The organism is Polynucleobacter sp. Tro8-14-1 (genome assembly GCF_018881655.1).
Taxonomy (GTDB): Bacteria; Pseudomonadota; Gammaproteobacteria; order Burkholderiales; family Burkholderiaceae; genus Polynucleobacter.
Genome location: NZ_JACVPX010000004.1, coordinates 57,672 through 115,342, shown reverse-complemented (window position 1 = coordinate 115,342; position 57,671 = coordinate 57,672). Strand labels below are relative to the sequence as shown.

51 protein-coding genes, 1 pseudogene and 1 riboswitch (2 of these 53 cut by a window edge) are annotated in these 57,671 nt (G+C 46.5%); of the genes and pseudogenes, 19 read left to right on the top strand and 33 right to left on the bottom strand.

Annotated elements, in window-relative coordinates; all coding sequences use genetic code 11:
• Positions 1–1,397: the 3' portion of an NAD+ synthase gene (locus ICN34_RS05715; protein ID WP_216121349.1), read on the top strand. 223 nt of this gene lie to the left of the window's left edge; the window shows 1,397 of its 1,620 coding nt (coding positions 224–1,620); the start codon falls outside the window, past its left edge; the stop codon is at positions 1,395–1,397.
• Positions 1,398–1,467: 70 nt separating this feature from the next.
• Positions 1,468–1,806, top strand: coding sequence for a P-II family nitrogen regulator (locus ICN34_RS05710; RefSeq protein ID WP_072583818.1), 339 nt, complete (start codon positions 1,468–1,470; stop codon positions 1,804–1,806).
• Positions 1,807–1,840: 34 nt separating this feature from the next.
• On the opposite strand, the gene ICN34_RS05705 is transcribed toward ICN34_RS05710, so the two are convergent.
• Together ICN34_RS05705 and ICN34_RS05700 are read right to left on the bottom strand one after the other, a co-directional pair.
• A complete protein-coding gene (locus tag ICN34_RS05705) occupies positions 1,841–2,875 on the bottom strand; it encodes a helix-turn-helix domain-containing protein (protein WP_216121347.1) in 1,035 nt (344 codons plus the stop codon).
• Between the two features lie 78 nt (positions 2,876–2,953).
• On the bottom strand, positions 2,954–3,583 hold the full coding sequence (locus ICN34_RS05700; protein ID WP_072583816.1) for a response regulator transcription factor: 630 nt from the start codon (positions 3,581–3,583) through the stop codon (positions 2,954–2,956).
• Between the two features lie 229 nt (positions 3,584–3,812).
• On the opposite strand from ICN34_RS05700, the gene ilvD reads away from it, so the two are divergent.
• Positions 3,813–5,504, top strand: coding sequence for a dihydroxy-acid dehydratase (gene ilvD, locus ICN34_RS05695; RefSeq protein ID WP_215320294.1), 1,692 nt, complete (start codon positions 3,813–3,815; stop codon positions 5,502–5,504).
• Between the two features lie 78 nt (positions 5,505–5,582).
• Here the strand turns inward: ilvD and ICN34_RS05690 are convergent, their stop codons facing one another.
• On the bottom strand, positions 5,583–6,062 hold the full coding sequence (locus tag ICN34_RS05690) for a copper chaperone PCu(A)C (RefSeq protein WP_255538583.1): 480 nt from the start codon (positions 6,060–6,062) through the stop codon (positions 5,583–5,585).
• Positions 6,063–6,160: 98 nt separating this feature from the next.
• Here ICN34_RS05690 and ICN34_RS05685 point away from each other — a divergent pair, with 98 nt between their 5' ends.
• Positions 6,161–6,619, top strand: coding sequence for a peroxiredoxin (locus ICN34_RS05685; RefSeq protein WP_216121345.1), 459 nt, complete (start codon positions 6,161–6,163; stop codon positions 6,617–6,619).
• Here ICN34_RS05685 and ICN34_RS05680 read toward each other — a convergent pair whose 3' ends face one another.
• The 5 genes from ICN34_RS05680 to ICN34_RS05660 all read right to left on the bottom strand — a co-directional run bounded on the left by ICN34_RS05680 (position 6,620) and on the right by ICN34_RS05660 (position 12,837).
• On the bottom strand, positions 6,620–7,690 hold the full coding sequence (locus ICN34_RS05680; RefSeq protein WP_216121343.1) for a TonB-dependent receptor: 1,071 nt from the start codon (positions 7,688–7,690) through the stop codon (positions 6,620–6,622).
• A gap of 78 nt (positions 7,691–7,768) precedes the next feature.
• Positions 7,769–8,140 (bottom strand): DUF2946 domain-containing protein, encoded by a 372-nt coding sequence (locus ICN34_RS05675; protein ID WP_072583813.1) that lies wholly within the window; start codon positions 8,138–8,140, stop codon positions 7,769–7,771.
• A 114-nt stretch (positions 8,141–8,254) separates the two neighbouring features.
• The gene (gene oxlT / locus ICN34_RS05670) at positions 8,255–9,454 is read right to left on the bottom strand and encodes an oxalate/formate MFS antiporter (RefSeq protein WP_237767790.1); all 1,200 of its coding nucleotides are present in this window, start codon (positions 9,452–9,454) and stop codon (positions 8,255–8,257) included.
• Positions 9,455–10,039: 585 nt separating this feature from the next.
• A complete protein-coding gene (locus ICN34_RS05665) occupies positions 10,040–10,507 on the bottom strand; it encodes a DUF1854 domain-containing protein (protein ID WP_072583753.1) in 468 nt (155 codons plus the stop codon).
• Positions 10,504–12,837, bottom strand: a complete 2,334-nt coding sequence (locus ICN34_RS05660) for an ABC transporter ATP-binding protein (protein WP_216121341.1) — start codon at positions 12,835–12,837, stop codon at positions 10,504–10,506. Before ICN34_RS05660 ends, ICN34_RS05665 begins: the two co-directional genes overlap by 4 nt.
• A gap of 204 nt (positions 12,838–13,041) precedes the next feature.
• Here ICN34_RS05660 and cphA (ICN34_RS05655) point away from each other — a divergent pair.
• Positions 13,042–15,222: pseudogene (gene cphA / locus ICN34_RS05655) on the top strand (cyanophycin synthetase); the annotation flags it as partial.
• A gap of 12 nt (positions 15,223–15,234) precedes the next feature.
• A complete protein-coding gene (gene cphA / locus ICN34_RS05650; protein WP_072583755.1) occupies positions 15,235–17,805 on the top strand; it encodes a cyanophycin synthetase in 2,571 nt (856 codons plus the stop codon).
• 70 nt (positions 17,806–17,875) lie between these two features.
• Here the strand turns inward: cphA (ICN34_RS05650) and ICN34_RS05645 are convergent, their stop codons facing one another.
• Positions 17,876–18,874, bottom strand: a complete 999-nt coding sequence (locus ICN34_RS05645) for a class 1 fructose-bisphosphatase (RefSeq protein WP_216862542.1) — start codon at positions 18,872–18,874, stop codon at positions 17,876–17,878.
• A gap of 169 nt (positions 18,875–19,043) precedes the next feature.
• Between ICN34_RS05645 and ICN34_RS05640 the strand changes: the two genes are divergently transcribed.
• Positions 19,044–19,247: a DUF2191 domain-containing protein gene (locus ICN34_RS05640; RefSeq protein WP_072583756.1), complete on the top strand. Its 204-nt coding sequence runs from the start codon at positions 19,044–19,046 to the stop codon at positions 19,245–19,247.
• A 2-nt stretch (positions 19,248–19,249) separates the two neighbouring features.
• Positions 19,250–19,633 (top strand): type II toxin-antitoxin system VapC family toxin, encoded by a 384-nt coding sequence (locus ICN34_RS05635; protein ID WP_072583757.1) that lies wholly within the window; start codon positions 19,250–19,252, stop codon positions 19,631–19,633.
• Positions 19,634–19,637: 4 nt separating this feature from the next.
• Here ICN34_RS05635 and pepN read toward each other — a convergent pair whose 3' ends face one another.
• The 5 genes from pepN to ICN34_RS05610 all read right to left on the bottom strand — a co-directional run bounded on the left by pepN (position 19,638) and on the right by ICN34_RS05610 (position 26,464).
• Positions 19,638–22,247: an aminopeptidase N gene (gene pepN, locus ICN34_RS05630; RefSeq protein ID WP_216121339.1), complete on the bottom strand. Its 2,610-nt coding sequence runs from the start codon at positions 22,245–22,247 to the stop codon at positions 19,638–19,640.
• 45 nt (positions 22,248–22,292) lie between these two features.
• Positions 22,293–22,868, bottom strand: coding sequence for a TMEM165/GDT1 family protein (locus tag ICN34_RS05625; protein WP_216121337.1), 576 nt, complete (start codon positions 22,866–22,868; stop codon positions 22,293–22,295).
• A gap of 87 nt (positions 22,869–22,955) precedes the next feature.
• Positions 22,956–24,074, bottom strand: a complete 1,119-nt coding sequence (gene ald, locus ICN34_RS05620; RefSeq protein ID WP_072583760.1) for an alanine dehydrogenase — start codon at positions 24,072–24,074, stop codon at positions 22,956–22,958.
• Positions 24,075–24,086: 12 nt separating this feature from the next.
• Positions 24,087–25,469, bottom strand: a complete 1,383-nt coding sequence (locus ICN34_RS05615; RefSeq protein WP_216121326.1) for an amino acid permease — start codon at positions 25,467–25,469, stop codon at positions 24,087–24,089.
• 245 nt (positions 25,470–25,714) lie between these two features.
• Positions 25,715–26,464, bottom strand: coding sequence for a ThiF family adenylyltransferase (locus ICN34_RS05610; protein ID WP_072583762.1), 750 nt, complete (start codon positions 26,462–26,464; stop codon positions 25,715–25,717).
• A 22-nt stretch (positions 26,465–26,486) separates the two neighbouring features.
• Between ICN34_RS05610 and pdxH the strand changes: the two genes are divergently transcribed.
• A complete protein-coding gene (gene pdxH, locus ICN34_RS05605) occupies positions 26,487–27,122 on the top strand; it encodes a pyridoxamine 5'-phosphate oxidase (RefSeq protein ID WP_072583763.1) in 636 nt (211 codons plus the stop codon).
• Between the two features lie 13 nt (positions 27,123–27,135).
• Here pdxH and msrA read toward each other — a convergent pair whose 3' ends face one another.
• Complete coding sequence (gene msrA, locus ICN34_RS05600; RefSeq protein ID WP_072583764.1) at positions 27,136–27,708, bottom strand: peptide-methionine (S)-S-oxide reductase MsrA; 573 nt, start codon at positions 27,706–27,708, stop codon at positions 27,136–27,138.
• A 49-nt stretch (positions 27,709–27,757) separates the two neighbouring features.
• Between msrA and ICN34_RS05595 the strand changes: the two genes are divergently transcribed.
• The 3 genes from ICN34_RS05595 (at position 27,758) to ICN34_RS05585 (ending at position 31,531) form a co-directional block, all read left to right on the top strand.
• Entirely contained in the window at positions 27,758–29,155 is a 1,398-nt protein-coding gene (locus ICN34_RS05595) for a coniferyl aldehyde dehydrogenase (RefSeq protein ID WP_072583765.1), read from the top strand.
• Positions 29,156–29,450: 295 nt separating this feature from the next.
• Entirely contained in the window at positions 29,451–30,956 is a 1,506-nt protein-coding gene (locus tag ICN34_RS05590; RefSeq protein WP_216121323.1) for a DEAD/DEAH box helicase, read from the top strand.
• Positions 30,957–30,958: 2 nt separating this feature from the next.
• Entirely contained in the window at positions 30,959–31,531 is a 573-nt protein-coding gene (locus ICN34_RS05585) for a chorismate lyase (RefSeq protein WP_072583767.1), read from the top strand.
• A 9-nt stretch (positions 31,532–31,540) separates the two neighbouring features.
• Here the strand turns inward: ICN34_RS05585 and ICN34_RS05580 are convergent, their stop codons facing one another.
• Together ICN34_RS05580 and hemC are read right to left on the bottom strand one after the other, a co-directional pair.
• Positions 31,541–32,365 (bottom strand): uroporphyrinogen-III synthase, encoded by an 825-nt coding sequence (locus ICN34_RS05580; RefSeq protein ID WP_072583768.1) that lies wholly within the window; start codon positions 32,363–32,365, stop codon positions 31,541–31,543.
• 23 nt (positions 32,366–32,388) lie between these two features.
• Entirely contained in the window at positions 32,389–33,354 is a 966-nt protein-coding gene (gene hemC, locus ICN34_RS05575; protein ID WP_216121321.1) for a hydroxymethylbilane synthase, read from the bottom strand.
• A 43-nt stretch (positions 33,355–33,397) separates the two neighbouring features.
• Between hemC and argH the strand changes: the two genes are divergently transcribed.
• Genes argH through ICN34_RS05560 form a run of 3 tightly spaced genes read left to right on the top strand, consistent with a single transcriptional unit; the run spans position 33,398 to position 36,902 of the window.
• Positions 33,398–34,816, top strand: coding sequence for an argininosuccinate lyase (gene argH / locus ICN34_RS05570; RefSeq protein ID WP_216121319.1), 1,419 nt, complete (start codon positions 33,398–33,400; stop codon positions 34,814–34,816).
• Positions 34,817–34,821: 5 nt separating this feature from the next.
• Positions 34,822–35,373 carry a TRAP transporter small permease subunit gene (locus ICN34_RS05565; protein ID WP_216121317.1) on the top strand — a complete coding sequence of 184 codons (552 nt, stop codon included), beginning with the start codon at positions 34,822–34,824 and terminating at the stop codon, positions 35,371–35,373.
• A complete protein-coding gene (locus ICN34_RS05560) occupies positions 35,370–36,902 on the top strand; it encodes a TRAP transporter large permease subunit (protein ID WP_216121315.1) in 1,533 nt (510 codons plus the stop codon). Before ICN34_RS05565 ends, ICN34_RS05560 begins: the two co-directional genes overlap by 4 nt.
• Positions 36,903–37,196: 294 nt before the next feature.
• Here the strand turns inward: ICN34_RS05560 and ICN34_RS05555 are convergent, their stop codons facing one another.
• Genes ICN34_RS05555 through ICN34_RS05540 form a run of 4 tightly spaced genes read right to left on the bottom strand, consistent with a single transcriptional unit; the run spans position 37,197 to position 41,837 of the window.
• The gene (locus ICN34_RS05555; protein WP_216121313.1) at positions 37,197–39,464 is read right to left on the bottom strand and encodes an arginine/lysine/ornithine decarboxylase; all 2,268 of its coding nucleotides are present in this window, start codon (positions 39,462–39,464) and stop codon (positions 37,197–37,199) included.
• Positions 39,461–40,375, bottom strand: a complete 915-nt coding sequence (locus tag ICN34_RS05550; RefSeq protein WP_072583774.1) for an ion channel — start codon at positions 40,373–40,375, stop codon at positions 39,461–39,463. The genes ICN34_RS05555 and ICN34_RS05550 overlap by 4 nt, the downstream gene beginning before the upstream one ends.
• 12 nt (positions 40,376–40,387) lie before the next feature.
• Positions 40,388–40,954 carry a dCTP deaminase gene (dcd, locus tag ICN34_RS05545; protein WP_071464932.1) on the bottom strand — a complete coding sequence of 189 codons (567 nt, stop codon included), beginning with the start codon at positions 40,952–40,954 and terminating at the stop codon, positions 40,388–40,390.
• Between the two features lie 40 nt (positions 40,955–40,994).
• The gene (locus tag ICN34_RS05540; protein WP_216121311.1) at positions 40,995–41,837 is read right to left on the bottom strand and encodes a formate dehydrogenase accessory sulfurtransferase FdhD; all 843 of its coding nucleotides are present in this window, start codon (positions 41,835–41,837) and stop codon (positions 40,995–40,997) included.
• A gap of 161 nt (positions 41,838–41,998) precedes the next feature.
• On the opposite strand from ICN34_RS05540, the gene metG reads away from it, so the two are divergent.
• The 4 genes from metG (at position 41,999) to panC (ending at position 45,677) form a co-directional block, all read left to right on the top strand.
• Positions 41,999–43,669: a methionine--tRNA ligase gene (gene metG / locus ICN34_RS05535; protein WP_216121309.1), complete on the top strand. Its 1,671-nt coding sequence runs from the start codon at positions 41,999–42,001 to the stop codon at positions 43,667–43,669.
• A 103-nt stretch (positions 43,670–43,772) separates the two neighbouring features.
• Positions 43,773–43,961 carry a DUF3460 family protein gene (locus ICN34_RS05530; protein WP_072583777.1) on the top strand — a complete coding sequence of 63 codons (189 nt, stop codon included), beginning with the start codon at positions 43,773–43,775 and terminating at the stop codon, positions 43,959–43,961.
• Entirely contained in the window at positions 43,954–44,829 is an 876-nt protein-coding gene (locus ICN34_RS05525) for a ScpA family protein (RefSeq protein WP_216121307.1), read from the top strand. The genes ICN34_RS05530 and ICN34_RS05525 overlap by 8 nt, the downstream gene beginning before the upstream one ends.
• A complete protein-coding gene (panC, locus tag ICN34_RS05520; RefSeq protein WP_216121305.1) occupies positions 44,826–45,677 on the top strand; it encodes a pantoate--beta-alanine ligase in 852 nt (283 codons plus the stop codon). The genes ICN34_RS05525 and panC overlap by 4 nt, the downstream gene beginning before the upstream one ends.
• Before the next feature lie 24 nt (positions 45,678–45,701).
• Here panC and ICN34_RS05515 read toward each other — a convergent pair whose 3' ends face one another.
• The 12 genes from ICN34_RS05515 to ICN34_RS05460 all read right to left on the bottom strand — a co-directional run bounded on the left by ICN34_RS05515 (position 45,702) and on the right by ICN34_RS05460 (position 57,388).
• Positions 45,702–46,190, bottom strand: coding sequence for a cupin domain-containing protein (locus ICN34_RS05515; RefSeq protein WP_072583780.1), 489 nt, complete (start codon positions 46,188–46,190; stop codon positions 45,702–45,704).
• A 6-nt stretch (positions 46,191–46,196) separates the two neighbouring features.
• A complete protein-coding gene (locus ICN34_RS05510; RefSeq protein WP_216121303.1) occupies positions 46,197–47,636 on the bottom strand; it encodes an amino acid permease in 1,440 nt (479 codons plus the stop codon).
• A gap of 37 nt (positions 47,637–47,673) precedes the next feature.
• Positions 47,674–48,345, bottom strand: coding sequence for an amino acid ABC transporter permease (locus tag ICN34_RS05505; protein WP_216121302.1), 672 nt, complete (start codon positions 48,343–48,345; stop codon positions 47,674–47,676).
• Positions 48,346–48,347: 2 nt separating this feature from the next.
• Positions 48,348–49,076, bottom strand: coding sequence for an amino acid ABC transporter ATP-binding protein (locus ICN34_RS05500; protein WP_216121301.1), 729 nt, complete (start codon positions 49,074–49,076; stop codon positions 48,348–48,350).
• A complete protein-coding gene (locus ICN34_RS05495) occupies positions 49,073–49,732 on the bottom strand; it encodes an amino acid ABC transporter permease (protein ID WP_216121299.1) in 660 nt (219 codons plus the stop codon). The genes ICN34_RS05500 and ICN34_RS05495 overlap by 4 nt, the downstream gene beginning before the upstream one ends.
• A gap of 20 nt (positions 49,733–49,752) precedes the next feature.
• Entirely contained in the window at positions 49,753–50,505 is a 753-nt protein-coding gene (locus ICN34_RS05490; RefSeq protein ID WP_072583785.1) for a transporter substrate-binding domain-containing protein, read from the bottom strand.
• Positions 50,506–50,692: 187 nt separating this feature from the next.
• Complete coding sequence (locus tag ICN34_RS05485) at positions 50,693–51,625, bottom strand: methionyl-tRNA formyltransferase (protein WP_216121297.1); 933 nt, start codon at positions 51,623–51,625, stop codon at positions 50,693–50,695.
• Between the two features lies 1 nt (position 51,626).
• Positions 51,627–52,874 carry a formyl-CoA transferase gene (gene frc, locus ICN34_RS05480; RefSeq protein WP_072583787.1) on the bottom strand — a complete coding sequence of 416 codons (1,248 nt, stop codon included), beginning with the start codon at positions 52,872–52,874 and terminating at the stop codon, positions 51,627–51,629.
• A 139-nt stretch (positions 52,875–53,013) separates the two neighbouring features.
• Positions 53,014–53,442 (bottom strand): PAS domain S-box protein, encoded by a 429-nt coding sequence (locus ICN34_RS05475; protein WP_216121294.1) that lies wholly within the window; start codon positions 53,440–53,442, stop codon positions 53,014–53,016.
• A gap of 82 nt (positions 53,443–53,524) precedes the next feature.
• Positions 53,525–54,775: a formyl-CoA transferase gene (gene frc / locus ICN34_RS05470; RefSeq protein WP_215357501.1), complete on the bottom strand. Its 1,251-nt coding sequence runs from the start codon at positions 54,773–54,775 to the stop codon at positions 53,525–53,527.
• Positions 54,776–54,855: 80 nt separating this feature from the next.
• Positions 54,856–56,565 (bottom strand): oxalyl-CoA decarboxylase, encoded by a 1,710-nt coding sequence (oxc, locus tag ICN34_RS05465; protein WP_072583790.1) that lies wholly within the window; start codon positions 56,563–56,565, stop codon positions 54,856–54,858.
• Positions 56,566–56,770: 205 nt separating this feature from the next.
• A complete protein-coding gene (locus ICN34_RS05460; protein ID WP_072583791.1) occupies positions 56,771–57,388 on the bottom strand; it encodes a Crp/Fnr family transcriptional regulator in 618 nt (205 codons plus the stop codon).
• A gap of 82 nt (positions 57,389–57,470) precedes the next feature.
• Positions 57,471–57,671, top strand: a riboswitch (cobalamin riboswitch); it runs 16 nt beyond the window's last position.

Below are 57,671 nucleotides of genomic sequence, written 5' to 3'. Positions count from 1 at the left end.
AGCTAGCTCAGTACTCTGATCTGACAGTCATCGTCGGTCACCCCAAACAAACATCCGCAGGTTTGCAAAACTACGCATCTGTTTTACGAAACGGCAAGGTCATTGCGGGCTACGCAAAACAAGAATTACCTAACCATGAAGTATTTGATGAAGTTCGTTACTTCGTACCTGGCAATGAAGCTTGTGTTTTTGAATGCGAAGGTGTTCGCTATGGATTGATCTTGTGTGAAGATGCCTGGCATGCAGGTCCCGCCAAACAATCTCATGCTGCTGGCGCACAAGTATTGTTAGTCCCCAACGCCTCTCCTTACCACCTCCAAAAAGAAGCCTTGCGTATTGAAGTGCTCCGTGGGCATATTGCACAAACCAAAATGCCACTGGTTTACGTCAACGCTGTTGGCGGTCAGGATGAATTGGTTTTTGATGGCGGCTCATTTGCATTAAATAGTGATGGCAAAGTCGTGATGGCAATGCCTCAGTTTGAAACCGGCCTAGGCCTTGTTACAGTGACAGCATCTGGAGAACTAGAAAAAGGTTTGATCACCCTGCCCCAATCTGTTGAGGCGCAGGCTTATCAAGCGCTGGTCTTGGGTGTACGTGACTATGTCACTAAAAATCGCTTCCCTGGCGTGATTATTGGCCTATCTGGCGGCGTAGATTCAGCCTTGGTATTGGCAATTGCCGTCGATGCCTTAGGCGCTGATAAGGTACGCACCGTCATGATGGCCTCTCGCTATACCGCTGATATCTCCTGGATCGATGCAAGGGAGATGGCGAAGAACTTAGGCGTGCAATACGACGAGATTCCGATTAGTGGGCCAGTGGATGCTTTAGAAGCTTCTCTAGCTGAGCAATTTGCCGGTTTAAAAGTAGATGCTACCGAAGAGAATATTCAGGCACGCGTGCGTGGGACCCTACTGATGGCCCTATCCAATAAAACAGGTCGACTCGTTTTGACTACCGGCAACAAGAGTGAAATGGCAGTCGGCTACTGCACACTCTATGGCGATATGGCAGGTGGCTTTGCAGTCATTAAAGATATCGCCAAGACTTTGGTGTATCACCTGTGCGCCTATCGCAACAGTATTACGCCAGTGATTCCGGAGCGAATTCTGACCCGCGCACCTTCGGCAGAGTTACGCCCAGACCAAAAAGATCAAGATAGCCTGCCCTCTTATGAAGTGCTGGATGGCATTGTTGAGCGCTATATGGAGCAAAACCAATCGATTGCTCAAATCATTGCTGCAGGTTTTGATGCTAAGAGCGTAGAAAAAGTAACCCGCTTAATCAAGCTTAATGAATATAAGCGTCGCCAAGCCCCACCGGGAGTCCGTGTAACCACTCGTGCCTTTGGCCGCGATTGGCGCTACCCCATTACCTCCCAATTTAGAGCCTAGAACGTTCAGCGGGTCGATTTTTGGTATTTCAGAGCAGATCTAGGTATGATTAGTGCATTAGGGGGAACACATGAAATTAATTACATCCATCATCAAGCCGTTCAAACTCGATGAAGTTCGTGAGTCATTGGCAGAAGTCGGTGTTACAGGCCTGACCGTTACTGAAGTTAAGGGCTTTGGCCGTCAAAAAGGACATACTGAACTCTATCGTGGCGCTGAGTATGTGGTCGACTTTTTGCCTAAAGTAAAAGTAGAAGCCGTGGTCTCTGATGACCGTGTTGAAGCTGCTATTGAGGCAATCACTAAAGCTGCACGCACCGGCAAGATTGGTGACGGCAAGATTTTCGTGACTGCAGTAGAGCAAGTGATTCGTATTCGTACCGGTGAAACTGATAACGCTGCGGTTTAATTCAACGAATTAAACCTGCGAACCTCTCAGGCCATCAACGCAACTGAGAGTCTATGGAGTTTGATGGAGCTGCAGGCTGAATAATTTCAGCCGGCTCCAAAATAATTGTTTTACCAGCAGTACTACCCACACGCACCTTTGCACCTTGGTAATACAAATCCACTTGATTTAAACCGCCAGTAAGCACCTTCAATGGTGGCTTGCCATAAACACTCGCACCAACTCCTGGCTCAAGAGTTTTATTCTGGGTCTTACCGGTAGCATCCACCACACATACTGTTTGCGCAGTCTTTGATTGCAGATAAACCATGTCACCCGCTTTTTTAGGGGCTTCGGGCTTGTAATTGAGTGCGGATGCATCTGCAGGTGGGCATTCCGCCGTAACTGCTACTGGAGTTGGCTCTAGTACCGTTGCTGGAGCTGGCTTAGTCTCTGTCACAGGCTCTGCTGGTGCATTTGCTGGCGCAGGCTCTTGTGCTACTTCTTGAATAATCACCACCTCTTCTTTAGCCGGTTCGGGAAAAAATAGGGGGCGCAAGTTCACTACAGAGAAAATCACTGCCGCACCAATTGCCAACAGTAAAAAAAGTTTCTTTTTAGGTCCTACTGAAGCTTTTGATTTCTGGCTGTAATCAATCGCTTTTTGTGAGAATTTGCTAGCACTGACCTTCTCAGGTTTTAGTTTTGGTTCTGCGACTTTCTCTACCGCTACAGGGCTAGCCTCTTTTTCTTTTACTTTTTCGGTCTTTGCCTTTTTTTCTACCGCAGAAGCTTTTGTCTCCACCTGAAATTTCTCTTCAACATCAGCTGCTTTAACAGGCTGCACGACACCAGAAAAATCAAATGCCTCTTCAGGTGTGAGCTTGAGTAATCCAGCTACCTTTTTTGTTGCTGTGAATTTAACTTGATCACCGTAAAAAGAGCTGCTTTCACCATTCTCAATCTGCTCAATCTGGCGAACAGATAGACAGGCCATTCCCGAAAGATCTTTCGTGCTGAGGCCAAGGCTTTCTCTAGCCTTAGTAAATGCCTCTTTGCGAATCTCAGGGAGTTTGACCGGTTTATTCACTACGCAGTAACCATCTCATATGAAATTAATAAGATTGATAGTAATGCCAAAATGGGACAAGGGTAATTAGCCACAAAGCTAGGTGTTTAATGAATGGTTCTCAAGATTGGATTCAAGATACTTTTTCACCAACGCCTGAACAGAATCCGCATGCATTTTGTCCATCACCCTAGCCTTATGGACTTTAATGGTTGCATCGGTAGTTCCCAGCTTTACAGCAATATCCTTGTTTAGAAGCCCCTTAACAAGCCATCCGCATACCTCACGCTCTCTAGGGGTGAGACTTTCATAATCTTTCTTAGCTTCAACATCTAAAGAAACGCGCTTCAACTGGCGACTATCAAAGTCAATTGCGTCTGCCACGGCCTTTAAGAGCTCCTCTAAATTAAAAGGCTTGAATAAGAAATCTAGTGCGCCCCGCTTAAGGCCTTGAACAATTTGGTGTGGGTGACTTTGACCGCTCACAAATACGATGGGCGTTTTACGACCTAACTTTTGCAGTTTTTCTTGTAAATCAAGGCCAGTCATATCTGGCATCTGCATATCTAAGAGAATGACAGCGGGTGAGACTGGAACTGATTTCTCCAAGAAAACGGTAGCAGACGCATAGTCATCGACAAGATAGCCTAATTCACGCAGCATTCTAGATAGAGAGATGCGCATCGACTCGTCATCATCAACTAGGTATATGTGACCGACTTTAGTCATTGAATTCAAAGGAAAAAGTGATTGATGACTTAATGTACTGCAGCCTCTTTTACTAAGCTATTAGCTCCTTAGCTAATATATAGATCTAAATCAATGATTTCATTGGCATTTTCATACTGCAGTGCAGCATTTGTAGTAATTAATATGAGCTCATCGATCTAGAGCACCCTTAACCCATCTCACGGCACAATAGAGCCTTTCGACACAAACCTTTTCTGGAGTAATAAGCATGAAACGCCTTAATGAACGCTCGCGCATGGTCACCGAAGGGGTCGCTCGCGCACCTAATCGTTCGATGTATTACGCAATGGGTTACGAAGAAAAGGATTTCGTAAAGCCAATGGTTGGCGTTGCGAACGGCCACTCCACTATTACCCCTTGTAATAGTGGTTTACAAAAATTAGCTGACGCTGCTGTTGAAGCCCTAGAAGCGGCTGGCGCAAAAGCACAAGTGTTTGGCACACCAACCGTTTCCGATGGTATCGGTATGGGCACTGAGGGTATGAAGTACTCCCTAGTGTCACGTGAAGTGATTGCTGACAGTATTGAAGTGTGTGTCAATGGTCTTTGGCAAGATGGTGTTGTCGTCATTGGTGGTTGCGATAAAAATATGCCTGGTGGCATGATGGCTTTAGCCCGCACGAATGTACCCGGCATCTATGTATACGGTGGCACGATTAAACCAGGCCATTACAAGGGCAAGGAACTCAATATTGTTTCCGCATTTGAAGCGGTTGGTGAATTTACTTCCGGTCGATTGAGTGAAGAAGATTTAAAAGGTGTGGAACAGCACGCCTGTCCAGGTAGCGGCTCTTGTGGCGGCATGTACACCGCAAACACCATGAGCTCCTCATTTGAGGCTTTGGGCATGAGCTTGCCCTACTCCTCTACGATGGCGAACGTGGATGCTGAAAAAGTAGCGAGTGCTGCCGAATCAGCACGCGTACTGGTTGAAGCAGTCAAAAATAACTTGCGTCCCCGTGACATCATCACCAAGAAGTCCATTGAGAACGCTGTCAGTGTGATCATGGCAGTTGGTGGATCCACAAATGCCGTATTGCATTTCTTGGCCATTACGAGCGCAGCTGAAATTGATTGGACAATTGATGACTTTGAGCGTATTCGTAAGCGCGTTCCCGTGATCGTCGATATGAAGCCATCTGGCACTTACCTTGCAACGGATTTGCATCAAGCCGGCGGCATTCCACAAGTCATGAAGATTTTGCTTGATGGCGGATTACTCCATGGTGACTGCATGACCATTACCGGCAAGACGATCGCTGAAGTACTAAAAGATGTTCCGTCAGTACCGCGCGCTGATCAAAAAGTGATTCGCACCTTAGACAATCCTTTGTACAAACAAGGTCACTTGGCAATCTTGAAGGGCAATATTTCTCCAGAGGGTTGCGTGGCTAAGATTACTGGCCTCAAGAATCCATCGATCACTGGTCCAGCTCGTGTGTTTGACTCTGAAGACGATGCCATGGCAGCCATCATGGCGCAGAAGATCAAGGATGGTGACATTGTTGTGATTCGTTATGAAGGCCCTAAAGGCGGCCCTGGAATGCGTGAGATGCTTGCCCCAACCTCCGCTCTGGTAGGGCAAGGTCTAGGTGAGTCTGTGGGTCTCATCACTGATGGCCGCTTCTCTGGTGGCACCTGGGGTATGGTTGTAGGTCACGTAGCTCCTGAAGCCTACGTAGGTGGCACGATTGCCCTCATTCATGAAGGCGACTCGGTAACGATTGACGCCCATCAACTACTGATTCAATTGAACGTTGATGAAGCAGAAATTGCGAAGCGTCGCGCAGCTTGGGTGCAACCTAAGCCTCGCTACACTCGTGGCCTATTGGCAAAATATGCTCGCCTTGCCAGTACTGCAAGTAAAGGCGCGGTAACTGACCTGAACTTGGGTGACTAAGCTAATCAAGTAAGAGCCTTAAAAGAAAAAGCCCCCAGGTAAAACTAGGGGCTTTTTTATTGCTACTTCGTAAATTATTTAATGTTTCATTGCACCAGCTGCATTCACAGGAAGCTTCACCTCAACATCACCTGATTTAGCAAACTTGAGTTTGACTGGAATCGTTTCGCCAGCTACAAACGGTCCCTTAAGATCAAGGAACATCAAATGGTAGCCACCCGGCTTAAGCTCAACTGAACCATTTGCTGGCACAGCAATATCCTTCACTTGACGCATTTTCATGACGTTGCCCTCCATTGCCATCTCATGAAGCTGTACGTCACCAGCAGAAGGTGAACTCGCAGAAATTAATTGGTCAGGGGTGTTGCCCTTATTTTGAATTTTTAGGAAACCGCCAGCCACTTTCTGCCCCGGCACTGTTGCCCGTGTATAAGCATCAGAAACACTCACCGCATCCACCTTAACTGCTTGAGCGTATACCTGGGAACTCAAAATCATAGCCAACCCAATACAGGCCGTCGTCACCTTAAATACAAAACCTTTATTACTCTTTATCATTGATTAATCCTTTAATTGATATTCATGAAATACTAGTTGCTATGCGTAAATCTTGTTTTCCCAATTCCTTCACCTACTTAGTGCTGTTGATTTGCTTCATGTCTAGCACGGCATTTGCTGGTCTCGAGCTCGGGCAGCCTGCACCCAATATAGAAGGAACGCTAATCGATGGCAAGCCTTTCTCACTCAATAGCACTAAGGGCAAAGTAGTCTTGGTGAACTTTTGGGCTAGCTGGTGCGAGCCATGCAGGGAGGAAATGCCAGCCATCGAAACCTATCTAAAGAAAAATAAAACCAAAGGATTTGAAGTGCTTGCGATTACGGTAGATAAGTCCACCGACATGGAACAAGCAAAGCAAATCATGCGTAATTACTCTTTTCTCTTTGCTGATAAAAATCAAATGAATTACTCTGGCTATGGCAGAATCTGGCGTATTCCAAGTTCATTCATCATCGATAAGCAGGGAATTCTTCGCAAGAATGGCCTCACTGGTGACCCCAAGGTGGATGCCAAACTTTTAGAAGAAATAGTTACCCCGCTTTTATTAGCTCAGTGATTAAAAGTGCACCCGGACGCCCATTGAAGCAATATATGAGGGCGTTAATTGAATGCCATTCACGTTTTGATATACCGGAAGCTGCAAATTAGCATAGACCTGAGTTTGCTCAGTAAGACGATATAAAACACCAGGGGTTAAATAAGCTAGCGTTCCACCAGTAGCCCAAGTGTCTGCAGCCGTTCCGCTGTCAGCCCTCTTGTTAATCACATTTAATTGCAATGTGGGGACCCATTTTTCAAATGCTTGGTAGTTCACCCCGACGTTCACATTAAGTGAATTACCGGGTCGATAAGAACCTCCAGTGGATACAGTTGGTGCATCACTTGGTCCGCTAGATAGGCCAACCAAGGAGGTTGGCACATTAGTCACTATCACTGCCGCTTGATATTGGGCTTGGGCAAAATACCCCCAATTCTCCAAATCATTTACAAAACCAAACTTATAAATTCCACCAATTAAATCTGTCGATCCTGAGCTACGTTGTAAACCAGGATCTACCGCTACCGTTCCACCTGAATTTGCAACAGCACTTTGAGAATTACTACCAGTTGGCAGTTTCACACCAAACTGTAGACCCCAATCCTTTTGCTCTGAAAACCCAAAGTAGCGCCCAATGAGTTTGATATCTCCAATTCCAGAACCTTTGGAGCTGTAACCATTTTCTCCGGTAGGAAATCCGCCCACACCATCGTCTGAGTTTGAACCATAGGTCATGTGATTACGCACGATGAATGGGACTACCGTTGTAAGACCCCAATTTTCACCATCGTTGTAATCCAATGAAGCGGTAATGTAATTATTTTGGGTATATCCCTCGACCTCAGCAGGTGCGCCCGTTGCGCCATTGGTTGTATTGGCAGCCTGTGATTGTGAAATACTCTTGGTGCCGTAACGCAACTTATTTTGATTCAGAGTGTCATACCTAAGATCTAAGGACCAACCAGAGGTCATACCCATTCCTTGTGTACCAATATCGGTATTTAAGCTACAACCACAACTAGCGCAAGCAAATGCACTTGCCCCAGGAATAGAAAGCGCAACAGCAATAACAATTTTTCTAAACTTCAATTTACTTCTCCACACATATTTACGGTAATGGTTTGTCTTCATTACCCACTACATAGCTAGGCTATGCCCTCAAAAGAATTAGGCTTGTGCTGGGGGTGCCGCTGAAGGTGGAGTTACCCAAACAGCAAGTGGTTTGGGTGATTGATAGAAAAGCTGGGGAAGCAATGCATACGTTTGTGGCGCTGCAAATGTAAGGTTGGTATTAAATGCTGGGGTAATTGCGCTATGCGCCAAACAATAAGGACATGGCTGCACTTGATTGGCACCATCCTGCCCTTCATCCTGGACATCAATTTGCATCTTGCTGCCATCAATAGAACAAATCTCCATTGCAAAACCTTCGCCATGCTTAGCGACTGAAACTGCTTGAGATGCAGCCGGCGCCAGCGCACTCATTGCAATTGCCAAGGCAGCAATCCAGTGAACGAAGCGGTTTTTGGAGGAATTCATGATGATGGGATTTTATCTGACTTTCCCCTACCTCATCTTGGGTTTGCCCTCGTATTGGTGCAGGCAATAAAAAAGGAGTCCGAAGACCCCTTTTGACAAACTTAGACTGCTACTTTAATGACCAGCATTCTTGTTGGCATCATCAATAAAGCGCTTACGAGCCGGCGCCAAAATGAACTTTGCCGCAAAGGCCGCAGTAATTGTCACGATTGCGCCCGCAATGAAAACCGTATTCCAATCCCCGGTTGAGGAAAGAATGGATGCCAAAGGCACCAACAAAGAAGCAGTTCCTTTTGCTGTGTATAAAGTGCCGGCATTACCAGCCGCATTTTTCACACCAAATGTATCCGCACAGATCGCTGGAAAGATCGAGAAAATTTCACCCCAAAACAAGAAGATCAATGCAGCAAAAGTCATAAATGCATATGGGTCTTTACCAAAATGCATCAAACCGAGCATTGATAAACCTTCACCAAGGAAAACGAAGAACATTGTGTTCTCCCGCCCAAAACGATCCGAAATAAATCCACACAGAGGGCGAGTAAAGCCATTGCACAGGTTATCAATTGATAAAGTCATTGTGAGTAGTGGCAAAGTAGTGCCGAATAACACCATTGGCAATTTCGCGAGACCCCAATCTTTAGCAATCGGGCCAATTTGCGCAGTTACCATTAATCCACCAGCAGCTACAACCACGAAGATGACATAGATTAGCCAGAACAAAGGTTTTCTGATCATTTGTCCGGAGGTGTAATCAACTTTAGTTGTAACAATGCGAGGCGCAGCCTGCACCCCCTTTGGTGGGGTTGGCTTAGTCATGAGCAATGCTAAACAAAAAATCAATGCGCCTTGTGCAAGGCCAAAGAACAAGAAAGCATGTTCATATCCATCAGAAAGAATCATGTTGCCGATTGGAATTACGGTAATTGCTGCACCAGCACCGAAGCCAGCAGCAGTTAAGCCCGCGGCAAGACCGCGCTTATCCGGAAACCATTTGAGCGCATTTCCAACGCAAGTTCCATACACGCAGCCAGCACCAATACCCGCTACGACAGCTGCCGCATACAGCATTTCGATTGAGTTGGCATAGCTATCCATCACCCATCCGGCAGCAGCAAAGATTGAACCAATCAGAATAACAATTCTTGGACCAAATTTATCCACCATCCAACCTTCAACAGGGACTAACCATGTTTCAACTACGATGAAGATAGAAAAAGACAATTGAATTGCAGATAAGGCCCAACCGGTTTTGATTTGAATGGGGTTAACAAACAAAGTCCATGCATATTGAAGATTGGCAACCAATCCCATGCAAATAATCCCAAATACCAACTGCGCCCAACGGTTATGCCATGGCTTATTCACTGTCCGTGCTCCTTTTAATTATTTCTCTTATAAATTTCACGCCCTCTTTAGGGGCTCAATCATTCTCAAACATCATCCTCTTTATTATCTTGATTGGAATCAAGATAATTTTATTTGCGCACTAGTGATTACCCCTAAGCCAAGTAATTGAATTGCAAGGCACTTCCACTTAGTTGCCAGCATTCCCAATTCCCCTTGGTCATAAAAAAAGCCACCCGAAGGTGGCTTTTGAATTGCTGTAATTTTTAAATTACATGCCGCGGTAAGCGCCGTCAAAATCATAGTGACGAGCTGGCTTGTCTTGGCTTGGCTTGCTTTCAGAAAAAAGCTGGTTGATCATATTCAATAAAACAGTCATTTGAATCTCCTTAAGGGTTAGTACCTAGATTATAACCCTAATACTAATGCAGTGCAGCAGGCCTAAAACACGGATGCGCAAGTCGTAACCCTCTGTTTTGACAGAGTTCACTCAATTGGGGGGGGATGCCCTGGTGGCGCCTGCCGAACTGGGATTGGCAGGGTAAATCTTTTTTAGCGGAACCGATCTAGCAGTTTTTTGCTGACTTTATCCAATTGCGTAGAGTCTTTGATGATAAATTGTAGTCCGTTGGAATCGGCAATCAGCAATGTATTCCCGGCAATTCGACGAATGTCTTCTTCGCCCTTGAGGCGAATTCGAGTTGGGCCTCGATCCGTTTCGATATCCCAAATACTAGGGGTAGCGAACGTAGAAACCTTAGTGATCTTCTCAATAACGGGCATGAACTCGCGTTCAGCCAATTCTTCCTCGATCAATCCAAGTTCCGCTTCAGAAATAGCGGTGATATCCGAAAACCAGTAAAGCTCTTTTCCAGATTGATTCATGATGCTAATACCAGCAGCAGGTGCAGTAATTGGAAAAGCTCTGACAGGATGAACGCCAATGTGTCGCTCACCTTTGTTGTCGATAAAGACTAGACGGCCTAGCGCATCACGCTCTAACTGATGAGTCTGACTCATACTCCACCCCCAATGTGCTTAGCTACTTCTTCCAGTTTTTCTTCTTGCTCTTCTTCCAGACTTTCACCAATAGCACCGCCTTCAACGAGCTCTGCAGCATGACGCAGCTGGGCTTGATACAGGGTGTAATAGGCGCCCCGAGCTTCCATCAGCTGATCGTGAGAGCCTATTTCCACAATCTCACCTTTATCTAGAACCACTAAGCGATCTGCTTTTCTTAAGGTGGAGAGGCGATGGGCGATTGCAATCGTAGTGCGGCCCTTAACCAGGTTATCCAAAGCACGCTGAATTTCTTTTTCAGTAGTGGTGTCAACCGATGATGTTGCTTCATCCAGGATCAAAATGCTTGGATTAATAAGCAGTGCACGTGCAATTGATATGCGTTGACGTTCACCGCCAGAGAGTGATTGACCACGCTCTCCTACTAAGGAGTCATAACCTAGAGGGAGGCGCAGAATAAATTCATGGGCATGAGCGGCGCGTGCTGCCTCAATAATTTCTTCGCGAGTCGCATCAGGTTTACCGTAAGCAATATTCTCTGCAATCGTGCCGAAGAATAAAAATGGTTCTTGCAATACCAAACCAATACGCTTGCGATAGTCAGCAATTCTGATGCTGCGAATATCCCGACCATCCAAAGAAATCGATCCTGCACTCACATCGTAGAAGCGGCAGATCAAGTTCACCAAAGTGCTCTTACCAGAACCACTATGACCTACTAGGCCAATCATTTCGCCTGGCGCGATATCTAAGTCAATACCTTTAGAAACAGCACGATTACCGTAACGGAAGCCTACGCCACGCAGGGAGATGCGGCCTTTGACTTCACCCAAAGGCGCTGGATTGATAGGCTCAGGAACGCTAGAGACGTGATCCAAAATATCAAAAATACGTTTAGCGCCAGCGGCTGCTTTCTGGGTATGAGAAACGATCCGGCTCATAGAATCTAAGCGAATATAAAAACGCCCGATATAGGCCAAGAATGCAATCAAGACGCCAACAGAAATTTTCTGGTGCGCAACTTGCCAGATACCAAAACCCCACACCACTAGCAAACCGGTTTCAGTAAGCAAAGTTACCGTGGGAGAAAACAATCCCCACACGCGATTCACGCGATCATTGATTTGTAGATTGTGCTTATTAGAATCCACGAAGCGCTTAAGTTCGCGATCTTCTTGTGCAAATGCTTTAACTACTCGAATGCCTGGAATAGTGTCCGCCAAAATATTAGTTACTTCAGACCAGATGCGGTCAATCTTTTCAAACCCAAAACGTAAACGATCACGCACTACATGAATCATCCAAACAATGAATGGCAATGGTGCCAAGGTAACCAAGGCCAGCAAAGGATCAATAGATACCAGGATGGCCGCGGTCATGGTGATCATCAACACATCGGTAGCAAAGTCCAGCGCGTATAAGGAGAGGAAAACGCAAATACGATCGGTCTCAGCGCCAATGCGGGCAATCAAGTCACCTGTTCTCTTGCCGCCAAAGTATTCCAGCGAAAGTTTAAGTAGATGTTCGAAAGTAGTATTGCGTAAATCAGCACCAATGCGCTCGCTCACCAATGCAAGTAAATAGGTCTTCCACCAACCCAGACCCCAAGCAACAATTGCAGCGCCAAACAATGCCAACAGATACATGCTGGCCAAATGAAAATCAATTGGATTGCCGCGCTCATATGGAATCAACACATGATCCATTAAGGGCATAGTGAGATACGGCGGAATTAAAGTCGCGCCTGTAGATAACAGAGTCAACACAAAACCCAACAACAATTGTTTCTTGTAAGGGCGTGCAAAACGCCAAAGCTTGAAGAGCGTCCAAGTAGATGGCGGTGCATCATCCTCAGGATCACAAGTCGGACAAGAATCAGAATTAGCGGGCTTAGGACTTAAGCAAACCTGGCAGACCTGCTTGTCATACTCGCTGACCTCACCATTGCTCATTTCCTCGCCACGAGTTAATTGCTTAAAACTAGATTGCAGGCGAAGCACTTGGGGATTTACCGCCAGGGTGAAATTCCAGGCTCTCAACAATTTATCGGGGGTTTCTAGGCGGAGATGCCCTACTCCAGCATGATCACCGTGAATTAAATGGGTGTCCGTCTCCAACTTCCAGGACTCAAATACCTTGCCGTCCGTCCAAAATAGACCTTTTTCGTTGAGCAAAAGCAGGCTTTTTTCAAAGCGTAAATCGGCGCCCAAATCGAGCTCAACCCAAGCTAGTAGGGCTTCAGGGCTCTTTACTGGGGAAGTTTCAGCCTCCAAAACAGCCAACCAATAACTCGGTAGCACGGGGGCAAAAGGTAGGATTTGTGGCTTCATTGACCTTAAAAGTATAGTGGAGCTGAATTTTTTAGATTTATTGCTCCTGTCAACTTTAGGGGGTCAAAAGCCGTTAAATTGTCTAAGTAGGCCCTTTTATGTATTTTTGCCAATTTTGTGAGTTTTTCAAATAACTATTAGAAACAGAGAGACTGTCTGACGCGTCAACGCCAAAAGCTGGCGCTGACCATCGCAATACTGCATATGCCCCAATTACTAGATAAATCCATCGAGATTCTGAGCGTTAAGCATCTCCGTGGTCCCAATATGTGGACTTACCATCCCGTGATTGAGGTTTGGCTCGATATTGGCGATTTAGAGGACTACCCCTCTAACGTCATTCCTGGCTTTTATGAACGCTTAGTTAAAGCCCTCCCAAGCCTCGTTGAACATCGCTGTAGCTATGGTGAAACTGGCGGATTTTTAAAGCGCGTTGAAGAAGGCACCTGGCCTGCTCACATTCTCGAACACTTAACTCTTGAGTTACAAAACTTAGCCGGTATCCCTGGCGGTTTTGGTAAGGCACGTGACGGCGATAGGCGTGGTGTTTACAAAGTGATGGTTAGCGCAATCAATGAGGAGGTCACACTCACCGCTCTCAAATATGCGCGTGATCTTTATTTAGCTCTAGCGCAAGACAATGCTGACTGCGTTGCTCTTGTGCAAACCATCATCGAAAATTTACGTGATCTTGGCGATGATCTTTTGCTGGGTCCAAGTACAGCATGTATTGTGAATGCAGCTGAAGAGCGTGGCATTCCATCGATTCGTTTATCTGAAGGCAACCTAGTTCAACTAGGCTATGGCGCCAAGCAACGCCGAATCTGGACAGCAGAGACCGATCAAACAAGCGCAATTGCGGAAACCATTTCTCGCGATAAAGATTTAACTAAGAGCTTGCTACGTAGCGCCGGAGTTCCAACACCCGAGGGTAGAACCGTTACCAGCCCTGATGATGCTTGGGAAGCCGCACAAGACATTGGCTTACCTGTAGTGGTTAAGCCGATCGATGGCAATCATGGCCGCGGTGTATTTATCAACCTCTATACCCAACAAGAAATTGAAGCTGCATATGCCGTTGCCATTGATGAAGGTAGCGAAGTTTTAGTTGAGCGCCACATTGTTGGTGATGAGCACCGCTTGTTAGTTGTAGGCAATAAGGTAGTTGCTGCGGCAAAAGGTGAAACCGTATGGGTCACTGGTGATGGGAAACATACTGTTCATGAACTGATTCAAATACAGATTAATTCTGATCCCCGTCGCGGCACCGCAGAAGAGCACCCTCTCAATCCTGTTCGCATTGATTCTGCAGTAGAACTTGAACTGGCACGTCAGCAACTAAAAGGTGACAGTGTTCCTGCAATAGATCACAAAGTACTCATTCAAAGCAACGGCAACGTTGCGTTTGATGTTACTGATTTAATTCATCCTGATGTTGCTAGCCAAGTAGCCTTAGCTGCCCGTGTTGTTGGCCTTGAAATTGCCGGTGTTGATTTAGTAGCGCAGGACATTAGCAAACCATTGGCAGATCAAAATGCTGCCATTGTTGAAGTCAATGCAGGCCCCGGCCTACTGATGCATCTCAAACCCGCAAGCGGTAAACCTCAGCCTGTTGGCAAAGAAATTGCGAATCACCTCTTTCCACCTGGGGTAGATTTCCGTATTCCGGTAGTTGGTGTCTGCGGTGAACACGGCAAAACCCCTGTCGCCGAGATGATTGCCCATTTCTTACGCCTAACGAATGTCTATGTTGGCCTTTCTTGCAGCAAAGGCTTGTTCTTTGGTAACCGCGCGATTCCAAACTCCAATGCATCAAATTGGGAGAATGCCCGACGCACCCTACTTAATCGCGCAGTAGAGGCAGTTGTAATTGAAAACAATCATCTGTCAATGTTGATAGAAGGATTGGCCTACGATCGCTGTCAAGTTGGCGTCGTACTCAATGTTGATCCAAAGGCAAACTTCCCGCAATACGCAATTTATGATGAAGACCAAGTCTTCAGCGTTGTACGCACCCAGGTTGATGTCGTTCTTCCAACCGGTGTTGCCGTACTCAATGCTGATGATCCAATGTGCGTACAAATGGCCGAGCTTTGTGATGGTCAGGTGATCTTCTTTAGCGAGAATTCAGACTCTGAGATTGTCAAATCCCACTTAGCAAACGGTGGTCGTGCAGTTGTCATTGGCAAACAGCAAATTACCCTGAAGTCTGGAAAGCTGGATCAGAAATCCATTCCTGTGCCACGTCACTCTGAAGCCAACCACTCTACTCCTTGGAAGACCATGAATTTAGGTGCAGCTATAGCAGCAGCCTGGGCTCTTGAAATTCCATTCAACGTTATCGAAGCAGGCGCAGAAACATTCGTGCCTGATGCCACTACTGCTACAGGGGCTTAATTGGAAATTACTCGTATTCGCATGTTGCGCGGCCCAAATTTATGGAGCCGCCACACCGCTTTAGAAGCGATTGTTTCTTGTGATGAGTCTGAACGCTCAATCGATTCTATCCCTCAATTTGAAACCAAGATTCGTGAGCGCTTTCCTCAATTAGGCAGCATGCGTCGCGGCGGCCATAATGAAGTGCTTTCTTTAGCTCATGCTCTTGAGCATGCAGCGCTTGGCCTTCAAGCTCAAGCAGGTTGCCCCGTTACCTTTAGTCGCACAGTGCAAACAGTCGATGTTGGTGTTTATCAAGTGGTAGTGGAATACACCGAAGAAGTCGTGGGTCGCATGGCTTTCGACTTTGGTTTTGCTTTGATTCAAGCCACCCTCAACGATGCACCGTTTGATCTCGCTGCCGCCCTCTCAGAGTTAGAAGCTCTTTACGAAGACGTTCGCCTTGGACCAAGCACTGGATCCATTGTTGATGCAGCAGTACAGCGCAACATCCCCTACCGCCGGATGACCGAAGGCAGCATGGTGCAGTTTGGTTGGGGTAGCAAACAGAAACGCATTCAAGCTGCAGAGACTAGCGATACCAGCGCGATTGCTGAAGCGATTGCCCAAGATAAAGAACTCACCAAGAACTTACTTGCTGCTGCTGGCGTATCCGTTCCTATTGGCGAAGTAGTTACCACTGCTGATGATGCTTGGCGTGCTGCTCAAAAAATTGGCGGTCCGATTGTTTTAAAGCCGAAAGATGGTAACCAAGGCAAAGGCGTTGTTGCCAACATTCAAACCGAAGAAGAGGTCCGCGCTGGCTTTATTGTGACCCAAGCCTTTGGTCGGGAAACCATTGTTGAGCGCTACCTCCCTGGTGCAGACTACCGCTTGCTCGTCGTTGGCAACCGCCTCTCGGCCGCTGCTCGCCGTGAGCCAGCACAAGTAGTTGGCGATGGCAGTCACTCCGTTGCAGAGCTAGTTGAAATCGAGAATAAAAATCCATTGCGTGGCGACGGACATGCAACAGCGCTTACCAAAATTCGCTTTGATGACATTGCCATGGCGCATCTCGCAAGCTCAGGTCTTACCCCACAATACGTGCCAAAGACTGGCGAACGCGTTCTTCTTCGTAACAATGCCAACCTCAGCACTGGTGGTACCGCTACTGATGTTACTGACGATGTTCATCCGGATGTTGCGGCAAGTGCAGTAGCTGCAGCTCAGATGATTGGTCTTGATATTGCTGGCGTGGATATCCTTTGTGAAAACATTTATAAGCCACTAGAACAACAAGGTGGCGGTATCGTTGAAGTCAATGCCGCGCCCGGTTTACGTATGCACCTCAAGCCTTCATATGGCAAAGGACGCCCCGTTGGCGAAGACATCATCAATATGATGTTCCCACTAGGTGAAGATGGTCGCATTCCAGTGGTAGCGGTTACCGGCACGAACGGTAAAACTACTACGGTGCGCCTTATTGCTCACCTGTTAAATGAAACTGGCCTACGCGTTGGCATGACAGGAACTGATGGCGTTTACATCAATCATCGCCTCATCGATACCGGCGATTGCAGTGGTCCTAAAAGTGCTCGCAATGTATTAATGCATCCCGATGTAGATGCTGCCGTACTTGAAACTGCTCGCGGTGGAATGCTCCGCGAAGGTCTTGGCTTTGATCGCTGCGAAGTTGCGGTGGTAACCAATATTGGCGAAGGTGATCACTTAGGCCTTAATTACATTACTAGCGTTGAAGATTTAGCCATTCTCAAGCGCGTGATTGTGCAAAACGTTGCCCCAACCGGTGCCGCAGTACTCAATGCGGCAGACCCAATGGTTGTGAAGATGGGTGACAAGTGTTCTGGTCGAGTGATTTTCTTTGCCCAAAATCAACATCACCCAGTCATTGCCGCTCATCGCGCTAAGAATAAAAAAGTCATTTATTTTGATGGCACCTACATTGTTGCCTCCAAGGGATCGCGTGTGATGTATCGCTTCCCCGTTAGCGAAATTCCCCTGACCCAAAATGGCGTACTAGGCTTCCAAATTGAAAATGCCATGGCTGCGATTGGCGCAGCCTGGGCTCTTGGTCTTGATGCCGAAAAGATTGCTCGCGGTTTACATAGCTTTGAAAGCGATCCGAATTCCGTACCGGGACGCTTTAATCAATTTCAACATAATGGCGCCACCGTCATTGCTGATTATGGTCACAACCCCGATGCTATGCGCGCCCTTACTAGCGCCGTTGAGGCCATGAAACCCAAGAAGAGCCACGTGGTTATTAGCGGTGCAGGCGATCGTCGTGACGAAGATATCCGTGATCTAACCCGTATCTTGGGTAACTCATTTGACAACGTCATTCTTTATCAAGATGCCTGCCAACGTGGCCGTGAAGATGGCGAAGTATTAAAGCTATTGCAAGAAGGCTTAGTTGGCGCCACTAAGGCCAAACAAGTCAAAGAGATTCATGGTGAATTTAAGGCTATTGATACAGCTCTAAATGATCTCGCTGCAGGCGATATTTGCTTGATTCTGATTGACCAAGTGGAAGAGTCTCTTGCCTACCTTAAACAACAGGTGAGACCTTAATCACAACTGTATGGTCATTAAAAAACCCAATCGCTTGATTGGGTTTTTTATTAGTGAAGCAATAGTGCACTTATGAGTGATAGCTCTGAATGCGATCAATCTCTTCTTTAGAGCCTAGCATCACAGAAACACGCTCATGCAGATCTGTTGGCTGCAAATCCATAATGAGATCCGTTCCATTGGTAGAGGCACCACCCGCCTGCTCTACCAGGAAACTCATTGGATTGGCTTCGTACATCAGGCGTAACTTACCTGGCTTGTGCGGTTCACGCTGATCCCATGGGTACATAAATACCCCGCCACGAGATAAAACACGGTGCACATCCGCCACCATCGAAGCGATCCAACGCATATTGAAATCCTTGTCACGGGTGCCACTGACGCCAGCTAAGCACTCCTCAACATAACGACGTACTGGGTCAGCCCAGTGGCGCATATTGGACATATTGATTGCAAACTCTTTGGTTGAATGAGAAATCTTTACCGCATCCTTAATGAGCAAAAACTCACCAGTCACTTTATTCAAGGTAAACATCACCACACCATCACCCAAGGTCAAGGCCATCGTGGTTTGAGGTCCATACACTACATAACCCGCAGCAACTTGATGACGCCCTGACAACAAAAAGTCAGAGGTCTGCAAAGGTGCATTCGGATCTTGTTTCTTGAGAACTGAAAAAATAGTTCCAATCGATACGTTCACATCAATATTGGATGAGCCATCGAGTGGGTCAAATAACAGCAGGTAATCACCTGTACCTTGAACTGGAACTGGAAGCTCCATTTCTTCTGAGGCTAAACCTGCGAGTGATTTACAACCCTTTACGCCGTCGATCAGCAAATCGTTTGCAATGATGTCAAGTTTTTGCTGAACTTCACCCTGCACGTTGCCAGTGCCTGCGGAACCCAACAAGCCAATCAAGGCGCCCTGCGCTACTTCATGACTGAGAGTTGAGCAGGTGTTAACAACCGCGGTCAGCAAATCTTGCAATCCAGCCGGAATAGCATCGCCAGCCGGCTTTGTGGAGGCTAAATATTGCTTGAAATTGATATGAGTACTTGAGGACAAAGGTATTTCTCCAAAGCTCTATTGAAATTAAGGTCTATTTTGCCTTGTTCCGAATGCCAACCTCAAAATATTGATATTTCCCATCTAAATGATCATTTGGGCAATAAACCACTCTAATTTTGATGTTATTTTAGATGTTATAATGCATCAATAATGATGAGGGATATATATGAGAACTACTGTCACGATTGACGACGATCTATATCAAAGAGGTTTGGATCTTGCTGACCCTGATATGGATAAAGCTGATCTCTTTAGGGAGGCCATTAACGTATTCATAAGAGTTCAAGTTGCTAAGAGGTTGGTAGCATTGGGTGGTAAATCACCTCAGATGAAGACTATTCCTCGCCGCAAACCGAAGGATGGCCAGTAATCATGACCATGGTTTTAGTTGACACATCAGTCTGGGTAGCTCACTTTAGAAAGTCAAATGTATCTTTCGAAGCTCTACTACTAAATGACCAAATACTGTGTCACCCCCTAATCCAAATAGAATTAGCCTGCGGATCACCCCCATCGCCACGCTCTAAAACCTTGGGCTATATTAAAAAATTACGACAAGCAACTATAGCCACCCCTTATGAAATATTGGAGTTTATTGAAAAGCATCAACTCCAAGAATCTGGATGTGGGGCAATTGATGTATCACTCCTTACATCAACTCTGCTTTCAGAAAATGCCCAGCTTTGGACTCTGGATAAGAACCTGGAAAAGCTTGCAATTCGATTGGGTATTTCGTACAGCAATAAGCTCCATTAACTTCTTAGTTACCCAGCGCCTTTCCAATCACTTCCCTTACATCGGGAGAGAGTGTTGGGCATGCAGAAACACGCTCTAGAGCCGCTTTCATATGATCTTGATAGGGTTGGGCAAATAAACGCCAGCGGTCCAGCGCTCTTGCAAGACGAGCCGCTACCTGAGGATTGATGGGATCAAGAGCTAATACGCTATCGGCCCAGAACTCATAACCACTGCCATCCGCCTGATGAAAGCTAGCTGGATTGTTAGCGCAGAACGAATGAATCACGCTGCGAACTCGGTTTGGATTGTTTAACTTGAATGCAGGATGCTCGCGGAGCTTCTTCACCTCGGCGAGAGTGGAGTCAAGACCGTCAACAGGGGGACGACTAGATTGCAAGCCAAACCACTTATCGATTACCAAAGCATCATTCGCAAATCGATTGTAAAAATCAATTAAGCAATCTTTAGCTTGTTTTGCGCCGTGCACCACTAATGCAGATAAGGCTGCATAACGGTCAGTCATATTGTCAGCAATTTGATATTGATTGGCTGCCATTGGTGCCCATACTGCTGGTGCCGCCTCTAGCAACATGCTCAATGCTAGATTTTTCAGGGCACGCTTACCAGCATCAACCCCATCAGACTTAAATGGTCCAGGGGTTTGCATCTGCTGATACAAGGCGGCCCACTCAAGTTGCAACTGTTTCGCAATTTCTTTACGGAAAGCGCGTCGCGCAGTAAATATCTTCTGAGGATCAACGCTCGTGCATTGCTCATACAAATAAGACTCTGCAGGCAGCGTTAAAGCCAGATCCTTAAAGGCGGGATCTAAATTAGGGTCTAGCAAGATATTGCGATACGCCTCAATCAGTTTTTCATCAGGCAAACGATTATTTAAAATCATTTGCATCGCCAACTTCTGACCAGCCTCCCAACGATTAAATGCATCATCATCGCTTGAGAAAAGTGTTAATAGATCTGCCTCGGATTGCTCAAAATCTAAATTAATTGGCGCTGAGAAGTTGCGATTAATCGAGAGAACTGGACGTTCTTCGATATTGTCAAAAGTCCAAGTTTGAGTTTCTTGCGTTAATTCCAATAACTGCTCTGCTTGGTCATTCGCCTTTGTAATTAAGCGCATCTTCAATGGAATATGAAAGGGCTTCTTCTCCGGCTGACCCGGACTAGGTGCACAACTTTGCGTCAGCGTCAGTTGGTACTGTTTTTTGGTGGAGTCATAGTGCTCTTGCACCTTAACCCTTGGGGTGCCTGCCTGGCTATACCAATTCTTAAACTTAGTCAGGTCCTTACCATTGGCGTCTGCCATCGCAGCCAAGAAATCATCGCAGGTAACCGCCTGACCATCATGGCGCTTAAAGTAGAGATCCATTCCTTTGCGGAAGCCGTCTTTACCCAAAAGAGTTTGATACATCCTAACAACTTCTGAACCCTTCTCATAGACAGTAACGGTATAGAAATTATTGATTTCTTGATACTCATCCGGGCGAATCGGATGCGCCATTGGGCCTGCATCCTCAGGAAATTGCAATTGACGAAGCAAGCGAACATCTTCAATCCGCTTTACTGCCCTGCCGGATTCACTACCCATTTGATCAGCAGAAAACTCTTGATCTCTAAATACAGTCAAACCCTCTTTCAGGGATAACTGAAACCAATCCTGGCAAGTAACGCGGTTACCTGTCCAGTTATGGAAGTACTCATGAGCAACGACACTCTCAATATTGGCAAAGTCTGCATCTGTCGCAGTTTCTGGCTGGGCAAGAACAAACTTGGTATTGAAAATATTCAAACCCTTGTTTTCCATTGCACCCATATTGAAGTCACTTACGGCCACAATCATAAAACGCTCTAAATCCAACTCCAATCCAAAACGCTTTTCATCCCAATGAATAGAGGCAATCAGGGAGTCCATTGCATGTCGAGTCTTCTTGAGGTCATGCGGCTCAACCCAGATCTGCAGTAACTTCTTAGCACCGCTACTAGTGGTAATAGTTTCTTCAATGCATTCCAACTTACCAGCAACCAAGGCAAACAAATAGGATGGCTTAGGAAACGGATCTTCCCAAGTAGCACTATGCCACCCATTAGGTAGTTTTTCTGTAGTCAGTAAGTTGCCGTTGGATAACAGCACCGGACACTCTGCTTCGCGCGCACGCAATGTCACGCGATAACGCGCCATCACATCCGGGCGATCCAAGAAGTAAGTAATCTTTCTAAAACCCTCTGCTTCACATTGAGTAAAAAAGTTCCCGTTGGAAACATACAAGCCCATCAGAGTAGTATTTTTCTCGGGGACGCAAACGCAAATAATTTCTACGACAAACTTTTCTTTACCTTCATTTGGCAGCGAATGAATCGTCAGTGTTTCTGGTGTTAATTCAAAATGACGATGGGCTTCACCATTGATGCGCAAACTAACAAACTCGAGCTCTTGCCCGACCAAAACCAAGGGGGCTCCTGCCTTAAAACTTTTGCCTGGCAAAACCTCAATGCAACTTTTCACAATGGTTCGCGCTGGATCCAGAGCGATGTCGAGTTCGACATGATCGAAGGTGTATGCAGGCGGGAGGTATTCGAGCCTACGAAAGCTCTGGGGGAGATCAGTTTTCATGAGCCTATTTTAAGTCTTGGCTGGCAGACGGGTTAGTTCGCTATCTCAGGCCCATATCAGGGTAGCCAAGCCAATAGCAATAAAGGTAACGGCTGCCACTGCATGCACCCACTTAATGGGCATGCGTTTCGTGAATTTCTGACCAATCCAGACGGCGGGGGCATTTGCCAGCATCATCCCCAATGTGGTGCCAACTGTTACAGAAACTACATCCTCGTAGCGGGCGCCCAGGGCAATGGTCGCAATTTGCGTCTTATCGCCCATCTCAGCCAAAAAGAATAATCCCACTGTTAGCAAAAATACCTGCATGGCTTTGTCAGCAACCTTAGAGCCAGCTGCATCGTCAATATGATCTGGCACCAATAACCACAAACCAATGCCCAAGAAGCTCAATCCTAAAATCCAACGCATTACATCAGGTGATACCAGGGTGGTTAGCCAATGACCCAATAAGGCAGCGCAAGCATGATTTGCGATTGTGGCAATAAAGATGCCTGCAATGATGGCTAACGCCTGCTTGGGATAGCGAGCCGCAAGCATTAATGAAAGCAATTGGGTTTTATCCCCCATCTCTGCTAGGGCAACTACCCCGGCAGAGAGGGTTAAGGCTGAAAAATCCATAAATGATGTGGGTCCAGTAAGTTTTGTGTGTCAGGGATAGTTTAAATCCTAGCGCTCACTAGACCCACTCATTTTGGATATATATTGCTACGCCACTAAAAGCTCCTCAGCCATTGCATAGTCTAGGCCCTGAGCCATTGCAACTGGCTTTGATGTCAACATCCCTTTATGCACACTCAAACCATTGCGCAAGTGATGATCAATTGAGAGCGCTTTCATCACCCCCCGGTTTGCCAAAGCCTCAACAAACGGATAAGTCGCGTTGGTTAAAGCAAAGGTAGATGTTCTTGCAACTGCTCCGGGCATATTGGCAACGCAATAATGCAGTACACCGTCCACCAAAAAAGTTGGGTCAGCATGCGTAGTCGGTTTAGATGTTTCAAAACAGCCGCCTTGATCAATGGCAACATCCACCGCAACCGAACCAGGCTTCATTGTTTTAATCATTTCACGCGTCACCAATTTGGGAGCTGCTGCCCCAGGTAGCAAAACTGCTCCAATCACGACATCCGCTTCACACACTTCTTGCTCAATCAACAAGCTGTCAGAATAAAAAGTTCTGACGCGATTGCCATAGAACATATCGATCTGACGCAAGCGATCAATATCACGATCAAAGATACAAACATCAGCCCCCATGCCGACTGCCATTTGCAAAGCGTTACGGCCCACGACGCCACCGCCCAGAATGACAATCTTGGCCGGTGATACGCCAGGTACACCCGCCATCAACACACCTAAGCCACCATTGGTTTTTTCTAAATGCGATGCAGCTGCCTGGATGGACATGCGACCCGCTACTTCACTCATGGGCGCCAAAAGAGGGAGAGCGCCATTCATAGCAGTCACTGTTTCATAGGCAATGCAGGTAGCACCTGATTGCAACAAAGCTTTTGTCTGCCTCGGATCTGGCGCTAAGTGTAAATAGGTAAATAAAATTTGATCCTCGCGCAGCATGGCGCATTCTTGCGCCTGAGGCTCTTTGACTTTCACAATCATCTCCGCCCTTTGAAACACTTCTGCTGCACTATTGACAAGGCTAGCACCAGCAAGTCGATAAGACTCATCCGTTAAGCCGATTTGCTCGCCAGCACCTCGCTGGATCAAGACAGAATGTCCCTGCTTACAAAGTCCGCTGACATTACCCGGGGTTAATCCCACCCGGAACTCATTATTTTTTACCTCTTGAGGTACGCCAATAATCATTGCCTTCTCCTATTATTTAAAGTCACGTTGGATTGCTGTTTTGCGATGTAAGCCCACGACATAAAACATTGCGAGATACACGCCCAATAAACACGGCCCCACTATGAGTGCGATCCGTGCATCCTCATGAAAGCCCATCAACACCACCACTAATCCGATGAATGCCAGAGCGAACCATGAGGAATAGGGCCACCAAGGAGCGCGATACCCTAACTCCGCCACTTGGGATTTGGATAGCGAGCGACGGAATTTGATCTGTGTAATCAAGATCGCGATCCAAACCATTAAGCCAATAAAGGTCACTGCAGCCATCATGTATTGAAAGGCTTTGTCAGGTACAAAGTAGTTCAGCACTACACCTGACATACAGACCCCGACTGTAGTCATCACCGCTCGATGAGGAACGCCATACTTTGAAAGCTTTGAAAAAGATCTAGGAGCGTAGCCGTTAGACGATAAGGAGTAGAGCAAGCGTCCACCACTAAAGATGCCTGCATTACATGAAGAGAGTGCTGCAGTGATCACGACAAAGTTAATTAAGCCCGCTGCTCCTCGCAAACCCAGCCTTTCAAACATCACTACGAATGGACTGCCTTGCTGCCCAACTTGATTCCAAGGAAAAATTGCCAAAATAACCAGGATGGCACCCATGTAGAAAATGAGAATCCGCCAAGCCAATGAATCAATGGCCATCGGAATGGTTTTTTGTGGACTCTCAGCCTCGCCTGCAGAGAGACCAATCATTTCTATACCAACATAAGCAAACAAGACCATTTGCAATGACAACAACATTCCGCTGATGCCATTTGGAAAGAAGCCGCCGTGTTGCCATAAATTATTCAGGCCAATGGGCTGCCAATCATTGGTAAAGCCAAACAAGATGACCGAACCTCCAAGTGCAATCATGGCGACAATCGCTACCACTTTGATCAGAGCAAACCAAAACTCAAATTCTCCAAATACCTTTACTGCAATCAGATTGATTAAGCCCATCATCACAATAGAAGAAAGTGCCCAAATCCACTGCGGGGTCTCGGGAAACCAAATGCCCATATAGATGCCAACCGCAGTAACTTCAGCAATTCCAACCACAATCCAATAAGTCCAGTATCCCCAGCCCACCATATACCCCGCCAGCGGACCCACATAGGTATTGGCGTAGGCTGCGAAAGAACCGGCTACAGGTTCATGCACCGCCATCTCACCAAGTGTCCGCAGAACAATGAAAGCAACAATGCCTGCCAGCAAATAACCTAGAAGAATGGATGGGCCTGCTATTTGAATTGCGCTTGCCGACCCTAAAAATAATCCAACGCCGATCGTTGAGCCTAAGGCCATCAAACGAATATGCCGCACTTTGAGGTGACGTTTTAAGCCAGAGTGTTCAGTCTGCAAGGGAGACCTCCTTTCGATTTGTCATTGGCAACTTGCCAACGGAGCAAAGTCTAGGGAGGACTGGTGATCAGCACTAGGGGAGAAAAATTACTAAAGTGATTAATTAAATAAATCTATTTAGGAAAATATTGAAATGTCTTTGAAATCAACGCCGAGTTTGAAATAAATTATTTCTGATTGCAACAGAATCAGTAATTTCCTACAGGGAATCCCCTTAAGGATTTACAGTAATTTTTGAGAAAAAATTACTGTGCAGCGATGAGATTCAGAATTTCTGCGGCAGCTGCAAGCCCACAAGCAGCCGTTACCATCACGGTGGAGCCATAGCCCGAGCAGGCCAGACCTCCGCTGGAAGCTCCCGCTCGTGGTTCATGCGAATAAATTGCACGAATGCCAATTTTTTTCTTCAGATTTCTGGAGAACCCATGATCTTGTCTGAGTCCCTGGCGAACCTTAGCCAATAAAGCATCTTGTTCGGTACGAGAAAGATCTTCGCAGCGCACCGATGTGGGATCTGACTTACCACCAGCAGCACCACACATGACTAAAGCACGATTATTTTTCACGGCCCACACTGATAAAGCAATTTTGGTTTGTACTGAATCGGTCGCGTCTAATATCAATGCATTTGCTGGAATAAGTCGATCTAAGTTTTCTGGCTCCAAGAATTCATCGCAAGCAGTCAAATTGATCTCTGGATTAATTTGCAGAATGCGCTCCTTCATCGCCTCGACTTTTGCTTTGCCGAACTGCCCTTCTATGGCGTGCAGCTGTCGATTGGTATTGCTTTCGGAGATATGATCAAAATCAATAATGACAAGGTGTCCAATACCCGTGCGAGCTAAGGCCTCTGCCGCCCAGGACCCAACACCCCCTAGACCAGCCACCACTACCGTTGCATTCAGAAAGCGCTCGCGCAGTTCTGGCCCATAGAGTCGTGAGACCCCTCCAAAACGACGATTTTCTAAGCTACTTTCCACCTTGTCTTCTGCCATAGCTTCTCTTTATACTGAATAAATGGACTCCATTGCACAACTTCGCAAAAACTATACCTTTGGTCAGCTCTCAGAGACCGAGGTTCCCCAAGACCCGCTCCCGCTTTTCAAGCTTTGGTTTGATCAAGCTGTGAAAGCAGAATGTCCTGAACCCAACTCAATGACCTTGGCAACAGCTAACCAAGCTGGCAATCCATCAGCCCGTATTGTCTTACTAAAAGGCGCAGACCAAAATGGCTTTACCTTTTTTACTAACTACGAGAGTCAAAAAGGCAAAGACTTGGCCATCCGCCCTCAAGCAGCCCTCCTCTTCCATTGGCATGAATTAGAGCGCCAGGTACGTATTCAGGGTATTGTTGAACGGGTTAGTACAGCCGAAAGTGATGAGTACTTCCATTCTCGCCCAGCCGCCTCCAGAATTGGTGCCTGGGCCTCGCCTCAAAGCACTGCTATCCCAAACCGTGAATTCTTAGAAGAAGCGGAAAAACGTTTTAAGGCAGAGTTTGGTGACACACCTCCACGCCCAGAGCATTGGGGTGGTTACCGCTTACGCCCTACTGAAATTGAATTCTGGCAGGGGCGTCCATCTAGATTGCATGATCGCATGCACTACAAACTAGAAGGTGCCGACTGGCGAGTGAATCGCCTAGCACCCTAGAAACTGTTAACCCTCAGGAATATTGTGGCGCTATGAGCGATTTAAATTTCGCTCTAAATTTAGCCAGCTTAGGCGCGACTACCGCCATGCAATATCCTTGGTTAGGATGCTGCTGAAAATAATTCTGGTGATAGTCTTCTGCGGGATAAATGGTTGGCGCAGCATCGATCTGCGTCACCACTGGATTGGCATAGATTTTTGATTCCTCAAGCTCTTGCACTACCTCGTGCGCAATCTTGGACTGCGCTTCACTGTGCGTAAAAATCACCGAGCGATATTGCGTGCCATGATCATTGCCTTGATAGTTCAAGGTAGTCGGATCATGAATCACGAAAAGGATTTCTAATAAATCCCTAAATGAAACAATTTGTGGGTCAAACAAGATGTCGACAATTTCAGCATGGCCTGATACACCCGTGCAAACAGCCTCATAAGTTGGATTAGGTCTAGCGCCACCGGCGTAGCCAGAAACGACAGACCGAACCCCAGAAATTTGCTGGTAAACCGCTTCCAAACACCAAAAACAGCCCCCACCTAAGGTGGCACGCTCTAAAAGCGGTTCTTTTTTATCTAAATTTGTTTCCATGGCTTTATCCTAATGCCTTATTCCAATACCTGCCAACTATTAATAGACTATGAATCGCTTCACTATCCAGCTCGATGAAATGAAAGCAGCCTACGCTGCAGAACCAAACCCTACCCTCGAAGTGAGACTGGATCGAATTGCTCGCATTGAAAAAATGATTGAGGCAAATGAAGAAAAAATCTGCAAAGCCCTCGAGGCTGACTTCGGGGTGCGCCACCCAGTAGAAACGAGACTTGCTGAATGCCAGATGATTTATCAGGCCTGCAAGCACACCCGCAAGCATCTCAAAGAATGGATGAAGCCTGAGCAAAGAGAAGTTCCATCCCATATGGGCGCCTCGCAGGCTTGGGTTCAAAGTCAATCACTAGGCGTAGTTGGCATTCTGAGTCCCTGGAACTATCCGGTTCAATTAGCGCTTATTCCAGCAATCGCCGCTTTTGCTGCTGGTAATCGCGCTTGGCTCAAGCCATCTGAACGAAGCTCACGCACCTCTGGATTTATTGCTAGCTTAATTCAAGAGTATTTCCACCCTAGCGAGTTCTGCGTCACCACTGGTGGCCCAGAAGTAGCCGAGCAATTTTCAGCACTGCCTTTTAATCATCTTTTCTTCACTGGCTCAGGCACTATTGGTAAAAAAGTGATGCGTGCTGCCGCAGAAAATCTGACGCCAGTCACTTTGGAACTTGGCGGTACAACACCCGTCATCATTGATAAGAGCGCCAAACTCAAAGATGCTGCAGCCTCTATTGCTTACGGCAAATTACTGAACGGCGGTCAAACCTGCATTGCCCCTGACTATGTTTTGCTAGAGCAAGGCATTCAAGCAGAATTTATTCAAGAATTACAAACTGCTGCTCAAACCCAATTTAGCAACCCTGAAGAACTGACAGGCCCTATTGATGAGCGACAACTGGAATACTGGCAGCATCTAGTCAGCGACGCTCTAGACCGTGGTGCAAAAGTGATTCCTTTGCTCAATAACCCTGGTGCTGGTGCAAGACCATTCGAGCCCATTGCATTGGTCAATGTTCCGCCGGAAGCCCGAATTCTTCATGAAGAAATCTTTGGGCCCATTCTGCCGATCGTAACTGTTGCAGATACCTCGGCAGCGATTACTTATGTCAACAACAAACCCAATCCCTTGGCTCTATATTGGTTTGGCAAAGATAAAAAGAATATGAAGCGGGTTTTAAATGAAACGTGTTCTGGTGGCGTCACCATTAATGACACGCTCCTACATATCACCATTGAAGACCTTCCTTTTGGTGGAGTGGGTGTGAGTGGCATGGGAAGTTATCACGGCAAAGCAGGCTTTAACACCTTTAGTCATCAAAAGTCGATTCTGGAAGTGCGCGGCTTCTTTGGTTTAAACCTTTTCAAGGGAACTAAAACTGCGCGCCCTCCATATGGAAAGATGACTAAGTGGCTTTTGCGTTATCTCAAATAAAGAGATAAACAAGCGATACTTCTATTACTAAGCTCAGAAGATGAAGCTTTAAGCCTCTATTTCTGAATTAAGTCGGGAAAACCCTTGTAATCGAGTGCTGAAAATGCCATAATAGGAGGCTTTTTAAAGCAATTTGATTCATCGCCCCCCAGCTCTATTTCAGCGATTAGTTTAGAAGTCATAAACACAACAACGCTGCCGCTTGTCTGATGGTCGATGCCTTTGACCATCGCACCCTATAAAAAACAATGGGTGCAACATACGGAGACATCCCTTAAAGGGGATGTGTAATAGCATGACTTTTTCTAAAGAAACTAATCACGAGTCGAAAGACTCAAAGAGCACTGGAACTGAGTTCCAGAATTTTGCCCTAGCGGCATCACTCCTTAAAAACGTTGCTGAACTGGGTTATACCCAAGCCACATCCGTGCAAGCTCAGGTGATTCCTGCGGCTTTAGCTGGTGGTGACTTATTGGTCAGCAGCCAAACCGGTAGCGGTAAAACCGCAGCCTTTTTATTGCCTTTGATTAATCAACTCATCGAAGACAACCCGAACAACTCACCTGTACCAGGTCGCGCACAACCTAAAGTGTTAGTGCTCTGCCCTACTCGTGAATTGGCTCAACAGGTTGCCGCTGATGCAGTGAACTTAGTTCGTGGCATGAAAGGTATCCGTATTGCAACTGTGATGGGTGGCATGCCTTACGGCAAGCAGATCCAGGCATTGAAAGGTGCGTTGTTAGTTGTTGCAACTCCAGGTCGTTTGCTCGACTTGTGCGATAGCAAAGCAATTCGCTTAGATGATGTTAAACAACTCGTTATCGATGAAGCAGACCGCATGCTTGACATGGGATTTGCTGATGACCTTGAGGCAATTGATAAGCGTTGCGCAGGCCGTAATCAAACTTTAATGTTCTCTGCAACTTTTGCGCCAAAGATCATGTCTTTAGCAAACGAGTTGACTACAGATGCCAAGCGTATTGAACTTGCTCACGCAGGTGAAAAGCACGCCAACATTGAACAGAAGTTACATTGGGCTGACAGCATGTCACACAAGCATAAATTGCTCGAGCACATTTTGGCTGATGCTGATTTGGATCAAGCGGTTGTGTTTGCAAGCACTCAGGTTGAGAGCGAAAAAATTGCTGACACATTGCGTGCCAATGGCTATGAAGCTACTGCCCTACACGGTGCAATGCCTCAAGCTGTACGTATGCGTCGTCTCGAGTCCTTACGTAAGGGTCACACCAAGATTTTGGTTGCGACTGACGTAGCAGCTCGTGGTATCGATGTGCCACGTATTAGTCACGTGATTAACTTTGGCTTGCCAATGAAACCAGAAGACTATACGCATCGCATCGGTCGTACAGGTCGTGCAGGTCGCAATGGTGTTGCTATCACTTTGGTTGAACATCGTGATCGCGCGAAGATCCGCAATATCGAACGCTTCACACAGCAAGATATCGTTGCTTCAGTCATCGCTGGTCTTGAGCCACAAGCCAAGCCAAGCTTTGGTGGTGGCGGTGGTGGCAATCGCTCTGGTGGCGGTCGTTCTGGTGGTGGCGGCGGTCGTTATGGCTCAGGCGCTCGCTCAGAGTCTCGCTCTGGCGGTGGCTTCGGTGGTGGTAATGCTGGTGGTGGTCGTTCAGGCGATTCACGTCCAGCTCGCTCTGCTGACTCACGTCCTGCGCGTTCTGCTGACTCACGTCCGGCACGCTCTGGTGACTCACGTCCAGCAGGCGGCCCGCGTTTTGCTAAACCAAAGGCCGGCGGTCAACGTCGCAGCTTTAGCGGTAGCTAAAAATGATTCACCAAAATCGTCTCCGTTCTGCATGGAATCGAGTCGGTTCCGGTGAAATCCATCGGGCGCCACGCGAGTGGCAACCTTGGCTAAGCGATATAGGGTCTCTCACCCAAAAAATTGAGAAGGCAATTGGGCAAAAGCTAGAAGTTCAGGTTTTGCGCGACTGTCCTCAATCACTTAATAGCGACGAAAGTCGCTATTTTCATTTAAAGCTCAGACGCTGCAGAGTACGTGAAGTACTGCTCTGCTCAAATGGCATTCCTTTAGTGATGGCACACAGCGTTATTCCAACACTCAGCTCCAGTGGCAGTAATCATCAGGTCTTGCGCTTAGGCACTAAGCCCTTGGGCGCAGTCTTGTTTAGCAAAACTCGCAAACACTCCAAGGCCAAGCCACCGCGCGATATTGCACGTCTAGATAAAAGCAGTGAATTGTGGAAAAAGTGCTCTAAGCACTTTGCTGGCTTGGACTCACCCTTATGGGCAAGACGCACCCTCTATCGCTTAAAGGGTCATCCCATCTTGGTAAATGAGATTTTCTTACCTAGCTTACTGATAGCTACCAAAGCTTAACTTCTATTTTTAGATTGTCAGCCAAGCTAAGGTTGACTTGATCAAAGCTTCATCGCCTGGCTCACTCGTAAAGACTTCACCAAACCCAATCATTTCGGCCGCATCCGCAATATTGTGATGTGGACATAGTGCGCTGGCGACATTGAGGTTTTGCGTAAATTGGTCTTTCATAACTTCGCCGAGATAACGCACCGCCTCAGAAGAAGTGAGCAACCAAAGTGATTTACTCAAATCCATTTCTCGTACAAGTTGCCAAGCAGGGTTATCAATATCCAAAGGTACGCGCGTGTAGGTTGAAATAGCCTCCACAGTTGCCCCTGCCTTTTTCAAAGTGTCAGCCAGCCAATCACGGCCACCCTCACCTTTAAAGATCACTACTTTTTTACCCTGCCAATTCCATTTCAGGGATTGAAGCTCTTTCCACAAACCTTCAGAGTCCCAGTTTTCGTTATTTCCTGGAATGATGATGGGAGTGGGATTGTCTTCCGATCCGACGCCATGATTTCTCAGGGCAAGATGACTGCTGCCACCCATCACACCAATCGGAATAATCTTCTTAGAAAAATCTTGCCAATCTCGCTCCAATAAACGCATCACACTCTCGATGGCATTAGGACTTACAAAGATGGCAAGATCTGCGTCGCTCAGGGTGCTAGCGATATGGTCAGCTAAATGCCCATCCGACTTTGGAACAATCGTTAGCAAAGGCAGAGAGAGTATTTCTGGAAGACTACGCTTTCCTACACCGCTTGCCTCGATTGCCCTGGTGAGCACTTCAATCAATTGACGCGCTTGACCAGCAGGCCGAGTAACAATGATTGTTTTGGTGCTCATGCTGACGAAGATTGCGCTTTGTATTACTTAGGAAGTGCTGGAATTAAATCTGCGGCGCCTTGTGACAGCAAGTCTTTTGCCACTGCAAGGCCCAAGGCCTCGGCATCTTCAACTGATTTCACTTGAGCACTACCATTAGCCAGGCAAATTGCTTGGCCATCAACACTCGCTACAAAAGAGCGAATGTTCATTTGGTTCTGATCCCATACTGCGTGTGCAGCCAGCGGCACTTCACATGACCCGCCTAATTGGCGAGACACCATACGTTCAGCAGAAACAGCAAACAAAGTCGGCAAATCATTGAGTGGAGTAAGCCACTGTTTGATATTGGGATGTTTGCTTAAAGTTTCGATACCTAAGGCACCCTGGCCTGCAGCGGGAGTGTAGGGATCATATGGCAAAAAAGCACGAATGCGGGACTCTAAACCCAAACGCTTTAAGCCAGCAGCAGCCAAAATAATAGCTTGATATTCACCTCGATCTAATTTGCTCATGCGAGTATCTAAGTTGCCGCGTAATGGCTGTATGACCAAATGTGGAAACTTTGCGCGCAGTACTGACTCACGTCGCAAACTCGATGTGCCCACAATAGCCCCATGAGGAAGATCCTCAAGACTGGCGTAATCATTAGAAACAAAGGCATCGCGTGCATCTTCCCTAGCCATGACGCAAGAAAGATCAAATCCCTCAGGCATCACCATTGGGACATCTTTTAAGGAGTGCACCGCTAGATCGGCACGCCCATCCTCTAATGCGGTTTCGAGCTCTTTCACAAAAAGGCCCTTACCACCCACTTTAGAGAGGGCTCGGTCCAAAATCTGGTCCCCACGGGTGGTCATACCCAAAATCTGGACATCGCATCCTGGATAGAGCTTTTTAAGGCAATCCTGGACATGCTCAGCCTGCCACATGGCTAGGCGACTTTCACGGGAAGCGATTACGAGGCGCTTTGGAGCGTCAGATGGAGAAGAATTCAGGGTTGGCGACATAACATTTAAAATAATCAAAGACCTACACCAATATACTGTGTTTATGAGCTCATCAAATAATTCCTTAGCCAACAAAGCCCAAGCTTGGTCGGCCCGTTTTGCAGAACCTGTCGACGAACTCGTTCAGCGTTATACCGCCTCTATTGGCTTTGATCAACGCTTTGCCATGGTCGATATTGCCGGCTCCCTAGCCCATGCTGAAATGCTGGCTACCCAAAAGATCATTAGCAGCCAAGATTTGGCCGATATTCAAAAGGGTATGGCTCAAATTAAGAGTGAAATCGAGTCCGGACAATTTAATTGGCAGTTGGCGCTAGAAGATGTACACCTGAACATCGAAGCACGCTTAACCGCATTAGTAGGCGATGCTGGCAAGCGTTTGCATACCGGTCGTTCACGTAACGACCAAGTAGCAACGGATTTGCGCCTATGGTTGCGTAGCAACGTTGATGACATTGCAGTCACCCTGAAGTCTTTACGTCTTGCACTATTGGATTTAGCTGAAAAGCATGCTGCCACCATCATGCCTGGCCACACGCATTTGCAAGTTGCGCAACCGATTACATTTGGTCACCACTTGATGGCCTATTTTGAAATGTTTAGCCGTGATGCCAGTCGATTAGTAGATTTGCGTGCTCGTTTCAATCGCCTGCCTTTAGGTGCGGCCGCATTAGCCGGAACCACCTATCCGATCGATCGCGAACAAGTAGCTAAGGCCTTAGGATTTGATGGTATCTGCAATAACTCATTAGATGCTGTATCCGATCGCGACTTTGCAATTGAGTTTTGTGCCTTCTCATCGATTTTGATGATGCACGTGTCACGCCTATCTGAAGAGCTAATCTTGTGGCTGAGCCCCCGCTTTGGCTTCATTGATTTACCAGATCGCTTCTGCACTGGTAGCTCGATCATGCCGCAAAAGAAGAACCCAGATGTTCCAGAATTAGCTCGTGGTAAGACTGGCCGTGTATATGGCGATCTGATCTCTTTATTGACTCTCATGAAGGGTCAGCCACTGGCTTACAACAAAGATAATCAAGAAGATAAAGAGCCTTTATTTGATGCAGTAGATACTGTTCAAGATACCTTGCGCATTTTTGCTGACATGGTTCCGCATATTGAAGTGAAAGCAGAAGTGATGAAGAAGGCTGCTGAAGAAGGTTTTGCAACAGCAACCGACTTGGCTGACTACTTAGTTAAAAAAGGTTTGGCTTTCCGCGATGCCCATGAAGCAGTTGCACACGCTGTTAAGGCTTGCGTTGGCAGAAATTGCATGCTGACAGATTTAAGTCTCTCAGAACTTCGATTTGCATGCGGTCTTGATAATCGCCCTGAACTGATTAGCGATGATGTGTTTGCATTACTCACTGTTGATGGCTCAGTGCAATCACGCCAACATGCCGGTGGCACCGCCCCAGACCAGGTTCTTGCCGCTATTAAACGGGGTCGCGCAGACCTCTAAAGTGCATGGGGTTTTGGTCCAAACTCTCTGCGGGGATTGACTACGTAAACCAGCTTCTGGGCAAGGCAGCCAGCATCATGATTTTGCTTTCTTGTATCGTATCCGCACTCAACGCCTTACTCCGCTATGGATTCGACGTCAGCAACAACTGGCCATTAGAGCTTCAATGGTATCTATTTGCTGCAGCCGTTATGCTCGGCACATCTTACACACTCAAACGTAATGAACATGTCAGGGTGGATTTAATTTACTCACAGCTTTCTGATCGCGGGCGCTTGTGGGTTGATCTTTTTGGCTTGGTGTTCTTTTTAATGCCAGCCTGCCTCTTATTTGCTTGGCTCTCCTGGACAACGCTCTTTTACCCATCATGGCTGGTCATGGAGCATTCACTGAACTCTGGCGGATTAGCGCGCTATCCCATTAAGTTTGTAGTGCCCTTTGGGTTTTTGATGCTGAGCCTGCAAGGTGTTTCAGAAATCATTAAACGTATCGGCGCTTTGCAGGGCAAAACAACCCTCCCCGCCGAAGACCTCCATTACGAAAAGCCGATGCAATGATTCCATTAGAGTGGATGCCGCCCTTGATGTTTGGTGGGCTGATCGTCTTTATGTTGATCGGCTTTCCGGTTGCATTCTCTTTAATGGCTGCAGGATTATTTTTCTCAGCCATTGCGATTAGCGAGGGTTTCTTTGGCATCCCATTTTTGCAAGCTATTCCGCAGCGCATCTTTGGTAGCGTGCTCGCCAATGATCTACTGCTAGCCATTCCCTTCTTCACTTTTATGGGCGCCATCTTAGAGCGCTGCGGCCTCGCAGAAGAAATGCTCGACTCGATGGGCCAACTATTTGGGCGCGTACGTGGCGGTCTTGGTTACTCCGTCATCATCGTTGGGTTTATCTTGGGCGCTATCACTGGTACTGTCGCCGCTCAGGTGATCGCTATGGCGATGATTTCCTTGCCGGTGATGATGCGTTACGGCTACAACATGCGCTACGCTACGGGCGTTTTAGCAGCCTCTGGGACCATTACACAGTTAGTGCCCCCATCATTAGTATTGATTGTGTTGGCAGACCAACTTAAAACACAAAGCGGCAGTGCAGATGTGGGCAGCATGTATCTCGGTGCATGGGGTCCATCGCTTTTGCAGATCGCCCTCTTTGCCCTATATACCTTCTTCCTGAGTCGTGTTCGCCCCGACTATCTACCGCCCGTACCAGAGAGCGATCTCACACTCAAAGGCTGGGCACTTTGGAAAAAATGTCTCATGGGGATCATCCCATCAGCGGTCCTGATCTTCCTGGTTCTGGGTACCATCATGACTGGCATTGCCACCCCTACTGAATCGGGAGCTATGGGCGCAATGGGAGCTCTACTCTTAGCGTGGCTTCGCAGAGCAAGCATTCCGAATCTCAAAGGACTGATTCAAGAGGCCTATCAAAACACGATGCGTATTACTGCCATGGTGGTTTTTATTCTGATTGGATCTACTTGCTTTTCTGTTGTGTTTCAAGGAGTAGATGGTGGCTTCTGGGTAGAAGAGCTTTTCTCTAATCTTCCTGGTGGTTGGATTGGATTCTTAATCGTTGTGAATTTGTTTGTTTTCTTTTTGGCCTTTTTCTTAGACTTCTTCGAAATCGCCTTCATTGTTGTGCCAATGTTGGCACCAGTAGCAGTGAAATTACTCTCACCGGTATTACTCGATTCCATGAATGGCAATCCTCAAGCAGCAGCCAGTGCAGCACTAGTGTGGTTCGGGGTCATGCTTTGTGTGAATATGCAGACTTCTTTTATGCATCCCCCTTTTGGCTTTGCCCTCTTCTACCTGAGAGGCGTAGCGCCCAAAGAGGTGAAGAGTAGTGATATCTACTGGGGCGCACTCCCCTGGGTAGGTCTGCAGCTAGTGATGGTCGTGCTGGTGATGGCCTTCCCCGCGCTGGTAACAACACTCTTAGATAAGCCTGCTGCTGTGATCGAGAGCAAAGACTTTAATTTCACAGGGGGCGAAGAGGGTAAGCCAGAAGCACCATCAACGAAGACGGATGAGGATACTCCTGTAACATTTCAGTTAGATAAACCGATTAAATAAAAACTAATCGCGTCAATATTTCTTTTTCTTGCCATTTAAATATTGGGCAATGGATAAGCTAAGATGCCTAGCATTTGCTGGCCACCTCAATAGATTTAAGGTCTCCGTCATACCCTTATCAGCATGCGTAGAGTTTAGAGGATGGCCTAATAAAAATTTTGGTACGCGTTTCTTGCCCATTAAAATCTCACTCTTTCAAAATAATTATTAAGCAAGATACAGTACCGTTTTTAGATCGGCAAATAAAAAAATGCCCTGAAATTTTCAGGGCATTAGCTCAACTAAGAGGTGAGATTAAAGGGTGATGTCCCGCCCTTGCCTGACACAATCGACGTAATACTCACTCTTACCATCGATACTGGCTTTAACGAGCCCATGAATATCCGTCTCAAATCCAGGGAATTTCTCATTAAAGTCTCTAGCGAAGTAGAGGTAGTCAATGATGCGTTTGTTAAAACGCTCGCCTGGAATCAACAATGGAATGCCTGGAGGATAGGGAGTAACTAACATGGCTGTTACGCGCCCCTCTAATTGATCAAGCGGCACACGATCCACTTCTTTGTGCGCCATCTTCGCCCATGCCTCTGAAGGCATCATGGCTGGAACCATGTCTGAGGTATACATCTCAGTAGTCATGCGCGCTACATCACGGCCCTTATAAAACTCATGAATTTGCTGACAAATATCTTTTAAGCCAACGCGCTCATATCGTGGATGTTTAGCGACAAACTCAGGCAATACTTTCCAGAGTGGCGCATTCTTATCAAAGTGATCTTTGAACTGCTGCAGTTCTGTTACAAGCGTATTCCAGCGGCCTTTAGTAATACCGATCGTGAACATGATGAAGAATGAGTAGAGACCGCACTTCTCCACGATCACGCCATGCTCAGCAAGATACTTGGTCACGATGCTCGCTGGAATGCCCATAGAGCCAAAGTTGCCCTCAATATCCAATCCAGGCGTAACAACCGTCGCCTTAATGGGATCGAGCATATTGAAGTCTTTGGCCAATTTGCCAAAATCATGCCAAGCTGCTGATGGCTCCAAGACCCAATCTGAGCGCTCGCCAATACCCTCTTCCGCCAAATGATCTGGGCCCCAGACCTTGAACCACCAGTCTGCGCCAAACTTATCATCTACCTCACGCATAGCGCGGCGGAAGTCCATTGCTTCAGCAATAGACTCCTCAACGAGCGTCGTGCCGCCAGGAGACTCCATCATGGCCGCAGAAACATCGCATGAAGCAATGATGGCGTACTGAGGACTAGTAGAGGTGTGCATCAAATAGGCTTCATTAAAGCAATCACGATCAAGCTTGGTATCTTCTGCATCTTGAACCAACACCTGTGATGCCTGGGATAAACCAGCCAGCAACTTATGGGTAGACTGCGTTGCAAACATCAAACTCTTCTTAGTGCGCTTACGATCTGAACCAATCGCATGCATGTCTTTATAGAAAGGATGGAATGCGGCATGTGGCAACCAAGCTTCATCAAAATGCAATGAATCTACTTTGCCATCAAGCATCTCTTTAATCATTTCAACGTTGTAAACGATGCCATCGTAAGTACTTTGCGTCAGCGTCATTACACGAGGTACAACATTCTTATCTTTGATAAACGGATTGGCATCAATTTTCTTCTTGATGTTTTTCCATTCGAACTCTTCCTTCGGAATCGGACCAATAATGCCCAAGTGATTACGAGTAGGCATCAAGAAGATGGGAATCGCGCCCATCATGGTGATGGAATGAATGACTGACTTATGACAGTTACGGTCAACCAAGACCACGTCGCCAGGTGCAACCGTAGAGTGCCAAACAATCTTGTTGGAAGTCGATGTGCCATTGGTTACAAAGAATAAATGGTCTGCATTAAAGATGCGCGCTGCATTGCGTTCACTCTGCAGCACTGGACCTGTATGGTCTAGGAGCTGGCCCAACTCCTCCACTGCGTTACAAACGTCAGCGCGCAACATGTTTTCACCAAAGAATTGATGGAACATTCTTCCTACTGGGCTTTTTAAGAAAGCAACGCCACCGGAGTGACCTGGGCAATGCCAAGAATATGAACCTTCAGAAGCGTAGTTAGTTAAAGCGCGGAAGAATGGCGGCGCTAATGAATCTAAATACACTTTGGCTTCACGAATAATGTGACGTGCCACGAATTCTGGGGTGTCTTCATTCATATGAATGAAGCCATGCAACTCGCGCAAGATGTCATTAGGCATATGACGTGAGGTACGTGTCTCACCATATAAGAAGATAGGGATATCTTCATTACGTTTACGTACTTCGGTAATAAAAGCACGCAAGTTATTTAAGGCTGGAAGATCATTATCTTCTGAGTCAGAGTCAAACTCCTCATCATCAATCGAGACGATGAATGACGATGCACGAGAAGCTTGCTGAGCAAACGAAGTCAGGTCACCATAGCTCGTTAAGCCAATAACCTCCATGCCTTCATTCTCAATCGCCTCGGCGAGGTCACGAATTCCCGAACCCGAAATATTTTCGGAGCGGAAGTCTTCATCAATAATGATGATTGGAAAACGAAATTTCATAAAAACTCCCCTGCTAATTTATCCGAGACATTCGGAACCCACTTCTCAAAGTTGGCTAAATCTATTATCCGGCCGCCATCTGGCGAAACCGTGACTATATCGACAAAAGTCGCATTTTGCTGCACATCTCTTGGTAAGTAAACATGGCGAGCATAGACTTGATTGGCCAGGCTCTCGTGATACCCCGTAAAGGTAATTAAAAGATGCCAATGACCATTCAATTCTGCTTTACCCAAGAAATCTTTTAGTGGACTTGCCTCATCCACGCTATGCATCGCCGTCCAGGTCAAGGAAAAGACTGGGCTCTCGGAGCGATGCAGCTGCAATTCAACAGATCGACGATAGCGCTCACCCTCGCTTGTCATGCTTTCTGCAATGAGCCATAAGCGTAACTGCGCCTCCACAATATGGGAGCTGCGATCATTGGCTACTCGGAACTTCAATGTTTTGATGCCGTCATGGTTGCCCACTACAGCTACTTTAGAAAAACGTATGCCTGCGGTAGGCCTAGTAAAGCGCGCAAAGGCCAGACCCGTAGTTAATGCGGAGTAAACAATTCCAAAGAACGCCTCAAACGTCACAATCGCATTTGGCCAACTACCAACCGGAGTCATTCGGCCATATCCAATGGTTGCCATCGTTTGCACACTAAAGAAAAAGACATCCAACAAAGAGCCTGGTCGGGCATTGGTAATGGCCCCGTCTCCACATGCGATATAAGCAAAAGCAAATATAAGATTTGTACCGAGATATACAAAAACGACTAGCAACATAAAGCTAGTCCAGGTGGTACCTAGCAGCCAATGGTAGAAATTATTCTCTGGACGCGCCATTTCTGAGCGCGAGAGTGTGGCGCGATATTCTTCTAGATTAATCCGTGATGGACGGCGATTAAATAGAAATTTACGCACTGCCGTAATGGCTTAGGTCTTAGGCAGGGTTACGCCCCGCTGACCTTGATACTTACCACCGCGATCTTTATATGATGTTCCACACACTTCATCACTCTCAAAGAAGAGTACTTGCGCACAACCTTCACCCGCATAAATCTTTGCAGGCAATGGTGTAGTATTTGAAAACTCTAAAGTGACATAACCTTCCCACTCAGGCTCAAATGGCGTGACGTTCACAATAATGCCGCAGCGAGCATAAGTACTCTTACCAACGCAGACGGTTAATACGCTACGTGGAATCTTAAAGTACTCAACCGTTCTTGCCAATGCAAAAGAGTTTGGTGGAATGATGCAAACATCACCCTTGAAATCGACGAATGATTGCTCATCGAAATTCTTCGGATCAACGATGGTGCTATTGATATTCGTAAAGATTTTGAATTCGTCTGCGCAACGAATGTCATAGCCATAGCTTGAAGTGCCATAACTTACGATTTTGTTGCCGGCGGCATCTTGGCGAACTTGCCCAGGTTCGAATGGGCTGATCATGCCTTGCTCGCCCATGCGGCGGATCCAGTGGTCTGATTTAATAGTCATGACCGAATTGTAAAACCTTCGCCCTTACCTGCTGACGAATTTATTGGGGTTTTTGGCTAAAAACGACCCTCTCCGGGGCGTTATAGATCTCAAAGTGTTTGCCGGAGCAACGGGAGAGGATGGTGAGGTTAGTCTTGCGCGCCAGCTCCAGACCCATCAAGGTCACGCCAGAGCGGGTCAGAAGGAAAGGGATGCCCATCTGAGCCCCCTTGATCACCATCTCTGAGGTCAGGCGCCCAGTAGTAAAGAAAATCAAATCCTTGCCCGGTTTATTCACTAGCCACATCAAGCCAGAAATCGAGTCGACCGCATTATGGCGACCAACATCTTCAATAAAGTGCAGCAGTCGCACCCCATCCTGCCCGTCCCGCTCATAGACTGCGCAGGCATGAACCGAACCAGACTTCTTATAAATGGTGTCATGGATTCGAATGGAGTCAATCAAGGCAACTATTGCCTCTTGAGAGAGTAGCGGTCCCTCGGGAAGCTGAATCGCATCCATCTCCTCGATTAAGCCACCAAACATGGTTCCCTGACCGCAACCAGTCGTTACTACCCGCTTGCTGGTTAGGGCATCAATATCCACCGTACTCCGGCGGGTTTTAACAGCAGCCGAATCGGTCTCCCAGTCAACCTGAATGCTTTCGATGTCATCAGGAGACTCCACGAGGCGCTGGTTACGTAAATAGCCCAAGACCAGGGCTTCTGGAGCACTTCCCAAGGTCATCAGCGTCACCACTTCACGCTTATCCAAATAAATGGTTAAAGGGCGCTCCCCCGGAATATGGGTAGTTTTAAGGCGACCCAGCTCATCCATAACCTCGACCTCATGCACCAAAGGCACTGAGGCACAAGACATCTGAATGGTTGGTTTTGCTGCCATAAAATACTCTCTAAGGTCGGGCTGAACTCAATTTTATCGGGGTTTAGGAACACTCCGAGGAGCCTTACTTTAACCGCAGACTAAAATCACTGCATTAGCCAGCATAATTGAGCGCTGCACCCTATTTAACCTTCTTACATTCTTATTTAAGTCCGCACTACATGAGCAGTTCTCAACGCCGCCTTCTTGTCACCTCCGCCTTACCGTATGCCAATGGTCAGATCCATATCGGCCATTTGGTGGAATACGTTCAGACTGATATTTGGGTTCGCTTTCAGAGAATGCGTGGTCATGAGGTTCACTATGTTGGTGCTGATGACACGCATGGCACCCCTATCATGTTGCGCGCTGAAAAAGAAGGCATCACCCCTAAAGAACTCATTGCTAATGTTTGGAAAGAACATAAGCGGGACTTTGATAACTTCCTCATCTCATTTGATAACTACTACACCACAGATAGCCCTGAGAATGAGAAGTTAGCGCAAAGTATTTATCTCAAGCTGCGTGATGCTGGCTTGATTGAAAAGCGTGCGATTGAGCAAGCTTACGATCCTGTTAAAGAAATGTTCTTACCGGATCGCTTCATCAAGGGCGAGTGCCCTAAGTGCGGCGCTAAAGATCAGTATGGTGACAACTGTGAAAAGTGTGGCGCAACGTATTCACCTACAGACCTGAAGAATCCTTTTTCAGTAGTCAGCGGTGCAACCCCTATCAAAAAGATTTCTGATCACTATTTCTTTAAGTTATCTGATCCACGTTGCGAAGAGTTTTTACGTGACTGGACTCAAGTCAAAACTCCATTGCAGCCTGAAGCTCGCAATAAGATGAAAGAATGGGTTGGCCAGCCCGGCGAAAGCAAACTGGGCGATTGGGACATCTCCCGCGATGCCCCATATTTCGGGTTCGAGATCCCTGATGCACCAGGTAAATACTTCTATGTGTGGCTTGATGCCCCGATCGGCTACTATGCCAGCTTCCTCAATTACTGCCAAGCTAAAGGCCTTAATTTTGATGAGTGGGTTAAGCCAGATACCACTACCGAGCAATACCACTTCATCGGCAAAGATATTCTGTATTTCCACACTTTATTCTGGCCTGCTACTTTGAAGTTTGCCGGCTATCGCACACCAACCAACGTATTTGCTCATGGCTTCTTAACCGTAGATGGCGAGAAGATGAGTAAGTCACGCGGTACTTTAATTTCTGCAAACAGCGTGATTGAGTGCGGCTTTAATCCTGAGTGGTTCCGCTATTACTTTGCGACTAAGCTTAATGACAGCATGGAAGATTTAGATTTAAATCTTCAAGACTTTGTTGCGCGCGTGAATAGTGACCTACTCGGTAAGTACATCAATATTGCTAGTCGTAGCGCAGGCTTCTTAGTGAAGCGATTTGGTGGCGTGGTTTCTGATGAAGCGATGAGTAATCCACTGCTCAAAGAGATTGCTGCTGCTAGCGAAAAAATTGCTGAACTCTATGAGGGACGCGAATATGCAAAAGCATTGCGTACCGTGATGGAGTTAGCTGACAAAGTTAACGGCTTTGTAGATGAGAACAAGCCATGGGAAATCGCTAAAGATCCAGAACGTGAAGCAGATTTACAGCGAGTTTGCAGCATTACCCTGGAAGCATTCCGGATGATGAGTCTGTACCTCAAGCCAGTAATTCCTCAAGTTGCAGTTGGCGTTGAAGAATTCTTCTCCTTGCCACCCCTTTCATGGTCAGACATTAATACCCCGCTCTCCAGCAAGAACCCTATTAAGCCCTATAAACACCTCATGACCCGGGTGGAAGCCCCTCAAATTGAGGCTTTGCTGGCTGCAAACTTGTAAAAATAGCCCTAAAAAGCACCTATAATGGCGGTTGTAGTCCCTAGATAACTTTTCGAATTAATTTCATAAGTTATTGAATTTATTGAGTATTTTAGGAAATGCCATGGCAAGATATCAATCTGAAATCACCCAGTTCTTAACTGAACTCAAAACCGAGCATCCACAGCTCGAAGCTGAACAACAGGCTGGTCGCGCCCTCCTGTGGGACAAAGAGCCATTGAGCGTTGAAGATCAGCGCCGTGCCAAAGCTGCAAAACTCAAGCAACGCGCCTACGTGTACTCGAATGACTAATCAAGGCAATGAGCCTAGCGCTCAGCCAATGTCGGATTTACTCGATAGCACTCCATCGGTTACCGATGGCATGTCGGCCGCTTTCGCCAAACTATATGGCGAACCGCTTTTTAAGCTCCCTACTGATCTTTACATTCCACCAGATGCACTAGAAGTTTTTCTAGAGGCATTCGAAGGTCCATTAGATCTATTGCTGTATTTGATTCGCAAACAGAACTTCAACGTTCTCGATATTCCAATGGCACAGGTTACTCAACAGTACCTGAGCTATGTCGATCAAATCCGTCATCACAATCTTGAACTGGCTGCTGAGTATCTACTCATGGCTGCCATGTTGATTGAAATTAAATCCCGCATGCTCCTGCCAATGAAGAAGGCAGATAGCGAAGAAGAAGTAGAAGATCCACGCGCAGAATTAGTACGTCGTCTCTTAGAGTACGAGCGTATGAAGCTTGCTGCACAAGAGCTTGATCAGATTCCACAGCAAGGGCGTGATTTCCAGGTAGCACACGGCTATGTGGATACCACCGTCGCAATTGCGTGGCCAGATGTCAATGTAGAAGACTTGCAAATGGCTTGGCGTGATGTTTTACACCGCGCCAAACTCACTCAGCATCACACGATTACCCGTGAAGAATTATCGGTACGTGACTTTATGACCCGCATCTTGCGCCGCTTGCAGAGCACTAAGTTTGTTGAGTTCAGCGAGTTATTTGAAGAAGCCATTAATTCTGGCAAAGGCATACCGGTTGTTATCGTGAACTTCATTGCGATGCTTGAGCTCTCACGTGAAGCCTTGGTAGAAATTACTCAAGCTGAGCCTTATGCGCCGATTTATGTGCGTCTTGCCTATACGCCTGTTGCATGAAAATCATTAGCGACATTCAAGAATTACGTGACCACTTAAGAGGTCAAAACCGCGCTTCATTTGTACCAACAATGGGTAACCTTCACGAAGGTCACCTCTCATTGATGCGCTTGGCCAGACAACATGGTGATCCAGTAGTCGCCAGCATCTTTGTGAACCGTTTGCAGTTTGGTCCTAACGAAGACTTTGATAGCTACCCGCGTACCATGCAGGCGGATATCGATAAGTTAGAAAAAGAAGGTGTTTACATCTTGTTTGCTCCTACCGAGCGCGATCTTTATCCACAGCCCCAAGAATATCGAGTGGATCCACCGCAGCAATTGGGTGACATCCTCGAAGGTGAGTTCCGCCCTGGATTCTTTAAAGGGGTTTGCACCGTTGTATTGAAGCTCTTTTCTTGCGTACAACCCAAGGTTGCCGTGTTTGGCAAAAAGGATTACCAACAGCTGATGATTATTCGTCAGATGGCAAAGCAGTTTGCTTTGCCAGTGGAAATTATTCCTGGCGAAACCATTCGCGCGGAAGATGGCCTGGCCCTCTCATCACGCAATGGCTATCTCTCTGTGGAAGAGCGTGCTGAAGCACCAGAGTTAATGAAGGCGCTCAAAGAAGTTCGGGAACGCGTCATCCAACTGAAGGATCGCAATAGCCAATCGATCTCTGAGATTGAAAAAGCAGCAGTTGCCAGCTTGGTTAAACGTGGCTGGCAACCGGATTACATCGCCATTCGCCAACAAAGTGATTTAGCCCCTGCAAGCAATGAGCAATTACAAGCTGGTGAGCCGCTCGTCATTCTGACGGCAGCTAAGCTCGGTAAAACAAGACTGATTGACAACCTCGAGATTTAAGTCTGGGGTCAGTCAAAATATTGATCAAGCCCTCGTAAGAGTCTCAATAGCCTTGATGTTATCTGCAGAGTGGCCAAGCTCTCTTAACAAGATCTCCCGCTGACCAATTTCAAAATCTACAAACTCGAAACCGGGCGCTACAGCACAGCTCACTAAGCAAAACGAGTTTTGATGCATGGGTTTGGCAGCAAACCAAGTATTGGCTGAAATAGTGGCTTGCAAGCATTTCGAATCCAGTCCCAATTGAATGGTTTGCAGCTCTTTATTCTTATCAAAGAAATAGATACTGACATCGCAACCACTATGAAAGTACCAAGTCTCATCTGATTTAATCCGATGCCATGATGAGAAGTCGCCGCCTGATAGCAGATAATAAATACTGGTGTAGGCACTCTTTAGTCCTGCGCCTTCAGCACTAACCATAGTTGGCGAACGATACATTTCACGATAAAAGCCACCCTCAGGATGCGGGAGAAGACTGAGATCTTCTACTAGAGAATTCACTGTTTGCATATATTCCTATCGAGCCCTATATATTTTTGCAGCAACATTTTGCTCGATGACTTTTTTCTTAAAGGCTGCAATCAATGCTTTCTGATTCACACTTCTACGAGTTTTAAACCAGTAGAAAAATCCAAGCACCACAAACCATAATGGCAAGAAGTACAGCGCAATGCGTGTGTTCTCATTTAGGCCTAGAGCGTAGATCACGATAGCAAAAAATACAAATGCTACATAAATCATCGTTTTACCCAGAGGAGTCTTAAACTTCGACTCATCATGAGCCTGGGGTAGACGCTTGCGATAAGCAAGGTAGGCCAACAAAATCATCGACCATATGTAAATAAAGAGGATGGCCGTTACGCTACCAACCAATTCAAATGCACTCATCATGGACTGTGTAGTTGTCAGTATGAGGGATGCCGATAGCACAAGACCTGTTCCAAAAAAGATGCCACCAGTTGGAATTTTATGAGAAGACAACTTTCCAAAGATGGATGGTGCATGATGATTCTTTGCTAGGCCATACACCATGCGTGATGTAGCGTATATGCCGCTATTGCTCGAAGACGTTGCCGAGCTAATTACCACCCCGTTAATCAAGGCTGCCGCACTCACCATACCCACCAGCGAAAACATTCCGACAAAAGGACTTTCGTTAGGAGAGATATCCACCCAAGGAGTCACCATCATTAAAACCATGACCGTGCCAATATAGAAAATCATGATGCGGAAAGGTATTTTATGAATTGCATCGGGCAGCATCCGCTCTGGATCCTTTGTTTCTGCCATCATGGTGCCAATGATTTCCATGCCAGCAAATGCGAAGATGGCAGTCTGAAGACCCCCCAGCAAGCCCGAGACCCCATTAGGAAACAGTCCTCCGTAGGACCATAGGTTACTAATGTGGGCGGTAACCCCACTCGGAGAAACAAAGCCGGTAATACATAAGTAAATCCCGAGAGCAATCAGACTAATGATGGCGACCACTTTGATAATGGCCAACCAAAACTCTAGCTCCCCAAATGCTTTAACACTGAGAATATTTAGAGTGAGTAATAAAAGCACAATGGAAAGAGCAGATATCCAAGGGGGTAAGTTGGGCCACCAGAAAGCAATATAGCCAGTAATCGCAATAATCTCAGCAATCGCAGCTACAATCCAGGCAAACCAATACGTCCAGCCCATAAAAAATCCTGCTGACGGCCCCAGTAAGTCTTCTGAAAAATCAACAAAGGATTTGTAATTGAGGTTCGATAGGAGCAACTCCCCCATAGCCCGCATCACAAAATATAAGATGCAACCAATGACGGCATAGATCAAAATGATGCTGGGGCCAGCAATCGATATGGTCTTGCCAGAGCCCATGAATAAGCCGGTGCCAATACAGCCGCCGATAGCGATCATTTCGATTTGTCGCTGACCTAAACCGCGCTCTAATTTATGATTACTTTCCATACAAATCCAATTTCTGGTGAAACAAATTTAGCTGAATTTAGCTAATCGGTATTAGCACCCGCCGCTCAATCCTTCTAGCAACTAAGACAATCACGGAAACCAAGAGTAAATACACTAAAGCGGTGAGTAAGTAGGCTTTGAAGAACTGAAAATTAGTGGAAGCCAGCTCTTGCATACGGGCAAAGAACTCGGTGTACTGAATCAAAAACGTAATCGAGCTGTCCTTAAGGTTGCCTATTACCTGGTTGGTTAGTGCTGGCACTGAAGTACGCAACACTTGCGGCAGAGTAATTAAACGAAATACCTGTGACGGCTCAAAGCCTTGTGCTCTAGCAGCTTCCAACTGGGTCTTATCTAGGCCATTAAATGCCGTTGTTAGATATGCAGCATTGTAAGCAGCCACATTTAAGGTAAATCCGATCACTGCCACTGTAAATGGATTGAGTCGGACCCCCCATTGAGGGAGTCCGTAATACATTAAGAACAAAAGCACGATTAAGGGCATGCCAATAAAAAAGGAAATATAGCCATTGACGGCATTGCGTATGAAGGCGTTCTTACTGAGCGTCAGATAGAAAACAACAACACCCAATAAAAATCCTGTAATGCTAATTACAACTGCCAATTGGAGAGTATTAGAAAGTCCAGCCAATATGAGCGGCATCTGCTCAAGAAGATCACGCTCAAAACCGCTCCAAGATCCCGCCATGACTACTCTCTCTTACCAAAAAAAGCTTGCAGCTCTGGATCAGAATGATTGTTGGCAAGAACATCAATGCGCTCGTCTGCACGAATGACGCCCTTATCCAAAAATAGCACCCGATCTGAAATGGTGCTTGCTAAACCCAAGTCATGAGTTACACAAATCATGGTGATTCCATTGTGGTGCAGGCGATTTATGAGATCTCCCACATCACGAGACATGATGGGATCCAGTGCTGAGGTTGGCTCATCAAGCAGCAACACGGCTGGGTCCATTGCTAAAGCTCGTGCAATAGCAACGCGCTGCTTCTGTCCGCCAGATAATTGAGATGGGTACTTGCTTTGATGGGATGTCATCTCAAATCGAGACAACTCATGTAAAGCCTTTTCATTGACCTCTTTAAGCCCCATACCCTCTAATTTACGTAATGCTAATGTGACGTTTTCTAAGACAGTGAGATGGCTATATAAAGCAAATTGCTGAAATACAAAACCAATTTGCTTGCGCAATTGCCGAACATCTACATTGGGGCCCAGGATCTCGTTGCCCTTAAAACGAATTGATCCGGAGGTAGGCTCTACTAAGCGATTCAAGCATCTTAAGAGAGTAGATTTACCACTCCCCGAAGAACCCATCAGGACTTTCACTTCGCCCTGCTGTAAATCCAGATTAATCCCGGAGAGTACTAACTGACCCTCAAATTCCTTAGTGAGGTCTCGGATGGTGATGACGGTCATACTGCTGCTTCTTTCATACCTGGAATCTCATAATGTTTTTGAATCAACTGAACGCCGAATAACAAGATCCGATAAATAACAAAATAGAGGACTCCAACCATCAAATAAACATCAATTCCCTTTAGGGTATTAGCTGTCAATGTCATGGCCTCCTTAGTAATCTCTGGAATGCCAACGGTGTAGGCAAAAGGTGAGTATTTCAGAACGGAGGTAAATTCATTCACCATGCCGGGAATGGAAAAGCGGAGCATCTGCGGAATTTCAATATAACGAAGCACCTGGATGCGACTCATACCCATTGCCTGTGCGGCAACTATCTCGGCTGGATCGACAGAATTAAATGCTCCACGAAAGACCTCTGTGAGATAAGCGCCAGCTACTAAACCTAGGCTAAGGGCCATGGCCATTAAAGGCGGAGGTTTAATACCAATTCCGGGAAGGCCAAAGTACACCATAAACAGGAGAACAAGTACCGGCACTCCCCTAAAGACGTAGGTGTAGATATCAATAAGAAATGAAACACTTCTGATGGAGAGTCGATGAAGACTAGAAAGCAGTAGACCGACAACAAGGCCGGTCATACTGCAAACCAGTGTCACGATAACGGTGTAGACAACACCCTTACAGAGCTCCAGCAGAATATCTAAAAGACTCATGACGAACTTTTGCTAAAGGATTACTTCATCCACTTATCTAAGATCGCTTGAATTTTTTCTGGTCCTAGCTCTGTTAAATACTTATCAAAGTCATCACGCAACTTGGAGCCTTTAGCAAAGGCAAACCCCAATTTATCGTAACCCTTGAATACATATGCACTTTCCAAAGGAAGCTTTAGCTTGTTTTCATAGTTCAAGAGCACAGGCTCTTCAATGAATGCCAAATCAATATTGCCATTCTGTAGATCTGTCACCACCTCAGCATATGAGGGATAAAGCTTTACCTTGCTTAAAGAGTAGTAGCCTTTTGGCTCCAGCTCATTTCTGATCAAGTCATCGTAAGCCATGCCACGTGGGTAGCCAATGGAATATTTCTTGAGCTGATTTAAATCAGTGATCTTGATGTTTTTACTTTTAAGACTTACTAAATGCCAAGAGTTATCGTAATAAGGCTGAGAAAAATCCATCGCCTCTTTGCGCTTATCCGTAATCGAGATGCCAGAGAAGGCAACATCAGCTTGACCGCTTGACACTGCACCAAGCATTCCCTGCCAATCATAAGGAGTGACTTTTAAGGTGCAGCCACGAGATTTGCAATAGCCCTGAAAAATATCCATATCTACGCCAACAATCTGCCCATTCTGATCAAATAGCATCGGTGGTGATGCAGGCGATACAGCAACCTTAATTTCACTTGAATTAGTGCCTTTAGAACAGGCAACCATTCCTAGACTTAGGGCACAAATCAGTAATAGCAAAAATCGGCGTTTCATAGACAAAATCCTTGTAGTAAAAATCAAATGGCGCCTTCTAAACTAAACAAGCTAATTCAAGTCAATTAGCCTTAAAAGCATTCCATCAAAAGATAGCAGCGGAAGAGCAATTTGTAAACGATGATCTTGCGGCAGGAACTGCAGAGCATCGCAGTTGATTGACTCATCGGGCTGTTTGCCAACCAATCTATAGAGTAAAGAACTGTCCTACCTCTAGATTCAACTCTTTAGCCAATTCAGCACCAGTCACTTTACCCGCAGCCCCTTTAGCCTTCAGGACCTCAATCTGTCCACCATGGCAGGTGATGAAGAAAGAATCTAGCGTGATTTGAGTCACTTCACCTGGCTTACCTTTAACGGCACCAAACGTTGCTGCCACATGTTTGTGGCAATCATAGATCTGTACTTTTTGTTCGCCAAACTTAGTCCATGCACCAGGCGCAGGATTGCATGCACGAATCAGGTTATAGATTTGAGTGATATGAGTCGCCCAATGAATCTGTGCGGCATTCGCATCAAACCAGCCTTCGTAGTTAGCCTGCGATTCATCTTGCACTATTTCTTGATGCTTGCCTGCAACTACGAGATCAGCAGTCTCCAGGAGAGCTTTCACACCGATCGGGAATAAATGATCAAAGTAGATCTTGCCGAGTGTGTCATTAGGTCCAATGGCCACCTCTTTTTGCAAGATCACTTCGCCTTCATCTAAACCATCAGATGGGCGGAAGATGGTTAAACCCGTCTTCTCTTCGCCTAATGCGATTGCCCAATTAATAGCGCTTGGCCCACGATATTTAGGCAGCAAAGATGGGTGATATTGAATCGTGCCGTGTTTCGGAATCTTACAAAGCTCTTGCGGCACAAACTGAAGCACATAAGCCATTACACAGATGTCTGCGTTGGCATCAATCATGGCTTGAGCAGCTTCTGGACCCTTCAAGGAAGAAAACTGCAAGGGGGTTAAGCCCCTTGCTAACGCCGCTTCTTTTAAGACTTCGGGTTTACTTGATTTAGGATTGTCGGGTGGGCAGAAAACGGCAACCACTTCATCGCCGCGATCTAAAAAGGCTTCTAGCGCCGCCTTACCAAAATCCGCACTCCCAATTAAAGCAACCCGCATCTTAGATCACCTTCTCGTGACGTAATGCGATCAATTCATCAGTTGAGTAACCTAACTCACTAAGAATCTCATCAGTATGCTCACCAAGCAAAGGTGAACGAGTCACATCGGTTGGGCTATCAGACATCTTGATTGGGTTACCAACAGTGAGGTACTTGCCACGAATTGGATGATCAACCTCAACAACTGTCCCAGTCGCGCGCAATGCAGGCTCTTCAGCAATTTCTTTCATGGACAGAATTGGACCGCATGGAATGTCATATTTATTCAATACGTCCATGACTTCAAACTTCGTCATGGTCATGGTCCACTTTTCGATCTCACCGAAGATTTCCATAAGGTGTGGCAAGCGTGCCATTGGCGATGCGAAACGCACATCGGTAATCCAATCTTCACGGCCGATTACTTTGCAAATTGCTTCCCAAACTGGCGCTTGTACGATCACATACATGTAAGCATTTGGATCAGTTTCCCAGCCCTTACACTTCACAATCCAACCAGGCTGACCACCGCCAGAAGCATTACCAGCACGGGGTACAGCGTCACCGAACTCACCGTTCGGGAATTGTGGGTACTCTTGCATCAGACCAACGCGCTCTAAACGCTGTTGATCGCGCAACTTCACGCGGCACAGGTTCAACACTGCATCTTGCATTGCTGCCAATACTTTCTGACCACGGCCAGAGTGCGTACGTTGGTATAGAGCTGTAACAATACCAAGTGCTAAATGCAAACCGGTTCCGCTGTCACCAATTTGTGCACCAGTCACCATTGGAGGGCCGTCATCAAAACCAGTAGTAGATGCAGAACCACCAGCGCACTGCGCTACGTTCTCATACACCTTGCAATCTTCATATGGACCAGGACCAAAGCCTTTGACAGAAGCCATGATCATCATTGGATTGAGTTCTTGAATGCGCTCCCAAGAAAATCCCATACGATCAAGTGCGCCGGGTGCAAAGTTCTCAACCAATACGTCGCACTCTTTAATGAGGCGCTCTAGAATTTCTTTACCCTTTTGGGTTTTGGTATTCACGGTAATGGAACGCTTGTTATGGTTCAACATCGTGAAATACAAACTATCCGCATCGGGGATGTCGCGCAATTGGCCACGCGTTGCATCGCCTTCACCGGATTTTTCTACTTTGATAACATCTGCACCAAACCAAGCCAGCAACTGAGTGCAGGTCGGACCTGATTGAACGTGCGTAAAGTCGAGAATTTTGACCCCTTCTAGTGCTTTTGCCATGATTTAAGTCCCAATAAGAATGAAATTTTGAATTAAGGCGATTTTACCAGTGGGATATAGGGGAAATTGAGGCGTGCCCGCTTTTTGGGCATATATTCCGTCTAAACCTGCATTTACTCTTGTTAGGGTCTATATGCGACTAAGCCTGGGGATTTTCAAGCTCAGAAAGTCGCTTTTTAAGGGCCCTTTCTTCGGCAAAACGCTCGCTTTCATCCCGAATAATGGCAGCCACCCCGCTAGCCTTCCCCGAGGCGTCAAACAGCATGCCTACAGTGAATGCAATCGATATAGTGCTTCCATCCTTGTGCTTGGCTGGCACTTTCAATAAGGATGCGCCATAACGGGTCGTGCCCGTCTCCATTGAATGGTTGTATCCCTCATTGTGTTTCTGGCGCTGACGCTCAGGAACAATGAGATCTAAAGTATTTCCAAGGGCTTCTTGCTCTGAGTATCCAAAGATACGTGTGGCCGCAGGATTCCACAGCACGATCTTTTCATCAGCATCGGCAACCACAATGGCATCGCCTACGCACTCTACTAACTGGTGTAAATCAATATTGGTGTTCATGTGATCAGTCTATAGAGTTTTTAAGAAATAAAAAAGGCGCTCACTAGGAGCGCCTTCAAATTAATGCCAATGTTACTTGTTATTAAACTGCTTTAGCTGTGTGCAACTTAGCGATGTCATCAGCGCTATAGCCAAGGTCAGCCAATACTTCGTCAGTGTGCTCACCCAATACTGGTGATGGACCAACTTCGATTTCCAAATCAGAGAACTTGATTGGGCTACCGATAGTCAAATACTTACCACGTACTTTGTGGTCCACTTCAACAATAGAACCGCTCTTACGCAAGTCAGGTGAGTTAGCCAATTCTTTCATGGAGAGAACTGGGGCACATGGAATATCAAACTTGCGGAGAATGTCTACAGCTTCGTATTTAGTCTTGTCTTTGAGCCAGTCTTCAATAGTTGCGAAGATGTCAAAAATCTTGTCTTGACGCGCTTCAGCAGTCATGTACGCTGGATCAGTTGCCCACTCTGGCTTACCAATCGCACGAGTAATTGGCTCCCAAGCGTGACCTTGAATAGTGAAGTAGATGTATGCGTTTGGATCTGTTTCCCAACCCTTACACTTCAACACCCAACCTGGCTGACCGCCACCACCAGCGTTACCGCCACGTGGAACTACGTCAGTAAATGAACCGTGTGGGTACTGTGGGTACTCTTCCAAGTAACCAATTTTGTCCAAACGTTGTTGGTCGCGCAACTTCACGCGGCACAAGTTCAATACAGCGTCTTGCATTGAGCAAGAAACTTTTTGACCTTTGCCAGTTTTTTGACGTTGCATCAAAGCTGTCAAGATACCGATTGCCAAGTGCATACCAGTATTTGAGTCGCCCAAAGCAGCTGCAGAAACTGTAGGAGGACCATCCCAGAAACCAGTTGTGGAAGCAGCACCACCAGCGCACTGAGCAACGTTCTCATACACTTTTAAGTCTTCGTATGAGTGGCCATCACTAAAGCCTTTAACAGAAGCCATGATCATTTTTGGGTTCAATTCTTGGATACGCTTCCAAGAGAATCCCATACGATCCAAAGCGCCTGGGCCAAAGTTCTCAACCATGACGTCAGAAGTTTTGATCATCTTCTCTAAAACTTCTTTACCTTCTTGAGTCTTAGTATCCAAAGTCAATGAACGCTTGTTACCATTCAACATTGTGAAGTACAAAGCATCTGCACCTGGAATGTCGCGCAATTGGCTACGAGTTACGTCGCCAGAACCTGGACGCTCAACCTTGATTACGTCAGCGCCGTACCAAGCCAACAACTGAGTACATGCAGGGCCTGCCTGTACGTGTGTGAAGTCAATAATGCGAATACCGTCTAATGGTTTAGTCATGTGTGTTTCTCCTTAAGTCTTTCTTGTTTACTTCAAATTTAGCTCAAAAATATTAACTTTTTATTACCGTTTTTAATATCTTATTTCTTAGCAGCTGCTGTGGATGGGTTTAAGTTCGTTAAACGTCCACTCTCAGTACCTGCAGTTTCATCAATAACAGCATTGATGAGGGCTGGTTTACCGGCAGCAATCGCTTCTGTTAACGCTGCTTCTAATTCTGCTGGGGTAGTTACGTAGTAACCAACACCACCAAATGCTTCAATCATTTTGTCGTAACGAGCATCTTTAACGAACACAGTTGGTGCAACATCAGCGCCGCCTGTTGGGTTAACGTCAGTACCGCGGTATACGCCGTTGTTGTTGAATACAACAGTCGTGATTGGCAAGTTGTAACGGCAAACTGTTTCCAATTCCATACCGCTAAAGCCAAATGCGCTATCGCCTTCAACTGCAACTGTTGGCAAGCCGCTAGTAACGGCCGCGCCAATTGCATAACCCATACCGATACCCATAATGCCCCAAGTACCAGAGTCAAAACGCTTACGTGGCTTGTACATATCAACGATTGCACGGCAATAGTCGAGTGTATTTGCACCTTCGTTTACCAAGTTCACATCTGGGTTCTTCTTGATCACATCACGAATCACACGTAATGCGCCATGGAAGTTCATTGGATTTGCTTCTTTAGCCAATGTCTCTGCCATCTTGGCTAAGTTCTTATCCTTCTTCTCAGTGATCGCAGCAATCCACTCAGCACTTGGCTTAGGAACAGCAGAGATGCCCTTCAAGAGTTCACCAACGCATGAACCGATATCACCAATCAATGGAGCAGCAATTTGAACGTTGCTATCCACTTCGTTTGCTTGAATATCAATTTGGATAAATTTCTTAGGCTCTTTGCCCCAAGTTTTACCTTTACCGTGTGCCAGCAACCAGTTCAAACGTGCACCAACCAATAACACTGCATCAGCTTCAGCCAATACAAATGAACGCGCTGCAGAAGCAGATTGTGGGTGATTGTCTGGCAACAAACCTTTAGCCATCGACATCGGCAAGTAAGGGATACCTGATTTTTCAACTAGGTCACGAATCTCTTTATCGGCTTGAGCATAAGCAGCGCCCTTGCCCAAGAGAATCAAGGGGCGCTTTGCGCCTTTGAGCACGTCCAATGCACGAGCAACTGCATCAGCCGCTGGGATTTGACGTGGAACTGGATCGATTACTTTGAAAATGGATTTCTTAGCTTCATCAGCAGGCATGGTTTGAGCAAGCAGCTGAGCTGGCAAATCTAAATACACGCCGCCTGGACGACCAGAAACGGCAGCGCGGATTGCGCGAGCAAAACCGATACCGATATCTTCAATATGATTAATACGATATGCAGCTTTGCAGTATGGCTTAGCGGCATTGAGCTGATCCATCTCTTCGTAGTCACCCTGTTGCAAGTCAACGATTTCACGCTCGCTTGAACCAGAGATCAAAATCATTGGGAAGCAGTTCACAGTGGCGTTAGCTAAAGCTGTCAAACCGTTCAAGAAACCAGGAGCAGAAACAGTCATACAGATACCCGGCTTTTGCGTCATGTAACCAGCAATAGCGGCAGCATTACCTGCGTGTTGTTCGTGACGAAAGCCGATAAAACGCAAACCTTCTGCTTGCGCTAAACGGCATAAGTCAGTAATTGGAATACCAACGAGGCCGAAAATAGTATCGAGGTCGTTTGCTTTCAGGGCGTCAATAACGAGGTGAAAGCCATCGGTTAATTGTGTGTTTTGATTATCTGTTGTCATAGAAATTGATATAGAAATTGCGGGTTTGCTCTTGTAGAGCCAATGCAATTTAGCTTTCGCTAACGTCTCCAATGTAGTTATAAATCGCATAACGGGTTTTGTGTCCCGCTTAGGCTGAGATGAATATTAGGCTTGGGGGAGAAGTTCATCATTGACTTCGGTCAATTTCCCCCCTAAATCCTGTAATTACGAGCGGTTTTGCCCCTTAAACAAAGAGCTCTTTATGCTTCGTTTTAAGGCGACTTAGGGTCTCAGGAGAGAGATTGAGATAGGCTGCCAGCTCCTTCTTTGGTAGAAGCTCGAACAAATCCTCATATTTACGCAAGAAACGCTCTACCCGGCCTGGGGCATCGAGCATATGCAAGGTAATGGTGTGGGCCATGATTTCACTCATCAGGCGCATTACCTCGAACTCAAAGCTCTCTTTGAGAGGTTTGTGCTCCTCAAGAAATTCAGCCCACTTCTTCATGGGCATCCGGGCCACACGCGCCTTAGTGACACACGCAATACTGTAGGGGGCAGCGGTTTTTAAGCGCCATGCGGCATAGCTCGTTTCAATATCTTTTTCGATGGCAAAACGCAAAATCATCTCTTTGGCATCAGCGCTTGAAACAATCCGCTTCAGAATGCCATCCAAAACGAAGTACTGCTCCATCTGGTGATCACCTTGATGCAGCAAAATTTCTGATTTTTTGAGGTCCGCAATTTCTAAATGGCGCTCTAAATCAGCCATTGCTGAGGGATCCAAGCTTTTTAAGACCGAGTTTTGACTCAACTGTAAGCGAATCAGGTTTTTTTCGGGATGCTTATCTAATACGGTCATGAATCCTTGCTCCAAGACCCTCTATTGTAGGCTTCTTTACCTCTCAAAGCCTTGGATCCCCTCTTGGCGCACTTCAAATCCGCTAGAATGATGAGGTCGTGGTGCTTTATTGCAGTGCAATAAAGTTAAACGGGAAACACTAAACGTGTGCTGCCCCCGCAACGGTAGGTAAATGCGCCCTTTTTGGTTTATTTGGGGCGTCAGGAATCTGACAAAGCCACTGTGCGCGTCAATCGCATGGGAAGGCCAGATTCTGATATTTACTAGCCCGGATACCGGCCAA

Coding starts and splice junctions, on each gene's coding strand:
- ICN34_RS05525 (WP_216121307.1), top strand. CDS start 43,954: ATGACTAATCAAGGCAATGAGCCTAGCGCTCAGCCAATGTCGGATTTA.
- ICN34_RS05530 (WP_072583777.1), top strand. CDS start 43,773: ATGGCAAGATATCAATCTGAAATCACCCAGTTCTTAACTGAACTCAAA.
- dcd (WP_071464932.1), bottom strand. CDS start 40,954: ATGACTATTAAATCAGACCACTGGATCCGCCGCATGGGCGAGCAAGGC.
- ilvD (WP_215320294.1), top strand. CDS start 3,813: ATGAAACGCCTTAATGAACGCTCGCGCATGGTCACCGAAGGGGTCGCT.
- ICN34_RS05585 (WP_072583767.1), top strand. CDS start 30,959: ATGATTCACCAAAATCGTCTCCGTTCTGCATGGAATCGAGTCGGTTCC.
- ICN34_RS05460 (WP_072583791.1), bottom strand. CDS start 57,388: ATGACCGTATTAGATAAGCATCCCGAAAAAAACCTGATTCGCTTACAG.
- ICN34_RS05640 (WP_072583756.1), top strand. CDS start 19,044: ATGAGAACTACTGTCACGATTGACGACGATCTATATCAAAGAGGTTTG.
- ICN34_RS05625 (WP_216121337.1), bottom strand. CDS start 22,868: ATGGATTTTTCAGCCTTAACCCTCTCTGCCGGGGTAGTTGCCCTAGCA.
- metG (WP_216121309.1), top strand. CDS start 41,999: ATGAGCAGTTCTCAACGCCGCCTTCTTGTCACCTCCGCCTTACCGTAT.
- oxc (WP_072583790.1), bottom strand. CDS start 56,565: ATGACAACAGATAATCAAAACACACAATTAACCGATGGCTTTCACCTC.
- ICN34_RS05590 (WP_216121323.1), top strand. CDS start 29,451: ATGACTTTTTCTAAAGAAACTAATCACGAGTCGAAAGACTCAAAGAGC.
- ICN34_RS05500 (WP_216121301.1), bottom strand. CDS start 49,076: ATGACCGTCATCACCATCCGAGACCTCACTAAGGAATTTGAGGGTCAG.
- ICN34_RS05540 (WP_216121311.1), bottom strand. CDS start 41,837: ATGGCAGCAAAACCAACCATTCAGATGTCTTGTGCCTCAGTGCCTTTG.
- msrA (WP_072583764.1), bottom strand. CDS start 27,708: ATGGAAACAAATTTAGATAAAAAAGAACCGCTTTTAGAGCGTGCCACC.
- ICN34_RS05635 (WP_072583757.1), top strand. CDS start 19,250: ATGACCATGGTTTTAGTTGACACATCAGTCTGGGTAGCTCACTTTAGA.
- ICN34_RS05700 (WP_072583816.1), bottom strand. CDS start 3,583: ATGACTAAAGTCGGTCACATATACCTAGTTGATGATGACGAGTCGATG.
- ICN34_RS05485 (WP_216121297.1), bottom strand. CDS start 51,625: ATGCGGGTTGCTTTAATTGGGAGTGCGGATTTTGGTAAGGCGGCGCTA.
- pdxH (WP_072583763.1), top strand. CDS start 26,487: ATGGACTCCATTGCACAACTTCGCAAAAACTATACCTTTGGTCAGCTC.
- ICN34_RS05595 (WP_072583765.1), top strand. CDS start 27,758: ATGAATCGCTTCACTATCCAGCTCGATGAAATGAAAGCAGCCTACGCT.
- ICN34_RS05505 (WP_216121302.1), bottom strand. CDS start 48,345: ATGGCGGGATCTTGGAGCGGTTTTGAGCGTGATCTTCTTGAGCAGATG.
- panC (WP_216121305.1), top strand. CDS start 44,826: ATGAAAATCATTAGCGACATTCAAGAATTACGTGACCACTTAAGAGGT.
- ICN34_RS05560 (WP_216121315.1), top strand. CDS start 35,370: ATGATTCCATTAGAGTGGATGCCGCCCTTGATGTTTGGTGGGCTGATC.
- ICN34_RS05495 (WP_216121299.1), bottom strand. CDS start 49,732: ATGAGTCTTTTAGATATTCTGCTGGAGCTCTGTAAGGGTGTTGTCTAC.
- ICN34_RS05685 (WP_216121345.1), top strand. CDS start 6,161: ATGTCTAGCACGGCATTTGCTGGTCTCGAGCTCGGGCAGCCTGCACCC.
- pepN (WP_216121339.1), bottom strand. CDS start 22,247: ATGAAAACTGATCTCCCCCAGAGCTTTCGTAGGCTCGAATACCTCCCG.
- ICN34_RS05510 (WP_216121303.1), bottom strand. CDS start 47,636: ATGGAAAGTAATCATAAATTAGAGCGCGGTTTAGGTCAGCGACAAATC.
- ICN34_RS05665 (WP_072583753.1), bottom strand. CDS start 10,507: ATGAGTCAGACTCATCAGTTAGAGCGTGATGCGCTAGGCCGTCTAGTC.
- argH (WP_216121319.1), top strand. CDS start 33,398: ATGAGCTCATCAAATAATTCCTTAGCCAACAAAGCCCAAGCTTGGTCG.
- ICN34_RS05675 (WP_072583813.1), bottom strand. CDS start 8,140: ATGAATTCCTCCAAAAACCGCTTCGTTCACTGGATTGCTGCCTTGGCA.
- ICN34_RS05490 (WP_072583785.1), bottom strand. CDS start 50,505: ATGAAACGCCGATTTTTGCTATTACTGATTTGTGCCCTAAGTCTAGGA.
- hemC (WP_216121321.1), bottom strand. CDS start 33,354: ATGTCGCCAACCCTGAATTCTTCTCCATCTGACGCTCCAAAGCGCCTC.
- ICN34_RS05555 (WP_216121313.1), bottom strand. CDS start 39,464: ATGAAATTTCGTTTTCCAATCATCATTATTGATGAAGACTTCCGCTCC.
- ICN34_RS05515 (WP_072583780.1), bottom strand. CDS start 46,190: ATGCAAACAGTGAATTCTCTAGTAGAAGATCTCAGTCTTCTCCCGCAT.
- ICN34_RS05565 (WP_216121317.1), top strand. CDS start 34,822: ATGGGGTTTTGGTCCAAACTCTCTGCGGGGATTGACTACGTAAACCAG.
- ICN34_RS05710 (WP_072583818.1), top strand. CDS start 1,468: ATGAAATTAATTACATCCATCATCAAGCCGTTCAAACTCGATGAAGTT.
- oxlT (WP_237767790.1), bottom strand. CDS start 9,454: ATGGGATTGGTTGCCAATCTTCAATATGCATGGACTTTGTTTGTTAAC.
- frc (WP_215357501.1), bottom strand. CDS start 54,775: ATGACTAAACCATTAGACGGTATTCGCATTATTGACTTCACACACGTA.
- ICN34_RS05580 (WP_072583768.1), bottom strand. CDS start 32,365: ATGAGCACCAAAACAATCATTGTTACTCGGCCTGCTGGTCAAGCGCGT.
- ICN34_RS05690 (WP_255538583.1), bottom strand. CDS start 6,062: ATGATAAAGAGTAATAAAGGTTTTGTATTTAAGGTGACGACGGCCTGT.
- frc (WP_072583787.1), bottom strand. CDS start 52,874: ATGGCAAAAGCACTAGAAGGGGTCAAAATTCTCGACTTTACGCACGTT.
- ald (WP_072583760.1), bottom strand. CDS start 24,074: ATGATTATTGGCGTACCTCAAGAGGTAAAAAATAATGAGTTCCGGGTG.
- ICN34_RS05475 (WP_216121294.1), bottom strand. CDS start 53,442: ATGAACACCAATATTGATTTACACCAGTTAGTAGAGTGCGTAGGCGAT.
- ICN34_RS05660 (WP_216121341.1), bottom strand. CDS start 12,837: ATGAAGCCACAAATCCTACCTTTTGCCCCCGTGCTACCGAGTTATTGG.
- ICN34_RS05610 (WP_072583762.1), bottom strand. CDS start 26,464: ATGGCAGAAGACAAGGTGGAAAGTAGCTTAGAAAATCGTCGTTTTGGA.